This window comes from Streptomyces sp. NPDC007875 (genome assembly GCF_042868035.1).
GTDB classification, from domain to species: domain Bacteria; phylum Actinomycetota; class Actinomycetes; order Streptomycetales; family Streptomycetaceae; genus Streptomyces; species Streptomyces antimycoticus.
In genome coordinates, this window is sequence record NZ_JBIADZ010000049.1 from 1 (window position 1) to 48,466 (window position 48,466).

Sequence of the window (48,466 nt, forward strand, 5' to 3'; positions counted from 1 at the left end):
CCCGCGGAGCGGGTACCACATCGCTACGCGATGTGCAAGCGAACTGCCCGGGCTGCGCCCGGGCAGTTGCGGTCGCTGCGCTCCCGCTCACCCTCGCAGATGCGAGGGCGGTCTCTCTCCGCTGCGCTCCAGAGACCGGTGAAGCCGGCCGCTGCGCGCCCGGCTGGCCGCGCATCGCGGCGGCCCTGACTGGTGGGGTGTCAGGTGCGACTAGTCGGGTCTCCAGTAAGGGAGTTGGGGAGTGCTGCGCACTCCTGGGCGGGTCCGCTGCGCTCCCCCGCCTGACGGTCCTTCCGGCTGCGCCTCCAGGACCGTCAGGGCCCGCTGGCGCGGGCCGGGCTGGCTACGAGGGGTGAGGGTCGCTCGTTCGTGTAGGTCCGAGTGTAGTGGGTGCATCAGATTGATGCACCATGTACTGTTGGCGAAAACACGAAACACCTCCCAACCACCCGGAAACCTCCCCAGAATTACGAGAGGAACGACCGCAGATGACCGGTCACCATGAATCTACCGGACCAGACCCCGCGCTGAACAGCGATTCCGGGGGTCGGGTGACGCGCTATCAGACAGGGGCGTAAACGCCCGGTTGAAGGGGTTCGCACTCCTGAAGGCGCAGGGCGTGCCCTCGAGCGAGGCTGACGACCTGGTGGCCGGGGCGCAGTGCGAGGTGGTGGAGCTAGGCGGCATGGCGCCGGCCTCTCGGGGCGCGGTGTTCGCGAACGGCTGGGATGACGGCGTGACGGCCGTGAGCGAGCCCCTGGTGGGCATCGCGGACCGGGACTGGTCACGGCGCGGCGGCCGGTCGGCCGGGGCCGCTGAACTGGCCGTACACATCGCGGACGTGAGGCAGCGTGAGCGGACCAATTTGGTGCGCCTGGAAGCGTACGTCCGGGAGACGGTTCTTCCGCGCACGCATCCGTACACCACGGAGCGGCGCCGGGTGCTGGAGGCGCTGGGTGAGGCCGGCGGTCTGTGCACGGCGCGGACGGTGAACAGCGACGGGGACTACGTCGTGCGCACGCTCGATGCCGGGCACTACGACCCGGACGACAAGCCGCCCTTCAAGGACGGGGAGCCCGGCGGCTGACACAAGGCGGGTGCGTCGATCTGGAACGACTTGAGTGCGGCCCGCATTCCGCACGCGGCCATCTGAAAGACCACGGGAATTCAGACATCGGAGAGGCAAGGAAATGTCAGCGATTCAGCTCAAGGAACACCAGGTAGACCAGCGTTCGGCGTTTCGCAGGTGGGTGGGATTTCCTGCAAGGTCATCTATGCCCCCGCAGGGTGCCCGGGGCACGATCGTGTCAGCGACCGGCTCGGGCAAGACGATCACGGCCGCCGCGTGCGCGCTGGAATGCTTCCGGGACGGCCGGATCCTCGTGACCGTGCCGACCCTGGACCTGCTCGTCCAGACCGCCCAGACGTGGCGCCTGGTGGGCCACCGAGCCCCGATGGTCGCGGTGTGCTCGCTGGAGAACGACCCGGTCCTCAACGAGTTGGGCGTGCGCACCACCACCAACCCGATCCGGCTCGCCCTGTGGGCGGGGTCCGGGCCGGTTGTCGTGTTCGCCACGTACGCCTCTCTGGTGGACCGCGAGGACCCGGAGGACCCGACGGGTCGGCGGAAGGTTCGCGGGCCGCTGGAGGCCGCTCTGGCGGGCGGAGAGCGGCTGTACGGCCAGCAGATGACCCCGTTCGACCTCGCGATCGTGGATGAGGCCCACGGCACCGCCGGTGATCTCGGCCGACCGTGGGCGGCGATCCACGATAACCAGCGGATCCCCGCCGACTTCCGGCTCTACCTCACCGCCACCCCGCGCATCCTCGCCGCGCCCCGGCCTCAGAAGGGCGCGGACGGCCAGGAACTGGTACTCGCGTCGATGGGCCAGGACTCCAAGACCTACGGGCCGTGGCTGGCCGAACTGGGGCTCTCGGAGGCGATCGAACGCGAGATCCTCGCCGGATTCGAGATCGACGTCCTGGAGATCCGCGACCCCTCCCCCGTACTCGGGGAGTCAGAGGAGGCGCAGCGAGGCCGGCGCCTCGCGCTCCTGCAGACGGCGCTCCTGGAGCACGCAGCAAAGTGGAACCTGCGCACCGTAATGACCTTCCACCAGAAGGTGGAAGAGGCCGCCGCGTTCGCGGGGAAGCTCCCCGAGACGGCTGCGGAGCTGTACGTCAACGACGCCTCCGACGACGACCTGGCCCAGGCCGACCGGCTGCCGAGGTCGTTCATCGAGGCGGAGTTCTACGAGCTGGAGGCTGGCCGCCACGTCCCGCCGGACCGGGTGTGGTCGGCGTGGCTGTGCGGCGACCACCTCGTCGCCGAACGCCGGGAGGTGCTGCGGCAGTTCGCAGGCGGGATCGACGCGAACAACCGGCGCGTACACCGGGCGTTCCTCGCTTCCGTGCGGGTCCTCGGGGAAGGCGTCGACATCACCGGCGAGCGCGGGGTGGAGGCAATCTGCTTCGCCGACACCCGCGGCTCGCAGGTAGAGATCGTGCAGAACATCGGCCGCGCGCTGCGCCTCAACCGCGACGGCTCCACCAAGGTCGCCCGGATCATCGTGCCGGTGTTCCTCCAGGCCGGCGAGGACCCCGCCGACATGGTCGCCTCCGCCTCGTATGCCGGGTTGGTCGCTGTGCTCCAGGGCCTCCGCAGTCATGATGAACGACTCGTTGAGCAGCTCGCCTCCCGTGCCCTCACCCGCGGCAAGCACGCGCGCAAGGTGCACGTGAAGCGGGACGAAGAGGGCCGGATCATCGGCGCCGGCGAGGACCAGGAGCACGACGACACCCAGGCCGCCGCCGAATCGGCTCTTCTCCACTTCTCCTCTCCAAGGGACGCGGCGACGATCTCCGCGTTCCTCCGTACGCGGGTATACCGGCCCGAGTCGCTGGTGTGGTTGGAGGGCTACCAGGCCCTCATCCGCTGGCGGGCCGAGAACGAGATCACCGGCCTGCACGCCGTGCCCTACGACGTAGAGACCGAAGTCGGCCTGACGAAGGACTTCCCGCTGGGGCGCTGGGTACACCAACAACGCAAAGCGCTGCGCGCCGGAGAGCTAGAGCCGCGGCGCAAGGAATTGCTGGACGCACCCGAGGCCGGAATGGTCTGGGAACCCGGCGAAGAGGCATGGGAGACCAAGCTCGCCGCGCTCCGGTCGTACCGGCGAGCCACCGGGCACCTCGCACCCCGGCAAGACGCGGTCTGGGGCGAGGACGAGGCGATGGTGCCCATCGGGCAGCACATGGCCAACCTCCGCCGCAAAGACGGTCTCGGGAAGAACCCCGAGCGGGCCACGGTGCGCGCGCAGCAGCTGACGGCGATCGACCCGGACTGGAACTGCCCATGGCCACTGGACTGGCAGCGGCATTACCGGATCCTTGCCGACCTCGCCGAAGAGGAGCCGGATGCCCGCCTGCCCGACATCCAGCCCGGCGTGCTATTCGAGGGCGACGACCTGGGCAAATGGCTCGCACGGATGCGAGAGGCGAGCACCTGGGCGCAGCTGTCCACCGAGCAGCAGGAGCGACTGTCCGCACTGGGCATCAAGCCCGCTGAGAGGCACGTCCCGGTCCCGGCGGCCAAGGGCGCCGGGAAGACGACGGGGAAGGCGTCAGCGGCCTTCCAGCGCGGACTTGCGGCCCTTACGCAGTGGGTCGAGCGAGAAGGCGCCCACCGGCCGGTGCCGCGGGGGCACAGTGAGGAGATCACGGTCGACGGCAAGGCCGAGCCGATCGCGGTCCGGCTCGGCGTATGGGTCTCCAACACGAAGTCGAGGCGCGACAAGCTCACCCAGGAACAACGCGCCGCGCTTGCCGAACTCGGCATCCGATGGGCATGACATCATCCCGGCCGGTGTGCTGACCGGCTATACCAGCGCCCGCAGCGCGGGTTCAATCCGGCCCGCGCCGGGGGCGGGCCGAGGAAACGTCACCGGCAGGATGACAGCGAGGCAGCAGGTATGACCGATCGTTCAACGGCCCCTGTTCTCTTCTCGGATCATTCGTCGGAGGCTGGTGCGTGCTGCGCCCAGGTCGGCCTCAAGGCTCGTCACCCGGCTGCGGAGCGCGTGGTTGTCTTCGGTGACCTGCCGAAGCCTGTCTTGAAGTTGTTGGTTGTCTCCGGTGAGCTCGTCGACGCGTTCGGTCAGGTCCGCGGTGCTGAGGGCGTCGAGTTGCTGTCCGAGCTGGTGCTGGATGGCCTGCCGCATCCGGTCTCTGTCTTCCCGTAGGGTCCGGACCTCCTGCCTGGCCAGCTCGAGTTCAGTGCGCAGCGTGGCTGTGGTGTTCTGGGTGTCCGCGGGCCGGGGGTTGGTGCGCTGATGGCGTTGCTGAGCGGCCTTGATGTGCTCGCGGATGCCTTCGGCGTAGGTGAGCCAGGTGGAGACGCCGGCTGTTCGGGCGACCACGGTGTGAGTGATCTTCTTGCCCTGTTGTTCCAGGGCGGTGAGGGCGGTGAGGACACGCTGGCGTTTGTCGAGACTGTCGCGGCGGCGGGCCTCGGCGAGAGTGTGCGGGTTGCCGTGTGGGTTCATGCCGGGCTTGTGCTGGAGATGACGGTAAGCGGCAGGAGGGAGTGTGTGTCACCGGCACGGGCTCTGCGCAGGACGGTGCTGGCTTCCTCGATCTCCTGGCGTTCTGCGGCGGGGAGAGAGGCGAGGTGGCGTCGCATGCGGTCGGTGACGTGCTCGAATGCGGTGATCTGGGCCGTGAGATTGAGGATGACGAATTCGGCGGCGTCCATGGCCTGGGCTGTTTCGCGGTCGGCGCGCAGTTCGTTGAGGTGCTGCTCGATTGCCGGGAGGTAGGAGGGGTCGGGGCGGTAGAAGCCGCAGCCGGCGCACTGGAAACGGATCGGGCAGGAGCTGCCTCCGGCTTTGACGTTGCTGGGTTCGATGCAGCCGCCATAGGGGACGGCCACGGAGCGGAGTTCGTAGGCGGTGTCGGAGCAGGGGCTGGGGTGGCCGTGGTTGTCGACCACGTGGGCCGCGAGCTTGGTGACGGCGTCGCGTTTTCGCTTGAGGGAGACGGTGTAGTAGCGCTGGGTGGTGCTGACCGACTTGTGGTCCATCAGCTCGCGCAGAACGTCAAGGGGGGTGCCGGCGTCGGCGTGGCGCTGGGCGTAGGAGTGACGGAAGGCATAGGCGTAGATGAGGGAACGGTCGAAGGGCAGCGGATTGCCCTGCGTGTCCGTGTCGGTGCCTTCGCCGTGCAGGTGGGGGATGGAGTCGGCCCAGTGGCGCAGGGTCTCGCTGAGGTAGCTGGTGTGCAGGTAGGGGCGGGTGGCGAGAGGGGTCAGGGCAGGGAAGAGGTAGTCGGCGCCAGCGTGCGGGAGACTGGGCTGGAGCTGGTCTCGGCGGGTTCGCCAGGCGCGGATGGCCTGGGCGGTGGGCGCGGTGATGGGCAGGCGCCTGCGGTGGCGGCGGGCCTTGTGGTTGTTCCAGACCAGGGATGTCTGGTCGTGGCGGATCTCCAGGCAGTCGCGAGGCAGGGAGAGGATTTCCAGGGGCCGCCGTCCGGTGTCCCTGAGCAGGATGTACAGCGTGCGGTACATCAGCTGCAGGTCTTCAGAGGCGAGGGTGCGCCGGCCGCGGGCCCGCCCTCGGCCAAGGAGGTCGAGGTGAGCGTCGAGCTGGCGGATCACCGGCTCGGGGATCGCCTTGCCGATCTCGTCCTCGTTGGCCTCTTCCTGCGGGATCCGGTGGGCCGCGGGGTCGCGGACGAAGGCAGCGGAAAGGTTGTTCGCCGCTCCGGAGCGGCGGCCGTAGTCGATCAGGGCGAAGAAGTGGCTCGCAATGGACATCCGGTAGTTCCAGCCGGCTCGCTCGCCGTCCAGTTTGAGCGCGGTGCGAAACGCCTCGACCACGGCGGTGACGTCGTCGTAGCGCAGCCGTGCGGGGTCGTCGGTTCCGGGGCGGAGCGCGAGAGCCCGGGAGGCGAGCTCGACACCGCGCAGAGTGCGGCCGAACTCGTCCGCGCCGGGGCGCTGCTGGATCGTCCAGATCCGCAGCAGATCGCGCAGCCACCGCTGCTTGATCGTGCGCAGATCGACGGTCTTGGGGGTCCTGATGCCCGCCGGTGTGCGGGACCGCTGGCCCAGCGCACGCAAATCCAGGACGTCGTCCTTCGCCGGCGCTGTTCCGATGTGCTCTGCGTGAGCGGCCCGCACCGCGGTACGGACACGGCCGAGCATCCGCAGCACATCGCTGGTGGAACGCGGGCACATCTGCTGGTCCGTGATGTCACTGATGAGCGTGGTGACGCCGTTCAGATCGCGCACCATACGGCGAATGTGCGGAGGGTTGAAGATACGTAGCCACGGGTCCGCCTGCTGCAGGCCGTAAAGAACCTCCCAGCGCAGCGGCTCGGGCAGGGGAAGAAGGCTGAACTGGTGCGGGGCGAGATACGGGGGCTGCTGCGCCGCCCACGGCACCACGGTGGCGTCCGGGTGCGTGCGGCGGTGCTCACGGAAGCGCTGCGCGTGGTGCCGGCACAGGCCACGGACCTGCAGGCTCGGCAGCGGACAGGCCGGAACCGGGCAGGCGGGGGTGTCGGCGTAGGGGACGGCGGTGTCCTCCCACTGGCCGGCGAGCTTGCGGGTGGTGTGGGTCTTCCACTGGGTGTAGTGCATAACGCACAGCCCCTTGCAGTGGCGGGGCCGGACACAGCGCTGCCCGCCTTTCGCGAAGCGGCATTGCTCCGGGACACCGCCGAAGGCAACCCGGTTGCGCACCGGCACGAAGGTCCGCGCGAACTCTGCCACGGGCAGCGGCGACCTCTTCTGCCCCTCCTTGCAGAAAGGGCAGAAGATGTTGGCCGGTGACACCACCGTGTCGCACGCGGCCGTACGACACAGCGACACCGAGCTGCGCGGCTCCTGCACGCTCCCGGTGAACAGCCAGCACTCTGGCCGCCACTCACTCGGCCGCCAGGCGGGATCGAGATGGCCTTGCAGCCACGCCGCCCATCCCCCGTTGTTGAGATCCCCCGCGTTCTCAGTGCGCGGTGCGGGCAGTCGCGAGAGCGCGGACGAGATGCTCATGGACGCTCCGTCAGGGAACCGACGCGCTCGACCGCTGCCCGTGCTTCGGCGTCGTCAACGTGCCGATAGCGCTCCATCGACAACGGGGAGACGTGGCCCAGCAGCCGCTGCACCACATCGCGGTCCACGCCGTCGCGCAGCCAGCGGGTCGCCGCCGAGTGGCGCAGCATGTGCGGACGGCACGCATACCCCACGGTGCGGGCCAGCCGGTCGAACATCTCTTTGGCGTTCGGATACGACATCGCCCGGCCCAGTGGCGGGCGGAATAGATTCACAAACACCATCTCCGACTCTGCGGCTTGGGGTACCTGGTCGCGTTCGTACTGGTAGTCGGTGTAGAGCGCGACCAAGTCGGCCGTGACCGGCACAAAGCGGTGATGCCGGGACTTCGCAAGAGCCCGGTTGGGATTGTCCATGCGGCGGCGGACATGCACGTGCGGGCCCTCGACACCGCAGCCCACAACGCGGGACGAGGCCAGCAGGTGCATATCGCCGCGGCGCAGGCCCAGCGCCTCACCGATCCGCATCCCGGTACAGGCCAGCAACGCGATCAGGAAACGGTCCCGGGCACTCGGAGCCGCAGCGATCATGCGGCGGATCTGCTCGTCACTGAGGTCCTCATAGCCAGGCTCGGTGGCCTTGAAGCGGAACGCGGCGGCCTCGACCTGGTGCTGCTGTCCCGACTCCCCGCTGTCAAAGCCGGGCGGAGTGAAACGCAGCAGCTTCGGCTGCGACAGCAACGCTATCGTGTCGGCCGGCACCCAGCCGTGCGCCGCACCGAACCGCAGGAACTCCCCCACCACCGTCATGATCACGTTCGCCGTCCCCCGCGACCGGTAGCGAACAGAACCGGGCCGCACCTGGCCGACACGGGGCGGGACAGGCATCTCGACCAGCCACCGCTGCAGCCCAGCCAGATCCAGGAAGCCGGGAGTCCTCCAGTCCAGCCGCCGCATCCAGCAGTAACTCAAGTACAGAGCGACCCGCCCCGCATACGCGCGCTCCGTGTTCGGCGAACACCCCCGCGCCCGCAACGACGCCAGGAACGCCACCGCCTCCGCCTGCAGATCAAACGAACGGGCATCGACCACCGCCCACCGCACCACACCCGTCACCGGAGAAACAGCACGCTCCGCCACAAACTCGGCATCCACAGGACAAACACAACCACCACGCCCAGCGACGCGTATCGCACTCCGGCCAGCACCATCCCCGCAGGCGACGACCAGAACAAACATCCCCCGCCCCTGGCCCTCCCCCAGATAATTCTCGGCAAGCCCAGAGACAGGGATTCGTCGGGTCAGCGCTCGTTCTCCAAAGCCGCGTTCAACCCGTGGGCACCTGCTTGCGACAGACTGTCGATGATGTCCAGGCATCGGATCCGCTGGAGCCGCGGGCTTTGGCGGTAGAGGCGGAGCACCGCCGAAACCAGGTAGTGGCCGTCCGCTGCTCGGTGGGTTCTCAGGTCGCCGAGGTCTTTGCCCGCGTGCTGGACGATGCGCTCGCAGGCATCAATAGCCACGGCGGGAAGGGGGCCAGTGTGGTCGTAGAGAGCGAAGGCCAGATGTTCGAGGTGGTCGGGAAACGCGTCGCTGTCGAGGAAAGCCCTGACGAGTTCGTCGGCTTGCGCAGGAAGCAGGTCGAATGCCTGCCGCATGCCCTGGGAGGCGTTCTTTCGCACGTCGGGGACTGCGTCGTTGAACAGCGGGACAAGGTGCGGGTAGTGGTCGATGTTGTTGGCGAAGACTGTTGCCGCCCCACGGCGGCCGAGGGCGTTGAGTTCGTGCGTGCTATTCGGGAGGTCCGGGGTGAGGCATCCCTGGATGGTGGCAACAGCCCAAGACTGGCCGGCGAGTTCGGCCGTATCGCCCGGCCCTTGGAGGGCCCGGGCGAGGTGGGCAGCGAAACGTGAGGACTCACGGACCAGTGTGTTGATGAGCAGCCGTTGGGTGGTGGAGGCGTTGTAGACGTTGGCGTCCTGGTGGTTCAGGAGTTGCTCAGCGGTATCCAGCGCAATCTGAGGGTCATGATGCATCAGGGCCAGCACGGCCTGGGCGGCACAGACTCGGACCGCGAGCACAGGGTCGTTGGCCAGGCGAGCGACCAGGGGCGTCAAGGCGCGGAGGTGCTCACTACCGTGGAAGAGCAGGGCGGCAACAGCGAGCGCTGCCTGGCCGCGGGTGGCGTTCATGCCAGCGGTCAGCAGATCCGTTCGGGTTCCCTTGGCATCGGCATCGCGGATGTCCTGCTCGGGGTGGGGATCCATGGTGTAGCTGTCGAGGGCTGGCAGCGAAGCAGCGGTGAAGTTCTGCGGAGCCGACTGCAGGGCGCGGCAGATTGTGGGCGCGGCGGCGGAGCCGAGGGCCTGGTGGGTGTGGAGAGCCAACTGCCCCCAGCGGCCGGCGTCCAGGTGAGGCGTGACCGCTCCCACGATCGCGCACAGGTAGGTGGCTGGTGCGTCCGGGCCAAGCGTGAAGGCGAAGTTGGTAAAGCGCTCGGGTTCCTGTTGCGCGCGGCTGCTCAGCGTCTGGGCCAGTTCGTGAGCGCCCCCTTGAGGAGGCCAGGGTCGTTCGGGTTGGGGCTCGGCGTACTTGTTCAGGGCTCGGTGCCACTGTTCATCGGTCATGTGCCGGGCCGCATGGTCACTGACCGGCGAGCCGACGACCCCGGTCTGGATTGGTGTCGGTGGCGACGGGACCTGGCCAGGGAACTTGCGTTCCCATTCGACGAGTCGGCGGCGTCCCGCGGCGCTACGGCGCGAGGGACAGATCGCCGACAGCAGCTCGTACTGGCTCCAGCCCCAGGCGCTGCGCTGCCCCTTCTGCCGTCGGCGTTCCCACGCCGGGTAGAAGTCGAGCAGCATCACGGTCAGACGTTCCAACATCTCGTCACTGCAATGGGGCGTAGTTGCCTCGATGAGTTCACGCGAGGCCCAGCGCGCGCTGCTCAGCCATCCCAGGCGCAGGTTGCGTTCATCGTTCAGGAGCCAGGCGATCGCCTCGTCTGCCTGGTTCATGACGGCGTAGACACGGCAGGCGAGGAAGCGCAGCTCGTGAACCGGTGAGGGAGTCAGTTGCTGCAAGGCGTCCGCAGCGGCAGCCGGGGAGTTGGCAGCCAGAGAGCGCAGTGCTGTGTCGAGGGCGGCCAGCAGTGCAGCGTCGACGCCGTGGCCGCCCACAAGGCGGTGAGCCCAACGGCCGCTGGGGGCGTAGGCGTCGGTGCGCCCCGTGCTGCCTGCCGTAGCCACGTCGATGACAAAGGGCAGGACCTGGCTCACGTAGGCTTCCGGCTCGGCCTCCGCGATGCGGGAGAGGACCGTGTCGGCAACCTGCGAATACGTTGACAAGTGCCCGGATTCGAAGGGGTCACCGGAGCCATCGACGCGCGCTCGGACAAGGTGACGCCGCAGATAGGCACCTACAAGACGCGCAGCGGGAGCGGGAGCAGTCTCGGCCAAACCGTAGAGGAGTGACCAGAAGTCACTGTTCACCGCGATGGGTCCACGCGCCTCGTCCGCATGTCCGCTCTCGACCAGGTCGACGGCGAGGTCGATGAGGCCGGGTGTGAGCGCCCACTCAATCAGCCGCAGAAGCCTCTGTCCCCACTGTGGCGTGGTGCCCACATACGGTCGCACCAGCTCCGCAACACGCTCGGGTCGGTGGCGCGCGACGGCCAGCAGTTCAGGGAACGCAGCATCGGCACTCTGCGGCGTGCCCAGCCAGCGTTCCCACCTCTGATCGTGGTCGGCAGCGTCAAACCACTGCGGCAGGGCGAGCAGGCCTCGTACCTTGCCCGCCACAGGAGCCTGACCCCAAGCGACCGGTTCGACGGCCTTCCAGTCAGGCAGCGCGGCATCGAGCTGCCCAAGGACCGCGATGATCACATCATGCAGGTGCAGGCGGATCCGGTCGGAGCCCAGGAGCCGGGCCACTGTGGCGCGGAAACGTTCAGGGTCTGTGCCAGCAAGGTGTTCGAGGATCTGCCGAGTCTGAGCGCGACGGAACAGGTACTGGCCTGAATTGGCCAGAAAATTGTGGATGTCCTCTCCGGCGGAGATGAAGGACCGAGCGAAGAGGAAATCGAAGTACGTCTCGTGGAAGAACCCGATCTGCTCCCCGTCGCGCACCAGCACACCGTGCGATTCGAGCACCTTGATGTGCTGGCGGGCGAAACCATCGAGGAGAGCCATGGGTGCCTGGAGCGTTTCCCGTTCGCTCATGGACGCGCACAGCATGCCCGTGATCCCCCGCCAGTCCAGCGCGGCGGCCTGTCGCTCGATCTCCTCGCGCCGTTCATCGGTGTAGCGCGCGTACAGCTCCTGCAAAGTCCGATACGAAGCGGCCCGTGCGGAGGGCGACAGCCGGCTGAAGATCGACAGGTGCAACGGAGTTCGCAGCAACTCCAGCGTCACCAGCCCCAGGCTGTCGGGATCCGTCCCGCTGGCGGACAGGACAACCCTCACCTGTTCCAGGTCCAGGACGCTGAGGGGGAACCGGACCGCCCGGGCGGGGTCTGCGACCAGACGGGACAGCCTCCGGTCGTTGTCGATATCGACAGTGCGCGCTACGAGGAGCACCTTGACGTTCGGAGCGATGACCAGCTGCGCAAGTACGTCTTCCACGGCCTCGTAGGCGTCCGACATCCTGCCGTTGTAGGTGCTGACCGCATCCAGCTGGTCAATCACCAACAGCGCCGGCGCTTCGTCCGCGACCCCAGCCAGCAGCACCGCCGGCGAGTCCGGCAGGGTCATCCTGGTCCCCAGATCCTTGGCCGTCTGCACGCTCGCGTCGGCGCCGTCCATCCGGACCGCGGCCGCCGGCCATCCCTGCTCGGCCAGCCGGACCAGGACGTCCGTGACGACCGCTGACTTACCCAGGCCAGCGCCGCCCTCGCAGACCACGATCTGCGGGCCGTCCTCGGCCACCAGACGCTGATACAACTGCTCCACGTGCGGGCGAGCCGCCATCCCGAACACAGGCTCGTCCCGCCGCACGCGCCGCACGAAGCGCTCGATGGTCCCGGCCAGCGCCGTGAGCGTTCCTGTGTCACCGGCCAACAGGCGTGGGCGTACTCCCGACACGGTCAAAAGGTGGCTGCGGATCTGGGAGCCGGTGAGGCGCTGGTGCAGGTGCTCGTCGAGATAGCCGCGCAACTGCCTGACGATCACTTCCGGATCGCCGACGAACAGCAGCTCATACTCGGAGACCACCAGGCGGCGCAGCGCCTCCGGTGAGTAATGCTCCACGTGCACGGCCTGCAGATACCGCCAGCCGACCTCCCGGTCGACCGGCACCTCGTTCACAGACCAGTTCCCGAGCACCTGTACGAACTGGGGAAGCTGGGCCTTGGTGATGATGCCCTCGAACTCCGCGAGTGTTTCGGCGGCGCGGGCCCGCTGAGCAAGATCGTGCAATTCAGGGGCCCCTGTGGACAGCACCAGGCGCACCTTCTTGCCCTCCGCAAGATGCCCTGTGACCGCCTTGAGGATCTTCCCCGCAGCATCCAGGGTCCACGGCCCCTTCGAGGGAACGTCCTTCACCTGCTCGCACCACGTGCCGTCGTCCGCCTCGAGCTCGAACTCGATCCCGGCGCCCGCCGGCCCCGGGGGCTCCAGACGAATCCGTGACGCCCGCCCCCTCAGCAACTCCGCCACCCTCAGCGCGGTCCACCAGTCCTCGTACCGGTTACCCGCCTTATCCGCAGCCCCACCCGCCAGCCCCACCCAGCCTCACTCCCCCAGGACATCCCATCGGTTCTCACCCTTTCGGGAACCGCGCCACGCGACCCTACTCCCACCAACCGACAACCATGCAGACCATCACAAAACAGCCAAAGCATGATCCTCTACGACTGCAGGCTCCCCCACAACAAACGCGCCTACCGAACAGCCCTCCCGGAGATAAAAGGCCTGCGCTCACACTCGGAACGCCTCGTCGAGCAGCTCGCCTCACGCGCCCTGACCAGGCAGCCACAGACCAAACGGCACCACCTCATCCGCGACGAAGACGGGCAGATCATCAGCGCCGACGGCGAAGGCGACGGCAAAGACCAGGAACAGGACGGCGCGCAGGGCGCGGTCGAATCGGAGCTGTTGCACTTCTCCAGCCCCCGCGACCCAGCGACCGTCGCCGCCTTCCTGCGCACCCGTGTCTACCGGCCCGAGAGCCTCGTCTGGCTCGAGGGCTACCAAGCACTCATCCGCTGGCGGACCGACAACGGGATCACCGGTCTCTACGCCGTGCCCTACAACGTGGAGACCCGGGTGGGCGTCACCGAGACGTTCCCCCTGGGCAGATGGACACACCAACAGAGAAAGGCCCTGCGGGCCGGCGAACTCGACGACCACCGCAAAGAACTCCTCGACGCACCGGAAGCCGGAATGGTCTGGGAACCAGGCGACGAAGCCTGGGAGAATAAACTCGCCGTCCTGCGCAGCTACCACCGCGCCCACCACCACCTCGCACCCCGGCAGGACACCCTTTGGGGTGACAACGACGCCGACCTGATCCCCCTTGGGCAACTGACCGCCAATTTGCGAAGGAACGGCGGCCTGGGCAAGAACGCGGAGCGGGCCGAGAAGCGCGCCGCGCAGCTCGCCGCCATCGACCCCGACTGGAACTGCCCCTGGCCACTCGACTGGCAACGCCACTACCGCATCCTCGCCGACCTCGCCGACACCGAGGCCGGCGGCATCCTCCCCGACATCCAGCCCGGCGTGACCTTCGAAGGCGACGACCTCGGCAAATGGCTCGCCCGGATGAGAGAAGCCAGCACCTGGGCGCAGCTGTCCACCGAGCAGCAGGAGCGGCTGTCCCAGCTGGGCGTGAAGCCCGTCCAGGCGCCGTCTCCCGCCCCGGCGGCCACGCGTACGGCGAAGGGCCCGAGCAAGGCAGAACAGTCGTTCCAGCGGGGCCTGGCGGCCCTCGCGCAGTGGGTCGAACGGGAAGGCGCGGACCGGCCCACGCCGCGCGGGCACAGCGAGCAGATCGTGGTCCACGGCGAGGCGGAGCCGGTGGTCGTGAAGCTGGGCGTATGGAATTCGAACACCCGGGCGAGGTGGGACAAGCTCACCTCCGAGCAGCAGGCCGCCCTCGCCGCCTTGGGCGTGCCCTGGGCGAAGGCAGCGGTGCCGGCCCCGTCCAGCCCGGCATCGGTGGACGACGGTTCCGTGCAGCCCGCGCCGTCGGACGCGCAGGCGCAGGAGGAGGATGACCAGGCCGACACCGTGACGGAGGGCGAGGCTCAGGCGGCGCGGGGCAGGGCGCGGATGTCGCGCATGAACGAGCTGATGCGCAAGCACACCAAGGCCGAACTGCTGCGCATGGCCTACGCGGGCGGCCTGGTGAACCACAACTCCCCCGAGAAGTGGCGCAAGGACGAAATCGCCTCCGCCGTCGTGGACATCGAGTTCCGCGCGGCTGACCGGCCAGCCCTGGCTCGGCCCGCCGCAGTCACCGCGCGGCCCGTTCCGGCGAAGCCGCTGCTGGAGCGGGACCACCATGACGAGTGCGAGAAGGAGTTGTACGAGGGCGGCACCTGCACCTGCGACCTCATCGAGCAGTACGGGCCGCCCTCCGAACGGGACGACTACTGAGCCTTCCCTGACTGCACCCTCCCCACCACGCCGGACCCCGGGCCCTTTCTTCAGGCCTGGGGTCTCGTGCTGTCGGGTTCGGGACGGGCGCAGTCGTACGGACCGCGTAGGCCGCTGGCAGCCGCGGGAAGAGACGTCACCAGCGACCGGCTCGAACCGGACTCGCCGCCGTGTTCTCCCAGGTACGGAGTCACGGCGTGAACTATCCAAGAGTTGGGCTCCAGAACATCAAAGATCACCGTCTGAAGCGTTAAAGGTTCCAGGTGCCAAGCACGCACCTGCCTGCAGCTTCGGGCACCAATGGTTTCCTATCGGGGTCATCTGTTATCCCATGTTTTCCGATAGCCCGGTCTGAACGGGAGGCGGCCAAGCGGTCGCACCGGAATTCGACACCCGCTTCGTACGACCGATCGGTGAACATGGACTCCGTGAACACCGAACTGACCGTGCTCAAGAGGGACATGGCCGTGAGCCAGGACGACACGATACGGATGCTGCTGGAGCAGTCCAAGCGCACCGGCCGTGCCGTCCTCATCCGGCGTGCCTTCGTCCAGGATGCCGATCCCGGCCTCCGCCTGGTCACGCGGCCCGGCCCGTTCTCCAAGATGCTGCGCAGTAACGAGCGGCTGGATCTTTTCCTCCTGATCCACTGCGTCACCGCGCGCGCCGACTGGGGCGTCACTCACCGGTCCGAGACCTGGGGCCGCGCCGCGGGGATCTCCTTCGCCACCAACGGCACGGCGAGCGCTGCGGTCTCCCGGCACCTGCACAAGCTCAAGGAACTGAAGCTGATCAGCACCGAGCCGTACGGCCGGATGACGAAAATCACCAAGTTGCTCGAGGACGGCTCCGGCGACCCGTACACGCTGCCGTCGGGCGACAAGGAGGGCTCCCGCAAGAGTACCTACTTCAAGGTGCCGTTCGCGTACTGGGAGCAGCACTACTACCGGTCGCTCTCGATGCCGGCGAAGACGATGCTGCTCATCCTCATGAGCCAGCGCAGCCCGTCCTTCGCCCTGCACAAGGCCAGGGAGTACGCACTCTGGTACGGGGTCTCCCCGTCAACGGTCGGGCGCGGCATCGAGGAGCTGAAGAAGAAGCGCCTGCTGTACGAGTTCCTCTCCGAGCAGCAGTTGGACGGCTTCTCCGTCCTCGGGCAGAGCACGCACGTCCGCTGGGCTCTCGCCGCGCCATTCGACCTGAACGTCAACAAGACGGAGCGCGAGGCGGCAGAGGCCGCCTGGACTCCTGAGGGCGTCACCCGCACCGCGCTGCGGATCGGCTCCCGTATCCCTGCGCTCTCGGGGGCCGCGATTCCGCGATGAGCACCGCCGGGGCGCTACGGCCCCCGGCCCCACGACTCCCGGCCCGGCACACCCGGGTCGGGCGCGGCGCAGGCCGCCGCCCCGCAAACGGGCGACGGCCCCCTGTTCCAGCAGGGAGCCGCCCAGTGAAGAAACCGACAGTCACTCCCCAAGGAGGCACCATCAGCATGTCCAACGAGCCTAAGGGCACTGTCCAGCCGGCGTCGACCCGGCATCACCAGGGCAACGGCAAGCTGCGCCACATCTGGTCCGCGATCCGGACCCGGCTGCGGCAGCTGCTGAACGGCGGCCTCCGCCGTCGCCTGCGCGCCCTCGCCCGTACGGCGGGCCACGGCATCGTCCGCGGCTCCGCCGGCGCCGTGGGCGCGAGCGGGACCGGGTGGATCATCTGGTGGATCCAGCAGCGCTGACCCGGCGCACCCGCTGATCCCCTCTCCCCCGACCTGGTGGTCCCGGTCCCGAGGCCGGGGCCACCAGCGGAGCACACGCCGGTCGGTGACGGGACAGCGCCACCTATAAGGCTGTCGTCCAGCTCACCGAGCCGGACGGGTCGCAGACCACCGTAGAACTGGGGCTGTTCGTCGACAATTGCTGGCACCGCGCCGACAAGCTCAGCCCGAGCGGCGCGCGGAACTCGACGCACTCGGCATGCGCGGGTAGCAGCAGCCGTCTACTGGACACGCCCATAGGCCACCCAGACCGGTGGATGGGAGTCTTAGCGATCTTCGACGATGAAGCACGCCCGCTGGTAGAGCTCGTCGAACGTGATGACCTCGACGTCCTGGATCGATGTCCGGTACAGCTCGAAGGAGTTGATCTTCTCCGGGTTCACGGCGCCGTTATGGGTGAACTCGCGCAGGCTCCCGATCACCACCACCTGCCGGGGCCGGGTGGTGGACAGTTCGACGCCGGTCGGGGTGCCGTCGTCGTCGTAGATGCGGGTGAGGAACTCGCGGGAGATGAGCTGCTGGGCCTTGCTGACCGTCTTCTGCACCTGCGCCACTCCGCCGCCCAGTTCTTTCGATGCCTGGGCCGCCGTCCTGCGCCCGCACAGCACCAAAGCCGTCGACGCAGCCCTGCTGCTGGCGGAAATGGCCGTCCCCCATCCCGCCCGTCCCGCCTGGCCCAAGACGCTGCATCTGTCGCGGGCCGAGGTGCCCTTTGAGCGGATGCTGTCGCTGGACGAGCGGCTGGAGGGTGCGGCCGCCCGCCCGGTGGTCGTGCCGGAGACGATCGTGTCGTCGACCGCGGCAAGATCTACCTCTCGCAGGGCTTCGTCGCCGCCTGCGAGACGCTCGGGGTGAGCGTGCAGCCCGCGCCGCCCCGCCGTCCGCAGGCCAAGGCCGTGGTGGAGCGCACCTTCCGCGCGATCAACGACCTGTTCTGCCAGCACGTCGCCGGCCACACCGGATCCAACCCCCACCGCCGCGGCAAGGACGTAGCCGCCGAGGCGCGGTGGACGATCCCGCAACTGCAGGACTTCCTCGACGAATGGATCACCTGTGGCTGGCAGAACCGGCCCCACGACGGTCTGCGCCACCCCGTCCTGCCCAAATCCGCCCTCACGCCGAACCAGATGTGGGCCGCGCTGATCACCATCAGCGGCTACGTACCCGTGCCGCTTACCGGGGCCGACTACCTGGAACTGCTGCCGGTGCGCTGGCAGCCCATCACCGAACGCGGCATCCGCCTCGACTACCGCACCTACAACCACGAAGTCCTCGACCCCCACCGCGGCCAGCGCTCTGGTGTCGCCAGCAAAGACGGCAAGTGGGAGGTCCACCACAACCCCCACGACGCCCGCCAGATCTGGGTCCGCCTCACCGACGGAAAGCTCCACGAGATCGGCTGGATCCACCGCGACCACGTCCACCAGCCTTTCAACGACGCCCTCTGGCGCCACATGCAGACCGAGGTCGAACAACGCGGAGACCGCGAGACGCACGAAGCCGACCTCGCCGACGCCCTCGACCAGCTCCTGCGCCACACCCGCAGCCCCGCCGGGACCGAGCACAACACCCGCCGCCGGAAAACCCCCCGCTCCGCAAGTACGGCAGCACAGCTGCCCGATCTGCCAGGCCAGCGGCGCCCCCTCGACACGGAGACCGCACCGGCCCCAGCCCCGGACTGGAGCGAGAGCCTGGACGACCTCATCGGCATCGAGGCGGCGGCCGAGACCGACACGAGCGAGCCGGAGGGTGCGGGCATGCGGCCGACCGAGGCAGGCGGATACGGGCTGTGGGACGCCGAAGCGGAAGCCGAGCAGTGGTGAACGCCTCTCCGGGCACGAGCGATGCACCGGCCGGCGGGGCCCCGTCGACAGCGGACCGGTCTCCCGGTGCCGCGGCAAGCGCCGATGGCGACGCCCCTGATCCGCAGCCTCAGTCGGTGACCACGTGGGACGGCTTCCTGGCCTTCGCCACCACACCCGTGGCGGCTCCTCCCCTACCCGGGGCGCCGCGCCGCAGCCTCGAGGAACGCCTGGCCTACCACTCGCGGTTCGTCACCGTGCGCACCCCGGCCATCGACGCGCTTGCCAAGAACGTGCGCACCCTGATGATCCTCGGCCGCCACAGACGGTCACCGCACGGCCGTCCCTCATCGTCACCGGCCCCGCCGGCGCCGGGAAAACCACCGCCCTGCTCCAGGTCGGACGCGCCTGCCACCTCGCCCACACCCGACGCCACGGCCCCACAGCCACAGCCGGGCAGGTGCCCGTCGCCTACGTCCTGGTCCCGCCCGCCGCCAGCGCCAAGACCCTGGCCACCGGGTTCGCCCGTTACCTCGGCATCCCCGTCGCCGCCGGCATGTCCCAGGCCCAGATCACCAACGCTGTCTGCCACACCTACACGTCTGCCGGAGTCCAGTTGGTGATGATCGACGAGGTCCACCGGCTCAACCCCCGCACCACCACCGGCGCCCAGACGGCGGACCTTCTCAAAGACCTCACCGAACGCATCGGCGCCACCTTCGTCTACGCCGGCATCGACGTCACCACCACACCCCTGTTCACCGGAGTACGCGGCGCCCAGCTCGCCGGACGCGCCTCCCTCATCGACTGCATCGCTTTCCCCGCCCGCCTCGGCGACCAAGAGCCCTTCCGCGACCTCGTCAAGGCGATGGAGGCCGCGCTCGACCTGCGCCACCACCGGCTCGGAACCCTCCCCAAGCTGGCCCCGTACCTGCACGAACGCACCGCCGGCCGCATCGGCAGCCTCGCCCGCCTCATCCGCCAAGCCGCCATCACCGCCCTGGTCGACGGCACCGAACGCATCACCAAAACCACCCTCGACGCAATCCGCCTCGATCACCTCGCTGAACAGCACTACCAACCCGGCACCCGGCCCCGGAGCCGGAATACCAGCACCCCGTGAGCCGGACAGACGTCGCGGCCCGTACCGCGGTCGCAATCGCCCCCGCGCAGCGCGGCGTCCTCACCGCAGAGGCATGGCTGCGGACCCCGTCAGCAGCACCGGGCGTGTTCCGCGTACGGCCACTGACCGGCGAAGCGACCGCCTCATACGTCCAACGCCTCGCTGACGCCTACCGGCTGTCGCTGCCCCAGCTCCTCGACGGCGCCGGCATCACCCTCCACGGCCACGGCACCCTGCCGGCAGCCGAATTCCACCTCAATCACAACGCGGCCCGGCACCTCGCCGCCCTGGCCGGCACCCCGCTCCCCCACCTGACGCGCGCCCTGCCCCGCCTCGCCGCCAATGACGCCGCCCACAGCACCGAGGCCGTCGGGCACTGGAAGCGGCTCGAGGTCGGGCAACAGCCCGTCCGCGCCTGCACCCTGTGCACCCGCCACCGCAGCCACAACGCCACCGGCACCGCCTGGGTCCATCGGCCACCGCACCGGCTGATGTGCCCGCGCCACCAGCAAGCCGCTCCCGACCCACGACTCACCTCCACCGTCCGCACCCAAGGCGTGCCCGAACTCGCCGCCGCGCACCACGCCCACCAGCGCCTGCTACGCCACCCCCGAGCCGCCACCGCCTGGACCACAGCACGCGCCATCACCACACGCTGGTATGAGCACCAGCAACACCTCACCCACCGCTGGCACCTCCGCCTCAACCAGCTATGCGATGCCAACCCCCACCTGACCAGTACAGGCAGCGCCTCCCCCGCACTCCTGACCTGCGACCTGGTGATCTATCCGGAAACCGTTGCCCTCGCCCGCGCACTCGCCACCCTCCCGAACCGGCCACATCGCATCACCAACGACGCCCTCACTCTCATCGCCCACCGGCTCGGCCTCACCCGCCTGACCCCCAACGCGAACGACCCACTCCGCGTCTTCCTCACCCACACGCGCCACTGACCAGCATCATGACCGCCCAGGCTGCAGCGGGTTGACTCGCGTCGTACGGCCTCAGCTGCCGACGGTGCGGCCGGCCTGCGCCCACCGGCCATCCTGAGTGACACCGAAGCTGAGCCGCCAAGGCTTGTGCCCTTCGGCTTCGCAGTCGGCCCACAGCCTGATCGTCGCGTTCTGGTACTGCCGCCGCCAGCGTTCCTCACCATCAGTGCCTTCGTACCAGACCGGCTTTACGGAAGGGTCAAGGGCGAGCCGAGTGCGGTCACCTGCTTCCAGCGGGAACGGCATGACGGTCCGACCGAGTTGGTCGGCGCCGTCGACTCCGGGCCGGAATCGGTAGGGGCCCCAGACGGCCTGTGCGATCTCGTCCGGCGTCGGACCGCCAGCGAGTCCGGGTACTCGAGTGCGGTCGAAGTCGTCGCGAATGGTGAGTCGTATGCTCAGTCGGCCCAGCTGGGCCGGACCATCGAAGCGGACGTAGAGCAGCCCATCTGACTGCTCAAGTTTCAGCCGAAGCTGTGGAGTCAGCGCGTTGTGCCAGCGGTCCCGTTCGATCTGAGCGACGGATGCCGCGGTGTCGTTCGCCTGACGTGAAGCCTTCCAAGCGCCGAATGCAGCGAGTCCGCTGAACGCGGCTGAAGCGGCCGCGATGGATGTGTCTGCGATGCCCATGCGGGACTGTAGCCCAGATGGCGCAGTTGCCATTGGACGCACCACTACACCTACAGGAAAACCAAGATCATTCCTACACAACTACAGGACCCCAGGCCAACCACCCGAACAACCAAACCGAACATCCCGCCAAGCCACGCCCATCACACCCGGACGCAGCGGCTCCGACCATCCCGAGTCCCACCTCAAAGACGGGACACCAGACCAAAGCAACCAAGCCCTATGAAGATCACTGCTCCGTCACACCCGGCGCCCACCACGAGGCGACACTCGTGCCCTCGGCCTGCACAGCCTTCGCCCACGGCACGAAAACGGTCCGCCGACTCCGTCGGCGGACCGTCACGAAAGATCGAGGTTAAGGATGAGCCCATGATTTTGCGAGGACCTCCGAGGGCGGCTGCGGCATTCCCCCAGCAATGGGTACGTGCTCAGTCCGCCGTCTCAGCTGCGGTGCCATCGTCGGCGATCCGGTCCAGCCATTCGCCCAGCAGAATGCGTTCACCGGGGGTGAGGTGCCGCACGCCGTCGCCGAGCAGGGCTTTGAGCGCGATGGCGTGGACAGCCGCCTTGCCCGCCAGGTCGCCGGCTTGGCTCCTCTGCGGTTGCACCAGGACGGAGCCGAGCACGGCATCGCGGACGCTGTCGGCCAAGCCCTCGTACTGGGACAGTTGCCCCCCCGCCTGTGCGGCGATGAGTGTGAGCGCCACACCGACACCGGATGAGTGGACCATGGCTGCCGCGGACTCGACACTCGTGCGCAGCCGGCCGGCCTTCGCGATGCCCTCCACCAGTCCCAGCAGAACCTTGTGTGCCTCCCCGGTCAGAGGGGACTCCGCATCGGGCCGGGGGTCGGCGTACAGGAGCCGGTAGACGGCAGGATTGGCGAGGGCGAAGGCGATGTGGAGATCCCAGCCGTCCCGCACCTGTTCCACCGGGTCGCCCGCACCGATATGAGCCTGCTTGGCCGCGAGGTAGTCGGCATAACCGCGCCTCGCGACGGCGTCGAGGAGTCCTCGCATATCGCCGAAGTGGCGGTAGATCGTCTGCGCCTGCACCCCGGCCGCGGCGCTCACAGCGCGCGTGGACACCGCTTCCCTACCCCCTTGGGTGAGCAGGTCGGCGGCCGCTTGCAGGATCCGCTCGCGCGGCTGGGGGATCGCTTCAGCCTCTGTCATGCATCAACGATAACAGTTGACAGTGAGCACTGATGTGTTAGCGTCGATGTATCGAACTGGTGAGCATCGATGTGATTCAGCTCAGTGATGCACATCCCCACAGAACCCCATCCACTCCTGGAGGCGTGCCATGACCACAACCCGGCCCAGCCGCGTGCTGCTGACCGGCTCCGGAACCGGGATCGCGGCCCTGGCGGCCGTCTCCCTGGCCGAGGCCGGCCACACCGTCTTCGCCTCGATGCGCGACCCCGAAGGCCGTAACGCGGCCAAGGCCCAGGCCCTGCGAGACGCCGCCAAGACCGCCGCCGGATCCCTGAGCGTCGTCGAGCTGGACGTCCTGTCCGAAGAATCCGCACAGAGCGCCGTCACCGAGATCAGGGAAGAGGCCGGCGGCCTGGACGTGGTGGTGCACAACGCGGCACACCTCCTCGTCGGCGTCACCGAGGCGTTCAGCCCCGAGGAAGTACTGCGGGCCTTCGATGTGAACGCCGTCGGTGCGCTGCGCGTCAACCGGGCCGTCCTGCCGGTGATGCGCCGTCAGGCATCCGGTCTGCTGCTGTGGGTCGGCTCGGGCACCACCCGGGCGATCCCACCATTCCTCGGCCCCTACACCGCCGCAAAGGCCGCCTTCGACGCCTTCGCCGACTCCACCGCCTGGGACGTGGCCGTCTACGGCATCGAGACCACCATCTTGATGCCCGGAGTCTTCACCCAGGGCACCGCCCACTTCACCAACGCCGCTTTCCCGGCCGACACCGAGCGCACCACCGCCTACGACAAGATCGCCCCGTACCTCGCTTCCATGGGCGAGGACACCGAGCGCCTCATGGTGGACGGCGTCTCCGCCGATCCTCAGATCGTGGCCGATGAAATCGTCCGCATCGTCGATCTCCCCGAGGGCCGGCGGCCCCGGCGCGCCGTCGCGGACGGCTCCGACTACGGCGCCGAGATCGTCAACGGCGCCGCCGAGGAACTGCGGCTGCGTCTGGCCCGCCGCATGGGCGTCACCACGCTGCTCCAGCGCGCCTGACCGCCGACCACCCCCGAACACCTGTCCGCGCCAAAGGAAGACCAATGACCCTCGCAACCCGAACCCTGGGCGGCCACGGCCCCCGAGTCTCCGCCATCGGCCTCGGCACCATGGGAATGTCCGACCTGTACGGCCCCTCCGACCAGACCGAGAGCATCGCCACACTGCACGCGGCCTTCGAAGCGGGCATGAACCTCATCGACACCGCCGACTTCTACGGCTCTGGCGACAATGAGATGCTCATCGGCCGGGCGCTGAAGTCGCGCAGCCGCGAGAGCGTCGTCCTCAGTGTGAAATTCGGCTCCCGCCGCACTCCCGACGGCGGCTTCCAGCCCGTCCCCTACGACGTCTCCCCCGAAGCCGTCAAGGACCGCCTGGCCTACTCCCTGCGCCGTCTGGGCACCGACTACATCGACATCTACCGCCCGGCCCGCCTCAATCCGCAGATCCCGGTGGAGGAGACGGTCGGTGCCCTCGCCGAGATGCGGCAGGCCGGCTACATCCGACATATCGGGCTCTCGGAGGTCGGCCCGGACACCATCCGCCGCGCCGCGGCCGTCACTCCCATCAGCGACGTGCAGATCGAGTACTCCCTGCTGTCCCGCGGACCGGAGAAGACGATCATCCCGACGCTGCGCGAGCTCGGCATCGGGCTGACCGCCTACGGCGTCCTCTCCCGCGGCCTGCTCAGCGGCCACTGGTCCCCCTCACGGGCACTGAGCGGCAATGACTTCCGTGCCCACAGCCCCCGGTTCCAGGGCGAGAACCTCGAAGCCAACCTGCGCCTGGCCGAGGCCCTCGGCCGAGTCGCCGGACGTCTGGGGGCGACCACCAGCCAGGTGGCCATCGCATGGGTCGCGGCTCGAGGCAGCGACATCGTTCCCCTGGTCGGCGCCCGTCGGCGCGAGCGCCTGGCCGAGTCCCTCGGAGCCGCCGACGTCAAGCTCGACGCCGAGACCCTGGCCGAGATCGAGACAGCGGTCCCCGCCGGAGCCGCAGCCGGCGAACGCTACGCCGCCCCACTGATGAGCACGCTCGACAGCGAGCGCTGACCCCGAACGCCCGGCTGGCCCAGGACAGCCAGCCCAGCCACCCCTTTCCTCACCCATTCGAAGGACGTCTGTCATGACTGACACCACGAACCGCGTCGCACTGGTCACCGGCGGCTCCGGCGGCATCGGCCGCGCCGTCTGCGAACGCCTCGCCCGCGAGGGCTACACGGTCGCCGTCCACTACGCCGGCAACAAGACCCGGGCCCAGGAAACCGCCAACGCCGTCGCCACCTTGGGCTCCAAGACCATGCTCGTCGGCGGTGACATCGCCGACGAGACCCAGATGACCGCCGCCTTCGACGCCGCCGAGAGCGAGTTCGGCGGCATCGACGTCGTCATCAACACCGCCGGCATCATGCTGCTCTCCCCCATCGCCACCCTCGACCTCGACGACCTGGACCGGATGCACCGCACCAACATCCGCGGCGCCTTCGTCGTCTCCCAGCAGGCCGCCCGCCGACTCCGCAGCGGTGGCGCGCTGATCAACCTCACCACCTCCGTCACCCGCCTCCAGTTCCCCACCTACGGCGCCTACGTGGCCAGCAAGGCCGCGGTCGAGGGCATGACCATGATCCTCGCCCGGGAACTGCGCGGCAGGGACATCACCGTCAACGCGGTCGCCCCCGGCCCGACCGCCACCCCACTGTTCCTGGACGGCAAGGACCAGGCCGCGATCGACAACCTGGCCAAGGCCGCCCCGCTGGAACGCCTGGGCACCCCCGACGACATCGCCGAGACCGTCGCGTTCCTCGCCGGTCCCGCCCGCTGGCTCAACGGTCAGGTCCTGTTCGCCAACGGCGGCATCGCCTGAGCGTGTCCGCGCCCAACGGCCGGTCCAAAGACCACCGCTCCCCCGTCCGCTCATACCTGCACACGACCGCCTCAAGGAGCTTTCCATGAGTAACATAGTCCTGATCACCGGCGCATCCAGCGGCTTCGGCGCCCTCACCGCCCGCTCCCTGGCCGACCGCGGCAACACCGTCTACGCCGGCATGCGCCAGACCACAACCCGCAACGCGGCCCAGGTCCAGGCCGCCGCCGACTACAGCCGTGAGCACGGCGTCGACCTGCGCTCCATCGAGCTCGACGTCAACTCCCAGCAATCCGTCGACACCGCCGTCGCCCACGTCATCGCCGAGCACGGCCGCATCGACGTCCTGATCCACAACGCCGGCCACATGGTCACCGGCCCCGCCGAGGCCTTCACACCCGAGCAGCTGGCCGAGCTCTACAACGTGAACGTACTCTCCACCCAGCGCGTCAACCGCGCCGCCCTCCCCCACCTCCGCGCCGCCGGCCGCGGACTGGTCATCTGGGTATCCAGCACCAGCGTCAAGGGCGGCACCCCGCCATACCTGGGCCCCTACTTCGCCGCAAAGGCCGGCATGGACTCCCTCGCCGTCAGCTACGCCGCCGAACTGGCCCGCTGGGGCGTGGAAACCTCCATCGTCGTGCCCGGATCGTTCACCAGCGGCACCAACCACTTCGCCCACTCCGGCAAGCCCGAGGACACGGACATCGAGGCCGCCTACGAAACCAAGTACCCCGGCCTGGTCGAACAGGTCGCCAAGAAGCTCGCCGGCCTCGCCCCCGCCGACGCCGACGCCTCGATGGTCTCCGACGAAATCGCCCGCATCGTGGCCATGCCCCCCGGCCAGCGCCCCTACCGCGTCCACATCGACCCCGCCAACGACGGCTCCGAGGAAGTCTCCAACGTCGCCGACCGCATCCGCGGCGAATTCCTCACCCGCGTAGGCCTCACCGACCTCCTCACAGTCAAGCCCAACGCCAACTGAGCCGCGGTTGCGCAGGACCCTGACCCTGAGCGCAGACGCCATACAGGCCTCCTGCAACAGGGCCGGAAGAAGGCCGGACAGGGATACCGCCGCACCTATGGACAGCTCCCGGCTGTGATGCCGTCATCAATGGCGACGGCACCACAGCAACCGCGGACCGACTTGCACAGACCTGTATCGCCGTAGTGAATCCCGCAGATGGCCGGCCTGGCGCGGCTCACGCAACCGCACCGGACTGTCACCGCCCACCCTGCGCCCGCAGCGGAACACGTCCCGGCCTCTCAAGGGCCTGATCGCGGGCGGCGTCCACGGCCTGGTGCTCAGTACCGCGGCCGCGAGCTCCCACGTGCCGGTGCCCATCGCGTCGAACGCCTCCGTGCGCACCGCGCGGTCACCGTCGGCGCGGGCCCTGCCACACAGGGCGGGCATCGGGTCTCGGCGCCTGGCGGGCAGGCGGCCACCAGGGCCTCGCTCGTGCCGGAGACGACGCGCAGTGCGTGCCCGCTCCACACCCTGCCGGAGCGGTCCACGTCGCGCCGCACCACCGCCGGTCCCGTCTCGAAGCTGCGCACTCATTTCCTCCTTCACCGCGGCCGGGCTGTTCGGCTCCCGGTGTCCAGCCCAGCGCCGACCAAGTGGCCCGGGGAAGCCCCCGTTAGCTGGAGGTTGCCCAGGGGCCCCTTTCCGCCGAAAGCAGTCGGGCGCGCCGGGTGTTCTCCAGAACTGGGGGGATCGTGTCGGCCGGACCGGACAGGATCGGTTCGCGTGCGTCGGCCCAACCGGGAAGGTCAGCCGAGGCCGGTGATTCCTGACGCGGCACGGGGCCGGTTGCGGGCCCACTTCTTGAGATCGCGGACGCGGTAGAGAAGTTCGGCGCCGCGCTTGTCGACCGAGCCGGGGGACGTGGGGCCGCTGGCGCGGACGTAGCGCAGCGCAGCAAGGGTGATGTCCGGCAGGTGGTGTCCGCGGGCCCCGCGCAACCCCACCGCCTGGCCGTCATCCACCGGGTTCGCCGGCGACATCGCCGCGGTGGTGGCGTCGCCTGGGCCGGAGGCCGGATCGGGAGTGGCGGTGTCCGCCGTCGTGCTCCAGGCGCCGCTAGCGCAGCAGAGGAGGACGTCGTGGTGCTTGTGCGTCGCCAGGAACTGCGCGGCCGTGGCCCCGAACCACCCGATCAGGAACACCGCCTTGGTGTCGATCTTCGCCAGCGACTCCGACTGGCGTGTCAGGCACGAGGGCCACCTCGTTGCTGAGGAGCTCCAGCGTGTCCTTCTGCGCCTCGACCTCGGCCGGAGTCATCGTCATGCTGAGAGCCTAGGAGCCAGGACCGGGAGGCCCACAGCCGATGCACAGGAAGCGGCGACCGGCGAGAGCGGCTCACGCGCCTCCGGGTTCCTCCGCGCGCCGGATCTCGCACCGATCGAACAGACGGGCGAAGTAGCTGTAGACGGCCAACCGTTCCATGCCCTCCTGTTCGGTCAGCTCATCGCGGGTGTGCGTCGCGACGTTCCAGACCGTGAGGTTCAGTCCGGTCGCGGAGCTATCGAGCGCGCCAGCCAGCGGTGCCAGACCTCCGCGCATGCACTTGACCGTCTCGCCTTCCGCCGAGCCGGGCCAGGCAAACCTGGGCTTGCCGATCTCGGGCTCACCCGCGGAGAGGGTCTGCTGCCAGAACAAGGTGCCGCTCACGTCATCGCGGCCCAGACGTCCCTTCCAGTGCACGGTCAGCGCCTCCGAGGCCTCCCGCACCCCGACCCGGTACTGGCGGGCAGTCAGTGCGCAGCCGCCGCCCAGATGGCCCCATGAAGTCCGGACGAAGCAAACCCCGGAATCATGGACTCCGAGACCGCTTCGGCTTCGTCGATCGCGATCCAGTAGCGCGAAACCATACCGCTCTCGGGATGTGACAGGCAGACAGAAACATCGGCAGTGACTGTTCCACCCAGTTGAGAGTGACCCGCCGACGCTTCCAGTAGACACGATACCGCCACCCCTATCCGCATTGCCGGCTGTCCGCCATTCCCGCCCCACCCCTCCGACGATCCGCACCTTCTGCGTTCTGCCGACCAGACTGGTCACGCAGACCCGCCACCGCACGCTGCGCAGGAATCCTGCCGGGCACGCCTCACACCGGATCACCGCATTGCTGCCTGGAGGGAACTGGACAGCAGGCGTACGACGCCGAGCAGGACGCTCAGGGCGTGGCCTGGGCGCAGGAGCGTGAAGCAAGGCGGCAGAGCGCTGTGGACCGGCACGCCGTGTGGGTGCGTGAGCGTCTGGAGGTGAAAGACGAACTGCGGGCGCAGGTACGGCTGTCCCCGGACACCAGCCGCCGCCTGCGTGCCATCGCAGCCCGAGCGGGTCTCCAGCTACAACAGGTCATCGCCCAGCTCGCCGGCCACATCCGGACGAACGAGGACGGCGCGTGGTGGCCGCCCCGTTCACCCCACACCGACCGCCACGCGCCCGGACCGGCCCCGTGACCCCGCAGCCGACGGCGCTCTCATTCGGGCCGGGCCGCACCGCCGACCGTGTGCATGTGCCGCAGCCCCTGCCGGTAGGAGTCGAGCAGCCCGGTCTCGGCGTACGGGAGCTTGAGGTCGCGGCAGTGTTCCCGGACCAGAGGCTGTACGAGCCTGAGGTGGGGCCTGGGCATGTTCGGGAAGAGGTGGTGCTCGATCTGGTAGTTCAGCCCGCCCAGGAGCCAGTCGGTGACCGGCCCGCCCCGGACGTTCCGCGAGGTCAGCACCTGGCGGCGCAGATGACCCCAGCGCTCGCCCGCCGGGTCGGGCATGTCCATGCCCTTGTGGTTGGGCGCGAAGGCCATTCCCAGGTGGAGCCCGAAGAGCGCCTGATGGAGAGCAGCGAACGCGACGGCCTTGCCCACCGGCAGACAGGTCAGCAGCAGGGCACCGTAACCTGCCGCGTGCAGCGCCAGCAGCACGCCCTCCACAGCCCGCTCGCGCACCGGCTGCCGCCACAGGTCCCGGACACTGCTCACCTTCAGGGCGATGCCTTCCAGCAGCAGCATCGGGAAGAACAGCCAGGCCTGGTGGCGGGTGACCCAGCGGGCGAAACCGCGGCGCACAGCGGCCTGCTCCGCAGTCCACACGAGTGCGCCGGCGCCGACGTCCGGGTCCTTCCCGATGTGGTTGGGGTTGGCGTGGTGCCGGTTGTGCTTGTCGTTCCACCACGCGTAGCTCATGCCCAGAAGCAGATTGCCGTGGAGGAGTCCGATGGCGCGGTTCGCCCGGCGGCCGACCGCGATCTGGGCGTGCCCGGCATCGTGGCCGACGTAGGCGGTGCGGGCGGACCAGATGGCCAGCGGCACGGCGAGCAGCAGCGCCCACCACGTGTCCTGGGCGAGGACGAACCCCGTCACCACAGCGGCCAGGGCGAGGAAGTTCACGGTGATCATCCGCGCGTACCAGCCCTTGCGGCGCTCCAGCAGCCCCTGTCCCCTGACCTTCCGCAGCAGGGGAGTGAACTCACTCCCCTGCTGCCCGGTGGCACCGACGGGAGCGGTGAACGGCGACGCGGTGGTCTGGGACATGAAGGACTCCGGTCAGCGAATCGGCCAGTAACGCTCTGACCTGCCTAAACGTACGGACCGGGGACCATGCGGCGCCATGGCGTCAACACCCGGGCCACACCGGGGGCCAGCCCCAGCACCCCGAAGGGGGCTAGCGACACCCCCACCCCGACCTCCAGACGACCACCACACCCAAAAACCCGCGCCACCCCAGCGTCCCGGAGCAACCGCAGCCTGCGGCACCGCACCATGACCACCCCTCCGCGCCGACCACCGCGCCGGTGGTCCGGGACACAGTCACGGTGAAAGTACGCCGACCGCCACCGCCCACGATCGCGCCAGCCACCCCGTTGAGCCCGAACCACATCATGGAATAAGACCCGATGAGGCAGACGCCGCCACCGCAGCCGTGATCATTCGCCGGAACAGGCCGGACCGTGCCCCAGCCTCAACGCAGGCTCCTCCAGAACCACCAGAACCCCCACCGAAGCCGTTCCCGACTGGGCAGACACGGACGCGGGCCGGGCGCCGGAACGGACACCGAGACAAGCAGAACCGACTACATGAACACAGCCTGCAGACAGGGACCTCCCAACCACCCTCCACACCTACGCCTCGGGCATCAACTGGACCAGCACAGCCAGCCAGAACACCGCGAGTTACTCGAAAGCATGGTCGACAGCCTCCTCCGCATCCGCGCTCACGGCCCGCGCAAGGACTGCCCCTCCTACCAGAACACCGTACGCAACACCAAAGGGAAGGCACACGAACACCGCACCGGATAAGACTCCCGCCCCGACCCAACCCTCACCCACACACCAGCCGACGTCACCATAGTGCCCACCGGCCGCCTGCACGACGAGGACGAGGATGAGTGGGCCAACGTGCTGCAGCACGCCACCATCGCACTCGACCTGCGGGAGCACTTCCGCGACCCCCACGCCATCAGTGCCGACCTGCGCCGGCTCACCGCCCACGGCCAGGCCGTGCACAACACGGTCATGGAGACCCCCGGCCTGCGGCAGGCCGTCGCCGCGGCCGCCCCGCAGGTCCAGGGCTACCTCGCCGGGCCCACGGCCGCGCCGGTCACCGCAGTGACCCAGTACGCCGACAGACCCCACCGAGCCAATCACCGGAGTACCGCAGGACGCCTCAGGCGGCAGCACCCCCGCTCGGCCTAACCGTCCACCTCGTACTGCCCCACCTCACGGAAGTACCGCAGGGCCTCCGGGGAACCGTCGTCCAGGGCTGCGTTGACAGCGGCGCGAAGGGCATCACTGATGCCCGGGTTCGCGAGCATGCGCACTATATAGACGGCATCGTCCTCGGCCTGCGCCAGCCGATAGCCAGTTTCCAGCCAGGCGCGCATCTCCTCGGGAGAATCGCTGTCGAGGAGCTTGTTGGCCTCCTCCATGACCCGCTTGTCATGGTTCTGTGTTGCCACGTGCAGGATACGGGCGATGGCGACCCGGTCGTCCTCGGCCTGAGCCAGCCGATAGCCGGTCTTCAAGAAGGCCCGCATGTCCTCCACGGTGCCGTTGAGGGCCTCATTAGCCTCCCGGACGACCCCCCGGCCGCTGTCCTCGTCCGCCAGGATGACGGCGATCGCGGCACGCAGTTCATCCTCCGACATCTCGTCCACCGGCGTGCCGGACACGACCGCCACCGTAGTAGCGGTGGCCCCGGCCGCCGAACCGCCGGCAAACGCCGGGACGGTGAACAGGAGAGCTGGTGTCAGGGCGGTGGCCACGACAAGCAGAGCGGCACGCATCGGTCTCATGAATGAACGCCTCCGTGATCGAACTTCAAGTAAGCCGATGATCACCCATCCGCGCCAAAACTGCACCAGAAATCCGCCAATCCGGAAAAGAGCCAGCGGACTCACCGAAATCCTTATCCGAGCACGTCGCGAACGCGGCCCCCGCCACGACATCGACCTCGAGCACCCCACGGCCACCTCCCCCGCGCGCTGAAGACACCGAACGCACGGCGACACGGCCAGATCCGCTGCTCCCACCAGCCAGGAGTACCGGGTTGGCCACCATAGGCCGCGTTGAGGACGCGCACGTTCACCTCTTTGACCACTGCCGCGACGTCACGGCGGGCCCGGGGCGAGAGGGGACTGGAGCACCCGCTCCAGTCCCCACCAGCCCCCAAAGCGGGTCGTAGTCGCAGCACGAGCACCCGTAACAGCCGGCCGTAGTAGTACGGCCCGGAACCGAAGCCCACGCCAGCACCAACAGCACACCTCACCTGCCTGACCCCCAGCGCGAACCTCCCATACACCAACTCCAGCGTCGTCTTCCCCCCGGACCGGCGGCCGGCCGCGGCAACAGCCGTCACGATCAACGGCGCGAACCTCATCGACGTGCCACGCAACGACGACTGGCGCTTCGACCCCCGCCTCCCCGAAACCCAGCAAGCCGGCCACCCCCTCTACAAAGACAACCCCCTCAGCAAAGGCCACCTGGTCCGCAGACTTGACCCGGCATGGGGCGCGGAAGCGCCCAAGGCGCATGACCATGATGTCGTCGGCTCCGATGCAGCCGGAGAACAGGCCGCAGGCCCACCCGAGTTGGAACACCGGCACTACCGCGCCGAGCGCCGCGAACACCGACAGCAGGAAGCCGGGCACCGCCTTGATCGGCACCAGTATCGAGCGGAACACCAGCATCAGCCGAAGGAGGACCAAGCCGACCACAAACGCCAAGTAGGGCAGCAGCGCATCGTTGAGAACCTGCCAGAAGCCGATGTTGATGGCCGTGGTGCCGGACAGGTAGATCTGCGCACTCGTCTCCCCAGGCGGGCCGTCCGCCTGTGCACGGATGTCGTGCACCGTCTCGGGTCGTCGCCGCGATGGCCCGGTTCGACGGTGTTGGGTATGTACCAGAGAAATTCCAGGCCGGTGAGCGCGGAATGCGGCGGGGCGGCGGAGTTCAACAGGCCCGGCCCGCCTACCTCTTGAGGGGCTCAATCCCGAGGAGGGCTGCCGTCTTGTCGTAGACGCAGCGGGCGAGCGCATCGTCCTGGGCCAGGCGCGAGGGCATGTCCGCCTTGGACTTGGTGAAGCAGCCGCCGCTGGGCTGCGGCGTCGGCAGAGCACTGGAGAGCCATACCGGGGTCTTCACGCCCTCCTCGATCGGGATGGCGAACGGTTTGAACAACGGCGCGGTCAGCCACATCAGGCCACCGGCATTGCTGTTGATCGCGGTGCCCTTCACCATCCCCGGGTTGGCGCTGTACATGTACATCCCGTCCGGCAGGCGGCGGGCCAGCTCGCGGGCAGCCAGCAGGCTGACCAGCTTGCTGGTGGCGTAGACGTTCGGCTGGTTGTAGAAGCGGTTGCCCCACGAAGTCCCGCCCACATCCGGGTTGTTGGCGTCGAGCTTGCCTCGCTTCTCCACGAACGGGGACATATTGATGATCCGCGCTTCGTCGGTGAGCGCCCTTTCGGCCAGCAGGGCGTGCGTAAGGAGGAACGGGGCGTGGTGGTTGATGGCGTAGGTGCGCTCGACACCGTCCGCGGTCTGCTGGTACTTGGGGAAGGCCGCGCCCGCATTGTTGATGAGGACATCCACAGGGACACCGTCGGCCGTCAGCTTCGTGGCCAGGAAGCGGACCTGCGACCACTGCTCCAGGTCGGCCGTGTAGGTCCTGGGCGGCGTGGCGTTGCTGCCGGCGGGGGCCAGAGCCGCCAGGCTGTCGGCCGCGGCACGAGTGCGTACCTCGTCCCGGCCGACGAGCACGACGCTCTGGCCGAGTTTGACCAGGTGGCGTGCCGTCTCCAGGCCCAGGCCCGAACCGCCGCCGGTGATGACCGTGGTCTTGTTGTCCATTGCCGTTCCTTGTCCGGGTGCTCCGTCACTGGGCGGCCTCGCCGGCCGGTGTCGTCCGTCGACGACTTCGCGCAGCAGTGCGTGCAGGCGCAGTCGGCTCTCGCGGTCAAGGCGGTCGAACGGTGAGTGCTCGGTGGTGTGCTCCATGACGCGGTTGCGCAGGTCACATCCCCCGGGGGTGAGCTGAATGATCTTTGCGCGCCGGTCGCGCGGCCGTACTCGCGCACGGTCATGGCCGCCGCGCGCGGCCTGGTTGCGGCCCGGGGCGACCACGCGGCCCGCTCCCATCGCGAGCGCGACCGCGACCGCGCTGCTGCCGAGGTTGCCGGTGGCCCCGCTGACGAGCAGCGTCTCGCCGGCTGCGAGCCCGCCTGCCAGCAGCCCGCCGTAGGGGATGGCGTGCACGCTGAGTGCGGCCCAGCGGGCCGGGTCGTCCCCTGCCACGGCGGGCAGCGGGAAGACGTTCTCCGTCGGGACCCGCATACGTTCGGCGAACGACCCGCCGTGCAGGTACCGGGCGAGCCGCGCGCCGCCCTCACCGCGCGAGCTCCAGCCCTGAAGCGTGATGTCGGGCGTCAGGGCGTCGTCCCGCGAGCGCACCGTCGAGCCGCACCACACCAGGTCCCCGACGCGCAGCCGGGTGGCGTCCGGGCCGACGTGGACGATCCGCCCCACGCCGCCGATACCGGGCACGACGGGAGGGACGAGGGGGTAGTTCCGCTTGCCGCCGAAGACCTCGGCCGCGTAGGGCGCCACGCAGGTGGCAAGGACCTCGACCACCACCTCACCGCCGCCGGCCTCGGGGTCGGGCACCTCCCGCACCCTGAGCGGGACGCCGAACTGCGTCAGAACTGCCGCTCGCACCTGTCGGTGGCCGATCTGGGACGGCTGGCCGTCCGGGGCGGACGTGCTGCGAGGCTGGCCCCGCTGCCGGGCGGCGACGGGGCGGCGTTCGAGGTGGACCGGGTGGTGAACAACAGTGGCCTGGTCGGTCTGGGCGGGCACCAGGTGCTGGCGGCGGAGATCCTCGGCGGCCGCCAGGTGGGTATCCGGATCGACGGCGAGACACTGTCGTTCTTCGATCCGTCCTCGCGGGAACTGCTGCGGGTGCGGCCCAACCCGCTGACCAGTGAGGAAGTCCGCAGGCTGCGGGGCCTGCGTCCGGCCGGACCGCCGCCACGGCCCGGCGTCGAGCCCGTGCGGGTCCAGCGGCGGGTCAGCGCGGTGGGCACGGTCATGGTCTGTCGGCAGGTCGTCTCCCTCGGCCGTCCCTACGCAGGGCAGACCGTGACCGTCCACGTGTCCGACACGACGATCAGCGTCGAGCTGGACGGCCAGGTCCGGGTGATCCGGCGCACGACCGACGTCCCGGTCCGTAACGTGAAAGCGAACAAGCCCCACGGGGCTCCCTACGTTGTCTAGGCCCACCGTCAAGGATCACCCGGGACCACAACGTCAAACATCAGCTGGGATCCGACAATCTTGCGTCGGGCAGCCGTCTATTTCGCTCGGGAGGTGAAGTGAAGACCCGCCGCTGGGACTTCATCTCCGAAAACTGCGCTGACTTCGCCGTCCAGCGGCTGTGACGGGTCCTGGGGGTGTCCCGCTCCGGCTACTACCAACACCACGCCACGGCACCGGCCCGCGCGGAGCGCCAGGCGCCCGAGGACCGGGCAGTCGCTGAGATCCGCGCCATCCACGCCGAACACCGCGGTGCCTACGGCGCCCCGCGCGTGCATGCCGAACTCCGCTCGCGCGGGCGGAAGATCAACCGCAAGCGCGTGGCTCGGCTCATGCGGATCAACCGCATCGCCGGCCGACACCTGCGATGCAAGAAGCGCACACAGGGGTGCGCAATACGTCAGCCGGGCGTTCGCTGATGCCTGCCGCCGGCACGGCATCCGCCGCAGCATGGGGCGCGTCGGATCGAGCTACGACGATGCCCTGGCCGAGTCGTTCTTCCAGGGCCTCAAGCGGGAGTTGCTCCACGGACGGCGCTGGACGTCGAAGGCGCAGACGCGCCTGGAGCTGTTCCGCTGGCTCGCCTACTACAACCGGCGTCAACGGCACTCCGCCCTCGGCTACCTCGCACCGATCGAATTCGAACAGCGACTGATCACAGCAACTACGCTGTCACTCGCCGCATGAAACCCGGTGTCTACTCCCGGGGATCAACCTCAATCGGGTCAGTGGACGGCGGAAGCGGACAGGAGGGCGAGTCCCGCTGGAGTGGCAGCGTGGCGGGCATGTTTGCCGTCCCGGCGCCGCGTGCTGGGCCGCGTACGTGACCATGCGCAGTTCCCGGGACTGGCCAGGATGCCGTATCCGGCCCAGTCGGTGGCGTCCTGCCTGTAGGCGGCGCAGAAGGTCACTTGCCAGGATCAGATCGGGACGGCCATCACCAGCAGCCCACGTCAGTGTCCTGCCCTCTCGACGCTTCGTTCCGGAGGCTGGGGCCGACATGCCCTCGCGGCCGGGAAGGCTCGCTCGAGGTTGCTGCGGCTGGGTGCCGATCGCCGCCACCGCAGCCGGTGGCGGCGTAGTGGCTTCCCTCTCCGGCGCCACCGCGTCAGGACATCACGCGCAGGTAGGTCGGCCAGCCGATGCGGTTGAGGAGCCGGAACATCTTCTTGATGTCGGTCGGGTTCAGCTTTGCGCAGCCGTTGGACTTGTAGTCGCTGGCGCCGTCCCAGCGGCGGGGCTCGCTGCCGCCCTGGCTGCCGTCGCGGTTCATCTCGGAGTGGATGAACATCTCCGTACGCGTCAGGGTGCGCTTGGAGCACTTCATGTCCTGGAGGTAGATGGCGTAGCCCTTGATGAGCTGGCCGTTGTAGGTGCGGGACTTGAGCCTGATCTTCCAGTTGCCGTTCGGCAACCAGCCCTTGGCGGGCACGCAGTCGTCCTTGATGCCGAGGCCCGAGCCGGCCCGGTAGGTGGCCCAGAGTTTCTTGCCCTGGTAGACGGAGAGCCGCGAGTCGGTGGGGTCGTCCTGGTTCTTGTCGAAGACCAGGGCGGTCGCCGTGGCCGCCGACGGCGCCTCGGCAGGCTCCTGTGCGGTGGCGACCGGTGCCAGGGCCAGTGTGGTCGCTACGGCCCCAGCGATCATGGCGCCGAGCAGGTGACGTCTGTTACTGCTCATGCGTTTACCTCGTTCTTCCCGCACGGCTCGGTGCCCCCGGCCGCGCGTGTGTGGCGTGTGTGGTGTTCGTGACGCGTGGGTGAGCGGCGGGTGCCCATGACACCGGGCCGATAGGTGCGAGCACACCCCGCCTACGGCGCGAGCAGGGGCGAGCGGCGCGGCCTGCCCCTGGTGCGCGGTCAGGCGATGGCGAGGCGTACCTGTGCCGAGTTCGTCCTGGCGAAGGTGAAGGAGAACTGTTCCCGGCCCCCGGAGCTGCATGCGGACTTCGTACGGTAGGCACCGTTGCCGGCGTTGATGCGGACCACGGCGCATTTGCTGTCCATGCGGGTGTCCTGGAGCCAGCCCGAGACCTTCACGCCGCCACCCGAGCAGCGCAGGGTCCAGCTGGCCGATGCGCCATCGATCACTGGGGACGCGGAGGACGGGCAGGTGGCCGCGCTCGCTGGCCCGGCGACGCCGATGGCGAGGCCACCGGCGAGGATGGTGGCCGATACAACGGACGTGATGCTCTTGCGGATAGCGGACATGGGTGTCCTTTCGGGAGGCGTGCTGACAGGAAAGCGGACCGGGACCAGGATCTGTCGCCCGTCGTTGGGGCGGGCCGTCCGATGGTGCCGGTGGCGGAACCAGCATTGCCAGGCCGAGGGGGTGGGAGAAGTCGATCCCGGCTGTTTGCCGAGGCGCATCGATGCGTCCTGCATGGCAGGGCTCTGGCCTGGGAGTATGGCCGATGTATGCGAACTGCACGATAGGCCAGCGTGCCTGGGGCGCGTGCGCCATGCATGGGCGGCGGGCGTGCCGGGCTTCTCACTCGGAGGCGGAGGGCGGTGGGCTGATGGTTTTCTGGTAGTCCGGTGCCGTGACGGGAGGGAGTTGCTTTACCAGCAGGGCCAGCCAGGTGTCCGCATTCACCCGGCCGGTCACGGATACGCCATGAGTGCGCTGGAAGAACCTCACGTCCTCGGCAGTCGCCGCGGTGAACCTCCCCGACACGGCCGTGCCGCCCTGACCCACGTTGTTCAGAAGTTCCTGCACGGCCCGCACCTCGAAGGTTCCGGATCCGGGCCCGACCTCCTTCACCAGCTCCGGCCAGGTGTTCCTGCCCACCTTGCCGTCGACTGTCAGCTCTTTCCTGCGCTGGAAGTCCATGACGGCGTCCCGGGTTTCCTCCCCGAAGAAGCCGTCGGCCCGCACCTTGTAGCCGTGCGCGTTCAGCAGGTTCTGCACGGCGCGGGCACGGGTGAACTGGTCCTCCTTGCCGATGCGTAGCAATGGCCACTCGTACGGCCTCTCGCTCGCGGAGACGGCACCGGCCGCACCGTCGGCCGTGGCTCTGCGGTCCTGAGTGGAGAGCCGTTCGTGGACGACCATTCCGGCGGTGAACGCCAGAATCATGGCCACCGCGACCAGGACCGGCCGGAGCCACTGGGAGTGGGTCCAGCCGGATGTGCCACGGCTATTCGTGCCGGGCTCGGCGGCGGTGCTGGGGGTGGCATCCGCTCCCTCCTTCCCGGGTGCGGGGGCTTCGTCGGATCCGTCCGCGGCTCTCCCTTGCGCGGCGTGCTCCCCTCTACTGTCGGTGGCCCGTTGACGGCCGTTCTCCCTCAGCGCGGCCCGGCATAGCGCCCGTGCCTGTTCGAGCTCCGCCGCCGGGGCGCGTAACTGGGCGTGCAGAGCGTCCACCACCCGCGGAGGAGCGGTCGACAGGTGCTTCGGGTTCAGGTAGCGCGACAGCGTCGTCTGGTCGACCCCCAGCCTTGCGGCAAGCGCCTGCTGGGTCGGTCGAGTGCCGCCGGGCGGGCTCCCGGCCTCCTCCCACCAGCGGCGCAGCAGCCGCGCCAGCTGTACCCCCGCGCTCTGTTCCCGGTCCTGGCTACCCCGCTGCTGCGCCATGTACGTGTCTCTCCCCGTCGTCGTGCGGAACAGTCGGGCCTCCGCACCGTCTGCATAGCGGCATACCTGCAGGTCAGGTCCGTGCATGAAGGCAGGCATCGGTGCATCGGCCCAGCGGCGCAGATCGTAATGCCGTGGTCGCGATATCCGGCACGGCCGCTTGGGGGCCGTCTACGGGCCCGGTCGGGCTCCGGATGATCGGTGGCCGTGGGGCTGAGCTGCCTCCGCCCCTCGAGAGTGCCGGACCGGCAACCGCGGCAGACGGCCTGCGTTCACCCGGACGGGTGCACGGGGCAGCGCGGTACCAGAGTGGGTGATTCACCCGCAGGAAGGACTGGCGGCAGAACGGGTCCGACAGTGGTCGAGTTTCTCCGATGCGAGGGGGCTGACGTCGCCGCCGAGCTGGCGGGCGCCTCGCGCGCAGGCCGGGGTGCTAAAGGTGCCGCGGTGGCAGGGTGAGGGTGTCGTACCCAGGTCGGCCCGATAGATCTATGCGGCCGTAGTGCCGCCGTTTCACCGGGCGGGGTGCATCTCCGCATCGTCTGTGCGTCTCTGACCTACTGATGTGCCGTCACTTACGTGCGTACGCGTGATGGGCCAAGGGTAAAGGGCAGTGGAGGACACGACAGCGCGTGCTGGCGATGCCCGTAGGCGGAACCTGGGGGAGATAGGTGAGCGAACAGACGGTCGGTGGCGCCGGGGATGGGGCGGAGACCAGGTCCAACGGGCTGGAGGAGGGGCTCTCTGCCGAGATCCAGCGGGAGATGCGGCGGTGGAGGGTGGCGACGGTCAACTACGGGGTGACCTACTACCTGTCGCGCATTCTGCTCATCGTTGCCAGCGCCATCGTGGCAGCCGACCAGAATCTCAGCGGCGGCAAAGGGGGATTTCTGGTCGGGTGGGTGCCGTTGTTGGCCCTTGTCGTGGCCGTGCTTACCGCGCTCGACACTTGGCTCAAGCCTCAGCAGAAGTGGCAGGGCTTCATGGAGTCTCGGGACACTCTGGCCGATCTGATCGTCCGGGGCAGGCATGGCCTGACCGTCGAGGAGCTCCGGGAGGAGTTCACGACGCTGCGCCGCCAGCACCGGGAAAAGAACATCTTCTGACGGGTGTCGTAGAGCTGGTGCCGTGCGTCGCCGGGCAGTCTGGTGCGGGTCAGCGTCCTGGGGCCGCGGCGAGGCGGGCGAGGGCCCGCCGCTCGGCCGCCTCGACGTCCAGCCGCCCCGACGGATTCCCGCCTCGGGCGATGACGGCGCCGCGGACCAGCGCCAGATAGAAGAGCGCCGGCGCGCACGGCGTCCACTCCTCTTTCGGCCTGCCGAGGATGAAGTCCAGCACGCTGTCCGGGTCGGCGGGAACGAACTCGTGGCCTGCGTGCTCCCACTTGTCCTCCACCCCGCGGGCCCGCCGGGCCAGCAGGTCGTCTGCGGTGAGTTCTTGCGTCACCGCGCGGAAGAACGCTGCCCACTGGTGGTTGCTCAGATCCAGGGCAAAGGCCAACAGCTCCAGTTCCACCGCGTCGTCTGTTTGGATCGCCAACTCCTCGCGCAGTGCCCGGCGTGCCACCGCATGGAGGCTGATGCGGGAGCCGTCCTCGGGCGCGTCATGGATGCTGGCCAGTCCTTCGTTCGCGGAGGAGTTCCAGTGATCGGTGTACCGGCCGGCGACCTGCGCGCTCCTCCGGGAGAAGACCATCTTCCGGTCCGGCCCCGTCTCCACCGCGATGTTCACCCCGAAGCTGCATGACAGGAACGGCTCCACGGCTACTGGATCGGTGTTCTCCAGATACTGGGTGCGCAGGGTCTCCGCCGAGCCTTCCCGAAGTGGGCGGTCGAGGTTGTGCGATGTCGCGAGGAAGTCGAAGTAGTCGGCATCGCACAGTTGCATCCGCACTACGGGTTCCTCGCGCTCGTGCGTGCGTGCGATTTCTACGCTTTCTACGGCGAACCTGGGGTTGTTCCAGCGGTGGGGAAGCCCCGCTGCTTCCTTGCGGGCTTCCTGCTCTGCGGTCTCGTCTCGCCAGCGTTGCACTACTGCGGGCAGTTTTACACGTCGGCGCCCGCGCTCGTACAGGATGTGGACATTCTCTTCGAGGATGGGGCGAGTGCCGTCCCCCTCGAACACGTGGCAGTCGGTGGTCCGGGATCCCACGACGAACTTGTCCCGCTGCGCCATTCGCTCCCCTTCGCCTGCCCTGCCGCCGGGGCGAGCCTCGAGCATGGCTCGCTCTTCCCGAATACTCCCCCATCGGGAGTCGGATGGGTAACTATAGTTCTCAGCTTATTTCGTAAATAGCATGCCGTCGTGGACGGGTCCGAGCGCCGGGGGTCGGTGTGGAGTCGGAAGGCGTGGTCGCTGCCGTAGTGGTGGACCGGTACGCGGGGGGCAGCCAGGGAAGTCGGGACCGGCATCAGCTGCGTGTGACCGCCTCCTTCTTCCTTGACGTGGCGGCCCGGCTTGGTTTCACCGCGCCCCCTTTGCGTAACACCGGTGACGGCGTCGCCGTGGGCGAGGCGGGCGGCCCGGCGGCCAGCACCACGAGGGCCGAGATCGAAGCCACCGTGCATCGGTTGCGCGCCCACCCTGCTACCCGCAAGATCCTCTACTGGACCGGCCACGGCGAGAAGACCGACGACGACCGCTATCACCTGGCGTGCCAGGATAGTTATCCGGGCGAGGGGAAGTTCGATCCCCATACCGCTGTCACCGCCGCTGAGCTGATCTCCTGGCTCGCCGACGACCCGGCCGACATCCTGCTCGTCCTGGACGCCTGCTTCGCCGGCGCGGTCCTCGCCCAGACCGTCAACGAGTTGGACACACTGCTCCGTAAGCGCGGCGGGGCCGGCGGCTTCGCTGTCGTGGCTACGGCCTCGGAGGACCAGCGGGCTACCGAGGGGCGGTGGGTCACCGAACTGACCGCCCTCTTCGACGAAGCGAGCCTGGAACTGTACGGCCATCGGCTCTTCGACCGGGAGACGCCGTATCTCTTCTTCGGGCCCTTGATGCGCGCGGTGGACGACCGTGCGCAGTGGGACGCCAGCCAGGAGCCGCTGGCCAGGGAACTCCGGCCGCTGCGTCTCAACTTCTTCCACAATCCCTACCGGTCGGAGGCCGCCAAGCCAGCGTCCCGCCCGCCGGATGACGAGAGCTGGATCGGCGAAGAGCTGCGGGGCAAGACCCTGCCGGTGTTCGCGGGAGAGGCTGCCGACTGGGATCTGCGCGACTTCACTCCACGCGAGACTGTCCTGGACACTGTGGTCACGTGGTTGGGCACCCGCAGTTCGGGCTTGTTGGTCGTGACCGGCGCATGGGGGGCGGGCAAGTCGGCGCTGCTGAACTACCTGGCTCATCTGACCACCCCGCGTTTCACCGCGTCGTTGCCTGCCGATCGGCGGCCGGGCAGCCAGCCCGGTCTCAACTCCATCCATGCCGCGATCCACTGCGGCGGCAAGACACTCACGGCGGTCTGCCAGGAGCTGTGCCACCGGCTGCTCCCGCTCGGTCTGGCTCTCTCCGGCCCTCTCGGTTCTGTATCACCGGCCGCCTGTGTGGAGGCGGTGGCGGGGGTGGCGAAGCGCAAGGGCAGCCTGACGCTGCTCTTCGACGGTTTGGACGAGGCCGCCGCGGGCCATTCCCTGGGCATCGCCCGCCAGCTGCTGAACCGGCTGGCGGTCGACCCCGCGATCAAAGTGGTGGTCGGTACCAGGGTCGACGCGCGCCGCCACCTGCCGGGCGGTCCGCCTACGGAATCTCTGCTCGACGCGCTGGACAGCACTCAGTCGGTGCTGCTGGACCAGTTGCCGGAGACCGAGAGCGACATCGCCAGCCATGTGGAACGGCTGCTGCGACGGGCGGGCTTCGGGGTACGGACGGCGGATGGTGAACGGCGGATGGCGGCCGTAGCCCGGCACATCGCCCGGGAAAGCAACGGCATCTTCCTGGTCGCCACGCTGTGGGCCCGCCGGGTCGCCCGCCGCGGCGGCTTGCCCGAGGGCCCCGGGGAGCTGGACGCGGACCGGGAGGTTGGCACCTTGGGCCTCGGCCGGCTGTTCGCCGAGGAACTGGAGCTGCTGGACCCGGACGACCCCGACCGTATCCGCGACATGCTGCGGCCGCTCGCGCTGGCGGAGGGACACGGCCTGCCCCAGCCCGGTGTCTGGCTTGCCATGGCCAACGCGGTGCGGCTGACCTCCGGGCGGGAGTACACCGAGCGGGACCTGAAGCATGTGCTGGATGCCGCGCGGGGTGCACCGGTCGTCCGCGGCCGGGAAGCTGACAGGGACGTCTACCGGCTGGCACACCCCAGTTTCGGCGGACAATTAACCGGCCGAGACTCCGATCTGCGGCGCCTGCACCGCGCGGTGTGCGAGGCGCTGCGCCCGGCGCCGGATACGGGGTGGGCCGGGGCGGACCCTTATGTCCTGACCCATCTGGCCACGCATGCCGCGCTGGCTGGGGATGACAGTCTCGCCGATCTTGTCAAGGACGACGCCTTTGTCGTCCACGCCGACCCGGACGTCCTGGAGCCGCTGGTCGCCTCACAGCTCGAAGTGACGACCCGGTCGGTGCTCTATCTGCGGGTGGCTGGGCACTTCCGCGCTCACCGCCGCCCCACCGCACGGTGGGCGATGCTGCGCGCGACCGCGCTGGCCACCGCGGCGCACGACCTGCTGCCGGTCCTGGCGCATCCGCCCGAGCTGTTCTGGCACGACCTGTGGACGAGCGCGCGGCCACTGCCGCTCGGGCGCAGCTGGCCGGCCCCGGAGGGCGGGGCCTTCGCCGTGGCCTGGGAGGACTCTAAAGAGGGGTTGGTGCACGCGGCAGGGGTCGGGGAGATCCGGTCCTGGGGGCCGGGCGGCCGGGAGTACCGGGGACGGGCCCTCCCCCGCCCGGCCGGCAGGGCGGCTCCCGGGCCGCTGCGCGGACTGGCGGTAGCACCGGGCGGAACCATTCCCGGTGCTCCCGGCGCTGTGGCCGGGAGAGTGATCGCTGCGCATGACGGACGCGCGGTCCACGTGTGGCAGGGCAATGGGCGCTGGCCGGTGGAGCAGTTCTACTGGGGCGGGGCACCGGAGGCGGTGTGCGCCGTACGGTGTGGAGCCACGGTGTACGTGGCCGCGGTGGATGGCGGCGGGCTATGGCTGTGGCGATGGCCGGCTGACGCGCCGCCGGAACACGAGACCATCCGGCACGTCCGGCTGCCCGGCAACGTGTACGGCGCGGCACTGCTGCCGGTGGACCACGAGGTCCTTGCCGTGCTCGGCGACTCCGATGGCGTGACCCTGTGGGACGTCACGGCCCGGGCCTCCCGGCCCGGCAGCGGCGTCCTTCAACTGGGCACACGTCGGGACGGCCGCCCGGCGCGCGCGGTGGCTGCTCTGGCCTCCACAGACGGCACCGGAGGCTGGATCGCAGCCGCGGGCGGCGGCGCACTGCGCATCTGGCAGTTGCCGGACTTCCTGGACCCGGCCCAGGAGGGTGACGTCGGGCTCGTGTTGAGCGTATCCACCAGCGGGCAGCGTGCCGTGGCTTTGGGAAACAGTCCGGGCGGCGTGCTGGCCGGAGTGCGGGAAGGACGTGACGTTCGCCTGTGGAGCCTGTCCGGTACCGAGCACACCCCGCTGCCCGGGGACGAACAGCAGCCTTCGTTGGCGTTCGACCCCGCGGGCAGCGGGCGGCTGCTGGTTGCCGACGGGATCCAGGTACGGCTGTGGGATCCTCCCGCCCCGGACGAGCCCGGGCCGGACGGCCCGGGCGCCCGGAACCACGGAGCCGAGGGCGGCCGACCACTCCTCCGGCTGGCCTCTGGCTCCGACTCCGACGGGCACCTGCTCTGCCGGGCCCAAGGCCGTGAGGTGCTGGTTACCCTGCACAGCGCCGCCGGCCGACTGCCGGGCCTGCGCGCCGTGCGGCTGCGCCTCGGCAGCGAAGCCAACGGCGAGTTCATCGCGCTCGCCGCCACCCGGGTCTGCGACGGCTGGCTTGTCGCCACCGTGGTGCGCCGGACAACTTCCCTTTGGCATCTGCCTCCACGGCTGGAGGGCCGGTCCCCCGTCCGGCCTACGGCCGTACTGGATCTGGGCGGTCAGGACGACGTGCTGGTGCCCTCCGTAGATCTGCAGGTCACGGGGACGGGCACCGTCCGGCTGTTCGCTTCTGGCACTCAGTGCCTACGGGTCTGGGAGTGCCGCGAACGGGCTTGGGATAACTGGCGGGAAGCACGGGAAACTTGGCCGTTCCCCACAGCCGCGACCGCGCAGCAGGTGGCTGTGCGGGCCCTGCCCGGCGGGCCGGCCTGGCTGTACGCGGCCGGCGGCGAGTCCGTCCGGGTCTGGAACCTGCCTAAACGGGGACCGGCGCCGTACGGCATCGACCCCTCAGGGCGGGCGGCCACCGCGTTCGGCGTACTGCGGGACACCGGCCAGGCCCACCCCGTGGTGGCCTACACCGCCGGTGGCCAGGTATGGATCGCAGAGTGCCTCTCCGACTGGCCCGCACGCGATCCTCTCGGCGGGCCGCCGGTGGACGCGCAGGGATTGGCCTTCGCCGGCCCACCAGAGCGGCCGCTGCTGCTGGGCTGGCGGAGGGGCTCCGGCCGGATACACCTGTGGGACGTGTGGGACAACAAGCGGCTGCCGGACATCGAGCACCGCGGATACGAGGTGGATGACGTTGCCTCTGTGCACAGCGCGGCGGGAGTGACTCTCATGATCCAGGGCGGAACCCAGGATCGCGCCCGGTGCGACCAGGTGCTACTCCCGGCCGATCGTCTCGCTGACCTGCTCCGCACCTGGCCAAAGCACCTGGCCTGAAGACGCCGACAGCAGTGACACATGACCGAAGAGAGATGAGGCGAGCTTGCGACACGACTTGGTGGTCATCGTTCCCGGCATCATGGGGACGTCCCTGCTGCACGAGGGCAGGAACGTATGGAACCTCTCACCCGAGGCGCTGGCCGGGCTGCTGCGCCCCGGCAAGCTCCGCAGACGCCTCATGCTGCCGGAGGGCATCCAGGACAACGATCCAGAGGGCGAATCCGCCCTGACCCTAGGGAACATGATCGAGGTACCCCGGGTTCTGCCCGGCCTTGTTTCACATCTGGGGTACCGTGATCTACTGACGGGCCTGGGCATCCAGCCTTCCGAGCGCCTGGCAGTCTTCCGCTACGACTGGCGGCTGTCCAACCGGAACTCGGCGGAGAAACTCAAGGTCTTCGTCGAGCGGCGTTTGGCGCTGTGGCAGGAGCGGATTGATCGCCTCCAGCATCCGGACGCAGAGGAGCCCAAGGTCGTCTTCTTATGTCGCTCCATGGGCGGGTTAGTGGTGAAGTACTACCTCGAGTGCCTGGGCGGCCGGGAGACCACCAGGACGGTCGCCACGCTTGGCACCCCGCACCAAGGAAGCGCCAAGGCGATCCGCTTCCTGACGGGCCGGTTCGTGCCTGGGACACCCCGGTGGATCAGCGAATGGCTCGCCGAGATCTGCGGGACCTTCCCATCACTCGGTCAACTCCTGCCGCGCTACCGGGCGGTGCTGACCGACAGTCCCAGGCCCCGGCCACTCAACGCCACCGGTATCGCCGACAAGTTGAGCCTCCCGACGGCCACGGTGGAGGACATGTTCCGCTTCCATGAGCAGATCGAGAACAACCGAATCCGCAACGACCAGGCGAACAAGCCCGGCTACGACCTCGTCCCATTGGGCGGGCACGGGCTGCGTACCGTGCACGGTGTGTCCGTGGTAGGCGACCGGATCAGGTTCCTCAGCTCCTTCGACGAAACAGGTGGCTGGCAGGGCGACGGCGACTCCACCGTCCCCACGATCTCTGCCACGCCAGCCGAGCTGGAATCCACCGCGTACACGCATTGGTTTCCCTTCCGCCACGCCACGCTGGCCAACGAAGCTCCGGTTCTGGATGCCCTGCGCAAGATTTGCCAGAGCGTCGAAGTCAAGAAATACCTGGCCACGGATGTGGAGTTCGCCGTCGACCTGCCCGACTTCGCCGTGGCCGGGGAACCGATGGAGATCACCGCCCCAGACGCAGACCCCACCCTGGACATCAGTGCCCGCCTACTATCCCAGGACGGCCACCAGATGCTCGCTGACGTACCGCTGCAGCCTGACGGACAGGGCGGTCTTCGATGTGAGCTGCGGGCACCGGCTGGCCTGTGGACACTGGACGTGCGCTCGCGAAAGCAAGGCGTCGGCCACCGGGACGCCGTTCTAGTAACCAGCGCGGATGCGTCAGCCCCGCTCTCGGAGTGAGGCAGCGGTCACGGTTTCATCGAGTTGGCGTCGGCCGCACGGTGCAATGCGGGAAAGCTCCGCACTCCCCAAGCTCAAAGACGCCCGAACTCTGCTCTTCCGCAACGCCGTTTCTGTTCGGTGAGCCATATCAAGGCATGCTGAAAGGGTGCGTCGGCAATGCCAGCCTTCCGGGTGCCGTGGCCATCCAGGCAGCAGCCGCCCTCTCCAGGACGCAGCACGTGTAGCGGCGTACGCTGCGTACTGCGGACGGTACTGGCAGGCTGCCGGGCGCGAGGCCCCTCGCAAGGCGAACGCGTCCTGTCTGTAAGTCCCTGACCTGCACGGGTCACTCGTATAGGTGGTGTGCATGCCGCCGGTGAACCGGCCGGGCGTCGACAGCGTCGTGTAAGGCGTGGACCGTATCGATGATGTGCAGGTGTCCGATCCGGGCTTGGTGGTCCTGGACATCACGGCCTGGGATCAGGAAACCGCGGAGGCAGCGATGTCACGGCTGGATGAGTTGTGGGCGACGTCCGGCGTCGGGCTGATGCGGCGGGTCGCGGGTGTGCCGGGAGTGCGGGCCCGCCTGTACGCGGACATCCGGCGGCCCGGTTCCCCCGGCCCGGTGTGACGACGACCGTCTACTGGCTGCGGCCTCCGGTCCGGCGGAGGGGTGGTGCCGGGGGGTGCAGGGGGAAGTGGGCGCATCCCGGCAGCCGCTCGACGGGCGGGATACTCGAAGTTCACATACGCTCCCACTCCCCCGTCGCCATCGCCTCGAACGCATCCCTATGTGCCGATGATTCGCCGGCGCTCCGGGCTAGGTGTGGATTCCGAGGTCCTTGGCGACGTGCGCAATGGGGCGGCCGGTAGTGCGAACCGCGCGCTCGCGGAGCTCATCCGGGTATTTACGGGGGGCTGCCGTGGTGCTTGTGCCACTCCTCTCCGCCACAACCGTGACCCGGGCGATGGTCATGGTCGTGCCGACTGCGGCCGATAGCGTGTTCAGCATGAGTGACGATACGCAACGGGCGGCCACGGTCTGGGGGCGTATCGAGACGTGGCTGCGTGAGCACGCTGCTGCTTCGGCCGATTTGCTGCGCCCTCCGGCTGGTGAAGCCGACATCGCAGCGGCGGAGGTGGCCATAGGAGTGAAGCTCCCGGCGGCGCTCGCGGCCTGGTATCGGGTCCATGACGGTTTCGACGAGGGCCATGGTTCTGGGATTTTGCCGTCCAGCATGACGATGTTGCCGCTCGCTGACCTGGTGGATGAGTACCGGATACATACGCGGGACTGGGAGCGGGAGGCCGGCATCCTGCCGTTCGCGCGGACGGCAGGGGACACCTGGTCCGGCTGGTATGTGGACGCGCGTAGGGGCGAGCCCTCCTACGGAGACCTGGGGCACTGGTCGGTCGACGGTGGCGACGCTCTGTACCCGTTGGGGCGGGCGGGTTGGCCGCTGGTGGACTGGCTGGAGGAGATTGCTGCGGCGCTGGAGGAGGGCCGGTGTCTGCACCGGCCGGATGGAATGGACGAGAGACACGACTGGCCGGTACTGACCGGCAGCCAGGGGCTGGCCTGGGTTGATCCCAGGGACCCACGGCTGTTCCCCGACGGGATGATCAAACTCGACGGTCCCCGTCAGGGCTGATGGCCCGGGAGCGCGCGGGCCCCTGGACCACCAGCTAGTCGTTTACGGCTTAGTACTGCAACGGTGCTTGCCGTGACTGCTGGCCAGCTCAGGGGCTGTGTCCGCGTCGTTTGTAGTGACTGACACGGGCCTGGTGCTGGCGTCG

36 protein-coding genes and 5 pseudogenes are annotated in these 48,466 nt (G+C 68.9%); 23 read left to right on the forward strand and 18 right to left on the reverse strand.

Translation table 11 applies throughout. From position 1 onward, the window contains the following. Window positions 1-619 precede the first annotated feature (619 nt). Complete coding sequence (locus ACFYOY_RS46345) at window positions 620-1,087, forward strand: hypothetical protein (RefSeq protein ID WP_388593978.1); 468 nt, start codon at window positions 620-622, stop codon at window positions 1,085-1,087. Window positions 1,088-1,190: 103 nt separating this feature from the next. After that, a complete protein-coding gene (locus tag ACFYOY_RS46350; protein WP_388593981.1) occupies window positions 1,191-3,851 on the forward strand; it encodes a Helicase associated domain protein in 2,661 nt (886 codons plus the stop codon). 132 nt (window positions 3,852-3,983) lie between these two features. On the opposite strand, the gene ACFYOY_RS46355 is transcribed toward ACFYOY_RS46350, so the two are convergent. The 4 genes from ACFYOY_RS46355 to ACFYOY_RS46370 form a co-directional block, all read right to left on the reverse strand. Next, window positions 3,984-4,544: a hypothetical protein gene (locus ACFYOY_RS46355; protein WP_388593984.1), complete on the reverse strand. Its 561-nt coding sequence runs from the start codon at window positions 4,542-4,544 to the stop codon at window positions 3,984-3,986. After that, on the reverse strand, window positions 4,541-7,051 hold the full coding sequence (locus tag ACFYOY_RS46360; protein ID WP_388593987.1) for a tyrosine-type recombinase/integrase: 2,511 nt from the start codon (window positions 7,049-7,051) through the stop codon (window positions 4,541-4,543). The genes ACFYOY_RS46355 and ACFYOY_RS46360 overlap by 4 nt, the downstream gene beginning before the upstream one ends. Next, window positions 7,048-8,205 (reverse strand): tyrosine-type recombinase/integrase, encoded by a 1,158-nt coding sequence (locus tag ACFYOY_RS46365; protein ID WP_388593990.1) that lies wholly within the window; start codon window positions 8,203-8,205, stop codon window positions 7,048-7,050. The genes ACFYOY_RS46360 and ACFYOY_RS46365 overlap by 4 nt, the downstream gene beginning before the upstream one ends. A 146-nt stretch (window positions 8,206-8,351) precedes the next feature. Next, the gene (locus tag ACFYOY_RS46370; protein ID WP_388593992.1) at window positions 8,352-12,773 is read right to left on the reverse strand and encodes a hypothetical protein; all 4,422 of its coding nucleotides are present in this window, start codon (window positions 12,771-12,773) and stop codon (window positions 8,352-8,354) included. A 180-nt stretch (window positions 12,774-12,953) separates the two neighbouring features. Between ACFYOY_RS46370 and ACFYOY_RS46375 the strand changes: the two are divergent. The 3 genes and pseudogenes from ACFYOY_RS46375 to ACFYOY_RS46385 form a co-directional block, all read left to right on the forward strand. Beyond that, window positions 12,954-14,645 (forward strand): annotated as a pseudogene (locus tag ACFYOY_RS46375) (helicase associated domain-containing protein); the annotation flags it as partial. Between the two features lie 428 nt (window positions 14,646-15,073). Then, on the forward strand, window positions 15,074-15,970 hold the full coding sequence (locus tag ACFYOY_RS46380; RefSeq protein ID WP_388593995.1) for a hypothetical protein: 897 nt from the start codon (window positions 15,074-15,076) through the stop codon (window positions 15,968-15,970). A 167-nt stretch (window positions 15,971-16,137) separates the two neighbouring features. Further along, complete coding sequence (locus tag ACFYOY_RS46385; RefSeq protein ID WP_351906052.1) at window positions 16,138-16,380, forward strand: hypothetical protein; 243 nt, start codon at window positions 16,138-16,140, stop codon at window positions 16,378-16,380. A 305-nt stretch (window positions 16,381-16,685) separates the two neighbouring features. On the opposite strand, the gene ACFYOY_RS46390 is transcribed toward ACFYOY_RS46385, so the two are convergent. Then, a complete protein-coding gene (locus ACFYOY_RS46390) occupies window positions 16,686-16,964 on the reverse strand; it encodes a Shedu anti-phage system protein SduA domain-containing protein (RefSeq protein WP_351906049.1) in 279 nt (92 codons plus the stop codon). Here ACFYOY_RS46390 and ACFYOY_RS46395 point away from each other — a divergent pair. The 4 genes from ACFYOY_RS46395 to ACFYOY_RS46410 all read left to right on the forward strand — a co-directional run bounded on the left by ACFYOY_RS46395 (window position 16,945) and on the right by ACFYOY_RS46410 (window position 20,297). After that, complete coding sequence (locus tag ACFYOY_RS46395; protein ID WP_388593999.1) at window positions 16,945-17,274, forward strand: hypothetical protein; 330 nt, start codon at window positions 16,945-16,947, stop codon at window positions 17,272-17,274. The two genes, ACFYOY_RS46390 and ACFYOY_RS46395, sit on opposite strands and share 20 nt — an antisense overlap. Further along, the gene (locus tag ACFYOY_RS46400; protein ID WP_388594002.1) at window positions 17,271-18,242 is read left to right on the forward strand and encodes a Mu transposase C-terminal domain-containing protein; all 972 of its coding nucleotides are present in this window, start codon (window positions 17,271-17,273) and stop codon (window positions 18,240-18,242) included. Before ACFYOY_RS46395 ends, ACFYOY_RS46400 begins: the two co-directional genes overlap by 4 nt. Before the next feature lie 124 nt (window positions 18,243-18,366). After that, entirely contained in the window at window positions 18,367-19,344 is a 978-nt protein-coding gene (locus tag ACFYOY_RS46405; RefSeq protein WP_388594006.1) for a TniB family NTP-binding protein, read from the forward strand. Further along, complete coding sequence (locus tag ACFYOY_RS46410) at window positions 19,341-20,297, forward strand: TniQ family protein (RefSeq protein ID WP_351906047.1); 957 nt, start codon at window positions 19,341-19,343, stop codon at window positions 20,295-20,297. The genes ACFYOY_RS46405 and ACFYOY_RS46410 overlap by 4 nt, the downstream gene beginning before the upstream one ends. Before the next feature lie 51 nt (window positions 20,298-20,348). On the opposite strand, the gene ACFYOY_RS46415 is transcribed toward ACFYOY_RS46410, so the two are convergent. Both ACFYOY_RS46415 and ACFYOY_RS46420 read right to left on the reverse strand, forming a co-directional pair. Continuing rightward, entirely contained in the window at window positions 20,349-20,966 is a 618-nt protein-coding gene (locus ACFYOY_RS46415) for a hypothetical protein (protein WP_388594008.1), read from the reverse strand. 428 nt (window positions 20,967-21,394) lie between these two features. Then, window positions 21,395-22,141, reverse strand: coding sequence for a TetR/AcrR family transcriptional regulator (locus tag ACFYOY_RS46420; RefSeq protein ID WP_351906041.1), 747 nt, complete (start codon window positions 22,139-22,141; stop codon window positions 21,395-21,397). A gap of 130 nt (window positions 22,142-22,271) precedes the next feature. Between ACFYOY_RS46420 and ACFYOY_RS46425 the strand changes: the two genes are divergently transcribed. From ACFYOY_RS46425 to ACFYOY_RS46440, 4 genes are all read left to right on the forward strand, one after another. Then, a complete protein-coding gene (locus ACFYOY_RS46425) occupies window positions 22,272-23,171 on the forward strand; it encodes an SDR family NAD(P)-dependent oxidoreductase (RefSeq protein WP_388594010.1) in 900 nt (299 codons plus the stop codon). Window positions 23,172-23,215: 44 nt separating this feature from the next. Continuing rightward, on the forward strand, window positions 23,216-24,223 hold the full coding sequence (locus ACFYOY_RS46430; protein WP_388594013.1) for an aldo/keto reductase: 1,008 nt from the start codon (window positions 23,216-23,218) through the stop codon (window positions 24,221-24,223). A gap of 73 nt (window positions 24,224-24,296) precedes the next feature. Next, complete coding sequence (locus ACFYOY_RS46435; RefSeq protein WP_351906033.1) at window positions 24,297-25,034, forward strand: SDR family oxidoreductase; 738 nt, start codon at window positions 24,297-24,299, stop codon at window positions 25,032-25,034. Window positions 25,035-25,119: 85 nt separating this feature from the next. Next, window positions 25,120-26,019, forward strand: a complete 900-nt coding sequence (locus ACFYOY_RS46440) for an SDR family oxidoreductase (RefSeq protein ID WP_351906030.1) — start codon at window positions 25,120-25,122, stop codon at window positions 26,017-26,019. A 788-nt stretch (window positions 26,020-26,807) separates the two neighbouring features. Here ACFYOY_RS46440 and ACFYOY_RS46445 read toward each other — a convergent pair. Together ACFYOY_RS46445 and ACFYOY_RS46450 are read right to left on the reverse strand one after the other, a co-directional pair. Continuing rightward, entirely contained in the window at window positions 26,808-27,203 is a 396-nt protein-coding gene (locus ACFYOY_RS46445; RefSeq protein WP_351906027.1) for a hypothetical protein, read from the reverse strand. A 193-nt stretch (window positions 27,204-27,396) separates the two neighbouring features. Then, window positions 27,397-27,768, reverse strand: coding sequence for a TIGR02391 family protein (locus tag ACFYOY_RS46450; protein ID WP_388594018.1), 372 nt, complete (start codon window positions 27,766-27,768; stop codon window positions 27,397-27,399). A gap of 515 nt (window positions 27,769-28,283) precedes the next feature. Here ACFYOY_RS46450 and ACFYOY_RS46455 point away from each other — a divergent pair. Next, window positions 28,284-28,502 (forward strand): hypothetical protein, encoded by a 219-nt coding sequence (locus ACFYOY_RS46455; protein ID WP_351906021.1) that lies wholly within the window; start codon window positions 28,284-28,286, stop codon window positions 28,500-28,502. Window positions 28,503-28,522: 20 nt separating this feature from the next. On the opposite strand, the gene ACFYOY_RS46460 is transcribed toward ACFYOY_RS46455, so the two are convergent. Then, entirely contained in the window at window positions 28,523-29,572 is a 1,050-nt protein-coding gene (locus ACFYOY_RS46460; RefSeq protein ID WP_388594021.1) for a fatty acid desaturase family protein, read from the reverse strand. Window positions 29,573-30,387: 815 nt separating this feature from the next. On the opposite strand from ACFYOY_RS46460, the gene ACFYOY_RS46465 reads away from it, so the two are divergent. Next, complete coding sequence (locus tag ACFYOY_RS46465) at window positions 30,388-30,732, forward strand: hypothetical protein (RefSeq protein WP_351906519.1); 345 nt, start codon at window positions 30,388-30,390, stop codon at window positions 30,730-30,732. Here ACFYOY_RS46465 and ACFYOY_RS46470 read toward each other — a convergent pair. Then, window positions 30,729-31,331 (reverse strand): ALF repeat-containing protein, encoded by a 603-nt coding sequence (locus ACFYOY_RS46470; protein WP_351906522.1) that lies wholly within the window; start codon window positions 31,329-31,331, stop codon window positions 30,729-30,731. The two genes, ACFYOY_RS46465 and ACFYOY_RS46470, sit on opposite strands and share 4 nt — an antisense overlap. Window positions 31,332-31,808: 477 nt before the next feature. On the opposite strand from ACFYOY_RS46470, the pseudogene ACFYOY_RS46475 reads away from it, so the two are divergent. After that, window positions 31,809-32,006, forward strand: a pseudogene (locus tag ACFYOY_RS46475) (DNA/RNA non-specific endonuclease); the annotation flags it as partial. Between the two features lie 177 nt (window positions 32,007-32,183). Here ACFYOY_RS46475 and ACFYOY_RS46480 read toward each other — a convergent pair. From ACFYOY_RS46480 to ACFYOY_RS46490, 3 genes and pseudogenes are all read right to left on the reverse strand, one after another. Then, window positions 32,184-32,573, reverse strand: a pseudogene (locus tag ACFYOY_RS46480) (hypothetical protein); the annotation flags it as partial. Further along, window positions 32,506-33,534 carry an SDR family NAD(P)-dependent oxidoreductase gene (locus tag ACFYOY_RS46485; RefSeq protein ID WP_388594036.1) on the reverse strand — a complete coding sequence of 343 codons (1,029 nt, stop codon included), beginning with the start codon at window positions 33,532-33,534 and terminating at the stop codon, window positions 32,506-32,508. The gene ACFYOY_RS46485 and the pseudogene ACFYOY_RS46480, both read right to left, overlap by 68 nt. 96 nt (window positions 33,535-33,630) lie before the next feature. Next, window positions 33,631-34,251 (reverse strand): annotated as a pseudogene (locus tag ACFYOY_RS46490) (alcohol dehydrogenase catalytic domain-containing protein); the annotation flags it as partial. A gap of 6 nt (window positions 34,252-34,257) precedes the next feature. Here ACFYOY_RS46490 and ACFYOY_RS46495 point away from each other — a divergent pair. After that, complete coding sequence (locus ACFYOY_RS46495; RefSeq protein ID WP_351903629.1) at window positions 34,258-34,809, forward strand: hypothetical protein; 552 nt, start codon at window positions 34,258-34,260, stop codon at window positions 34,807-34,809. Window positions 34,810-34,871: 62 nt separating this feature from the next. Then, a pseudogene (locus ACFYOY_RS46500) lies at window positions 34,872-35,535 on the forward strand (IS3 family transposase); the annotation flags it as partial. A 421-nt stretch (window positions 35,536-35,956) separates the two neighbouring features. Here the strand turns inward: ACFYOY_RS46500 and ACFYOY_RS46505 are convergent. The 3 genes from ACFYOY_RS46505 to ACFYOY_RS46515 form a co-directional block, all read right to left on the reverse strand. Continuing rightward, a complete protein-coding gene (locus ACFYOY_RS46505; RefSeq protein WP_351903748.1) occupies window positions 35,957-36,526 on the reverse strand; it encodes a L,D-transpeptidase in 570 nt (189 codons plus the stop codon). A 179-nt stretch (window positions 36,527-36,705) separates the two neighbouring features. Next, window positions 36,706-37,056: a hypothetical protein gene (locus tag ACFYOY_RS46510; protein ID WP_351903751.1), complete on the reverse strand. Its 351-nt coding sequence runs from the start codon at window positions 37,054-37,056 to the stop codon at window positions 36,706-36,708. Window positions 37,057-37,336: 280 nt separating this feature from the next. Continuing rightward, window positions 37,337-38,422, reverse strand: a complete 1,086-nt coding sequence (locus ACFYOY_RS46515) for a peptidoglycan-binding protein (protein ID WP_388594025.1) — start codon at window positions 38,420-38,422, stop codon at window positions 37,337-37,339. A 671-nt stretch (window positions 38,423-39,093) separates the two neighbouring features. Between ACFYOY_RS46515 and ACFYOY_RS46520 the strand changes: the two genes are divergently transcribed. After that, window positions 39,094-39,528 (forward strand): DUF4231 domain-containing protein, encoded by a 435-nt coding sequence (locus ACFYOY_RS46520; RefSeq protein WP_351903632.1) that lies wholly within the window; start codon window positions 39,094-39,096, stop codon window positions 39,526-39,528. Window positions 39,529-39,577: 49 nt separating this feature from the next. On the opposite strand, the gene ACFYOY_RS46525 is transcribed toward ACFYOY_RS46520, so the two are convergent. Then, the gene (locus tag ACFYOY_RS46525; RefSeq protein WP_351903635.1) at window positions 39,578-40,597 is read right to left on the reverse strand and encodes a translation initiation factor 2; all 1,020 of its coding nucleotides are present in this window, start codon (window positions 40,595-40,597) and stop codon (window positions 39,578-39,580) included. A gap of 173 nt (window positions 40,598-40,770) precedes the next feature. Between ACFYOY_RS46525 and ACFYOY_RS46530 the strand changes: the two genes are divergently transcribed. The 4 genes from ACFYOY_RS46530 (at window position 40,771) to ACFYOY_RS46545 (ending at window position 48,321) form a co-directional block, all read left to right on the forward strand. After that, window positions 40,771-45,234: a hypothetical protein gene (locus ACFYOY_RS46530; protein ID WP_388594029.1), complete on the forward strand. Its 4,464-nt coding sequence runs from the start codon at window positions 40,771-40,773 to the stop codon at window positions 45,232-45,234. A gap of 46 nt (window positions 45,235-45,280) precedes the next feature. Beyond that, window positions 45,281-46,687 (forward strand): lipase family alpha/beta hydrolase, encoded by a 1,407-nt coding sequence (locus ACFYOY_RS46535; RefSeq protein WP_388594031.1) that lies wholly within the window; start codon window positions 45,281-45,283, stop codon window positions 46,685-46,687. Window positions 46,688-47,081: 394 nt separating this feature from the next. Then, window positions 47,082-47,300 carry a DUF6207 family protein gene (locus tag ACFYOY_RS46540; protein ID WP_351903644.1) on the forward strand — a complete coding sequence of 73 codons (219 nt, stop codon included), beginning with the start codon at window positions 47,082-47,084 and terminating at the stop codon, window positions 47,298-47,300. A 325-nt stretch (window positions 47,301-47,625) separates the two neighbouring features. Further along, on the forward strand, window positions 47,626-48,321 hold the full coding sequence (locus ACFYOY_RS46545; RefSeq protein ID WP_388594034.1) for an SMI1/KNR4 family protein: 696 nt from the start codon (window positions 47,626-47,628) through the stop codon (window positions 48,319-48,321). The last annotated feature ends 145 nt before the right edge of the window (window positions 48,322-48,466 follow it).

Coding starts and splice junctions, on each gene's coding strand:
- ACFYOY_RS46350 (WP_388593981.1), top strand. CDS start 1,191: ATGTCAGCGATTCAGCTCAAGGAACACCAGGTAGACCAGCGTTCGGCG.
- ACFYOY_RS46355 (WP_388593984.1), bottom strand. CDS start 4,544: ATGAACCCACACGGCAACCCGCACACTCTCGCCGAGGCCCGCCGCCGC.
- ACFYOY_RS46360 (WP_388593987.1), bottom strand. CDS start 7,051: ATGAGCATCTCGTCCGCGCTCTCGCGACTGCCCGCACCGCGCACTGAG.
- ACFYOY_RS46385 (WP_351906052.1), top strand. CDS start 16,138: ATGTCCAACGAGCCTAAGGGCACTGTCCAGCCGGCGTCGACCCGGCAT.
- ACFYOY_RS46415 (WP_388594008.1), bottom strand. CDS start 20,966: ATGGGCATCGCAGACACATCCATCGCGGCCGCTTCAGCCGCGTTCAGC.
- ACFYOY_RS46420 (WP_351906041.1), bottom strand. CDS start 22,141: ATGACAGAGGCTGAAGCGATCCCCCAGCCGCGCGAGCGGATCCTGCAA.
- ACFYOY_RS46425 (WP_388594010.1), top strand. CDS start 22,272: ATGACCACAACCCGGCCCAGCCGCGTGCTGCTGACCGGCTCCGGAACC.
- ACFYOY_RS46430 (WP_388594013.1), top strand. CDS start 23,216: ATGACCCTCGCAACCCGAACCCTGGGCGGCCACGGCCCCCGAGTCTCC.
- ACFYOY_RS46435 (WP_351906033.1), top strand. CDS start 24,297: ATGACTGACACCACGAACCGCGTCGCACTGGTCACCGGCGGCTCCGGC.
- ACFYOY_RS46440 (WP_351906030.1), top strand. CDS start 25,120: ATGAGTAACATAGTCCTGATCACCGGCGCATCCAGCGGCTTCGGCGCC.
- ACFYOY_RS46460 (WP_388594021.1), bottom strand. CDS start 29,572: ATGTCCCAGACCACCGCGTCGCCGTTCACCGCTCCCGTCGGTGCCACC.
- ACFYOY_RS46470 (WP_351906522.1), bottom strand. CDS start 31,331: ATGAGACCGATGCGTGCCGCTCTGCTTGTCGTGGCCACCGCCCTGACA.
- ACFYOY_RS46485 (WP_388594036.1), bottom strand. CDS start 33,534: ATGGAGCACACCACCGAGCACTCACCGTTCGACCGCCTTGACCGCGAG.
- ACFYOY_RS46505 (WP_351903748.1), bottom strand. CDS start 36,526: ATGAGCAGTAACAGACGTCACCTGCTCGGCGCCATGATCGCTGGGGCC.
- ACFYOY_RS46510 (WP_351903751.1), bottom strand. CDS start 37,056: ATGTCCGCTATCCGCAAGAGCATCACGTCCGTTGTATCGGCCACCATC.
- ACFYOY_RS46515 (WP_388594025.1), bottom strand. CDS start 38,422: ATGGCGCAGCAGCGGGGTAGCCAGGACCGGGAACAGAGCGCGGGGGTA.
- ACFYOY_RS46525 (WP_351903635.1), bottom strand. CDS start 40,597: ATGGCGCAGCGGGACAAGTTCGTCGTGGGATCCCGGACCACCGACTGC.